Annotated in this window: 49 protein-coding genes (2 of these 49 cut by a window edge); 16 read left to right on the plus strand and 33 right to left on the minus strand. The window is 71.0% G+C overall.

Translation table 11 applies throughout. The annotated features are described in order from the left end of the window. The 7 genes from GTY56_RS00495 to GTY56_RS00525 all read right to left on the minus strand — a co-directional run. Window positions 1–473, minus strand: the 5' portion of a protein-coding gene (locus tag GTY56_RS00495; RefSeq protein WP_161361366.1) for a S1 family serine peptidase. Its footprint begins 376 nt before the window's first position; the window shows 473 of its 849 coding nt (coding positions 1–473); it begins with the start codon at window positions 471–473; the stop codon falls past the left edge of the window. A gap of 138 nt (window positions 474–611) precedes the next feature. Continuing rightward, window positions 612–2153 (minus strand): RNA polymerase sigma factor, encoded by a 1542-nt coding sequence (locus GTY56_RS00500; protein ID WP_161361368.1) that lies wholly within the window; start codon window positions 2151–2153, stop codon window positions 612–614. Between the two features lie 426 nt (window positions 2154–2579). Next, entirely contained in the window at window positions 2580–3467 is an 888-nt protein-coding gene (locus GTY56_RS00505) for an FCD domain-containing protein (RefSeq protein ID WP_161361370.1), read from the minus strand. 161 nt (window positions 3468–3628) lie between these two features. Next, window positions 3629–5788 (minus strand): ATP-binding cassette domain-containing protein, encoded by a 2160-nt coding sequence (locus tag GTY56_RS00510; RefSeq protein WP_161361372.1) that lies wholly within the window; start codon window positions 5786–5788, stop codon window positions 3629–3631. 131 nt (window positions 5789–5919) lie between these two features. Further along, window positions 5920–6678, minus strand: coding sequence for an NUDIX hydrolase (locus GTY56_RS00515; RefSeq protein ID WP_107459931.1), 759 nt, complete (start codon window positions 6676–6678; stop codon window positions 5920–5922). A 130-nt stretch (window positions 6679–6808) separates the two neighbouring features. Continuing rightward, window positions 6809–8728 carry a glycogen debranching N-terminal domain-containing protein gene (locus GTY56_RS00520; protein ID WP_161361374.1) on the minus strand — a complete coding sequence of 640 codons (1920 nt, stop codon included), beginning with the start codon at window positions 8726–8728 and terminating at the stop codon, window positions 6809–6811. A 623-nt stretch (window positions 8729–9351) separates the two neighbouring features. Beyond that, entirely contained in the window at window positions 9352–11034 is a 1683-nt protein-coding gene (locus tag GTY56_RS00525) for a DUF4192 domain-containing protein (protein ID WP_161361376.1), read from the minus strand. 141 nt (window positions 11035–11175) lie between these two features. Between GTY56_RS00525 and GTY56_RS00530 the strand changes: the two genes are divergently transcribed. Both GTY56_RS00530 and GTY56_RS00535 read left to right on the plus strand, forming a co-directional pair. Further along, window positions 11176–13341, plus strand: coding sequence for a RecQ family ATP-dependent DNA helicase (locus GTY56_RS00530; RefSeq protein WP_161361379.1), 2166 nt, complete (start codon window positions 11176–11178; stop codon window positions 13339–13341). 312 nt (window positions 13342–13653) lie between these two features. Continuing rightward, window positions 13654–14265, plus strand: a complete 612-nt coding sequence (locus GTY56_RS00535; protein WP_161361381.1) for a hypothetical protein — start codon at window positions 13654–13656, stop codon at window positions 14263–14265. Between the two features lie 295 nt (window positions 14266–14560). Here GTY56_RS00535 and GTY56_RS00540 read toward each other — a convergent pair whose 3' ends face one another. From GTY56_RS00540 to GTY56_RS00565, 6 genes are all read right to left on the minus strand, one after another. After that, entirely contained in the window at window positions 14561–15190 is a 630-nt protein-coding gene (locus GTY56_RS00540) for a hypothetical protein (RefSeq protein ID WP_161361383.1), read from the minus strand. Window positions 15191–15258: 68 nt separating this feature from the next. Further along, a complete protein-coding gene (gene rnhB, locus GTY56_RS00545; RefSeq protein WP_062929510.1) occupies window positions 15259–15960 on the minus strand; it encodes a ribonuclease HII in 702 nt (233 codons plus the stop codon). A gap of 170 nt (window positions 15961–16130) precedes the next feature. Beyond that, complete coding sequence (locus GTY56_RS00550) at window positions 16131–16331, minus strand: TetR family transcriptional regulator C-terminal domain-containing protein (protein WP_161361385.1); 201 nt, start codon at window positions 16329–16331, stop codon at window positions 16131–16133. A 243-nt stretch (window positions 16332–16574) separates the two neighbouring features. Then, window positions 16575–17480 (minus strand): ADP-ribosylglycohydrolase family protein, encoded by a 906-nt coding sequence (locus GTY56_RS00555; protein WP_161361387.1) that lies wholly within the window; start codon window positions 17478–17480, stop codon window positions 16575–16577. A 12-nt stretch (window positions 17481–17492) separates the two neighbouring features. Continuing rightward, entirely contained in the window at window positions 17493–18152 is a 660-nt protein-coding gene (locus GTY56_RS00560) for a histidine phosphatase family protein (RefSeq protein ID WP_161361389.1), read from the minus strand. A gap of 207 nt (window positions 18153–18359) precedes the next feature. Continuing rightward, a complete protein-coding gene (locus GTY56_RS00565; protein ID WP_033308315.1) occupies window positions 18360–18965 on the minus strand; it encodes a YdbC family protein in 606 nt (201 codons plus the stop codon). 155 nt (window positions 18966–19120) lie between these two features. Between GTY56_RS00565 and GTY56_RS00570 the strand changes: the two genes are divergently transcribed. Continuing rightward, on the plus strand, window positions 19121–19654 hold the full coding sequence (locus tag GTY56_RS00570; protein ID WP_161361391.1) for a TerD family protein: 534 nt from the start codon (window positions 19121–19123) through the stop codon (window positions 19652–19654). Window positions 19655–19738: 84 nt separating this feature from the next. On the opposite strand, the gene GTY56_RS00575 is transcribed toward GTY56_RS00570, so the two are convergent. Together GTY56_RS00575 and nrdR are read right to left on the minus strand one after the other, a co-directional pair. Next, window positions 19739–22630: a vitamin B12-dependent ribonucleotide reductase gene (locus GTY56_RS00575; protein ID WP_161361393.1), complete on the minus strand. Its 2892-nt coding sequence runs from the start codon at window positions 22628–22630 to the stop codon at window positions 19739–19741. Between the two features lie 161 nt (window positions 22631–22791). Further along, a complete protein-coding gene (nrdR, locus tag GTY56_RS00580) occupies window positions 22792–23352 on the minus strand; it encodes a transcriptional regulator NrdR (RefSeq protein WP_161361395.1) in 561 nt (186 codons plus the stop codon). Between the two features lie 621 nt (window positions 23353–23973). Here nrdR and lexA point away from each other — a divergent pair. Beyond that, window positions 23974–24753: a transcriptional repressor LexA gene (gene lexA, locus GTY56_RS00585; RefSeq protein WP_031108030.1), complete on the plus strand. Its 780-nt coding sequence runs from the start codon at window positions 23974–23976 to the stop codon at window positions 24751–24753. A 167-nt stretch (window positions 24754–24920) separates the two neighbouring features. Here the strand turns inward: lexA and GTY56_RS00590 are convergent, their stop codons facing one another. The 4 genes from GTY56_RS00590 to GTY56_RS00605 form a co-directional block, all read right to left on the minus strand. Continuing rightward, on the minus strand, window positions 24921–26897 hold the full coding sequence (locus GTY56_RS00590) for an ATP-dependent DNA helicase (protein ID WP_161361397.1): 1977 nt from the start codon (window positions 26895–26897) through the stop codon (window positions 24921–24923). A gap of 279 nt (window positions 26898–27176) precedes the next feature. Further along, window positions 27177–27821 carry a GNAT family N-acetyltransferase gene (locus tag GTY56_RS00595; RefSeq protein ID WP_202509560.1) on the minus strand — a complete coding sequence of 215 codons (645 nt, stop codon included), beginning with the start codon at window positions 27819–27821 and terminating at the stop codon, window positions 27177–27179. 85 nt (window positions 27822–27906) lie between these two features. After that, window positions 27907–29814 carry an IucA/IucC family protein gene (locus tag GTY56_RS00600; RefSeq protein WP_237524333.1) on the minus strand — a complete coding sequence of 636 codons (1908 nt, stop codon included), beginning with the start codon at window positions 29812–29814 and terminating at the stop codon, window positions 27907–27909. Between the two features lie 415 nt (window positions 29815–30229). Continuing rightward, a complete protein-coding gene (locus GTY56_RS00605; protein ID WP_346345390.1) occupies window positions 30230–31699 on the minus strand; it encodes an aminotransferase class III-fold pyridoxal phosphate-dependent enzyme in 1470 nt (489 codons plus the stop codon). Window positions 31700–32043: 344 nt separating this feature from the next. Here GTY56_RS00605 and GTY56_RS00610 point away from each other — a divergent pair, with 344 nt between their 5' ends. Beyond that, window positions 32044–33267 carry a trypsin-like serine peptidase gene (locus tag GTY56_RS00610; protein ID WP_161361402.1) on the plus strand — a complete coding sequence of 408 codons (1224 nt, stop codon included), beginning with the start codon at window positions 32044–32046 and terminating at the stop codon, window positions 33265–33267. Here GTY56_RS00610 and GTY56_RS00615 read toward each other — a convergent pair. Continuing rightward, entirely contained in the window at window positions 33242–33496 is a 255-nt protein-coding gene (locus tag GTY56_RS00615) for a hypothetical protein (RefSeq protein ID WP_161361404.1), read from the minus strand. The two genes, GTY56_RS00610 and GTY56_RS00615, sit on opposite strands and share 26 nt — an antisense overlap. 6 nt (window positions 33497–33502) lie before the next feature. On the opposite strand from GTY56_RS00615, the gene GTY56_RS00620 reads away from it, so the two are divergent. Then, the gene (locus tag GTY56_RS00620; protein WP_161361406.1) at window positions 33503–34711 is read left to right on the plus strand and encodes a trypsin-like serine peptidase; all 1209 of its coding nucleotides are present in this window, start codon (window positions 33503–33505) and stop codon (window positions 34709–34711) included. 87 nt (window positions 34712–34798) lie between these two features. Here the strand turns inward: GTY56_RS00620 and hflX are convergent, their stop codons facing one another. The 6 genes from hflX to miaA form a co-directional block, all read right to left on the minus strand. Then, on the minus strand, window positions 34799–36292 hold the full coding sequence (gene hflX / locus GTY56_RS00625; protein ID WP_161361407.1) for a GTPase HflX: 1494 nt from the start codon (window positions 36290–36292) through the stop codon (window positions 34799–34801). 126 nt (window positions 36293–36418) lie between these two features. Beyond that, the gene (locus tag GTY56_RS00630) at window positions 36419–38050 is read right to left on the minus strand and encodes a M1 family metallopeptidase (RefSeq protein ID WP_161361409.1); all 1632 of its coding nucleotides are present in this window, start codon (window positions 38048–38050) and stop codon (window positions 36419–36421) included. Window positions 38051–38153: 103 nt separating this feature from the next. Then, a complete protein-coding gene (locus GTY56_RS00635) occupies window positions 38154–40331 on the minus strand; it encodes a RelA/SpoT family protein (RefSeq protein ID WP_161361411.1) in 2178 nt (725 codons plus the stop codon). A gap of 297 nt (window positions 40332–40628) precedes the next feature. Next, the gene (gene dapF, locus GTY56_RS00640; RefSeq protein WP_161361414.1) at window positions 40629–41501 is read right to left on the minus strand and encodes a diaminopimelate epimerase; all 873 of its coding nucleotides are present in this window, start codon (window positions 41499–41501) and stop codon (window positions 40629–40631) included. A 28-nt stretch (window positions 41502–41529) separates the two neighbouring features. Next, complete coding sequence (locus tag GTY56_RS00645) at window positions 41530–42042, minus strand: hypothetical protein (protein ID WP_161361475.1); 513 nt, start codon at window positions 42040–42042, stop codon at window positions 41530–41532. 108 nt (window positions 42043–42150) lie between these two features. Continuing rightward, window positions 42151–43089 (minus strand): tRNA (adenosine(37)-N6)-dimethylallyltransferase MiaA, encoded by a 939-nt coding sequence (gene miaA / locus GTY56_RS00650; RefSeq protein WP_161361415.1) that lies wholly within the window; start codon window positions 43087–43089, stop codon window positions 42151–42153. Window positions 43090–43271: 182 nt separating this feature from the next. On the opposite strand from miaA, the gene GTY56_RS00655 reads away from it, so the two are divergent. Together GTY56_RS00655 and GTY56_RS00660 are read left to right on the plus strand one after the other, a co-directional pair. Continuing rightward, complete coding sequence (locus GTY56_RS00655; RefSeq protein WP_161361417.1) at window positions 43272–43541, plus strand: hypothetical protein; 270 nt, start codon at window positions 43272–43274, stop codon at window positions 43539–43541. A 26-nt stretch (window positions 43542–43567) separates the two neighbouring features. Next, on the plus strand, window positions 43568–43915 hold the full coding sequence (locus GTY56_RS00660) for an antitoxin (protein WP_161361419.1): 348 nt from the start codon (window positions 43568–43570) through the stop codon (window positions 43913–43915). 121 nt (window positions 43916–44036) lie between these two features. Here GTY56_RS00660 and GTY56_RS00665 read toward each other — a convergent pair whose 3' ends face one another. From GTY56_RS00665 to GTY56_RS00680, 4 genes are all read right to left on the minus strand, one after another. Next, window positions 44037–44750: a class III extradiol dioxygenase subunit B-like domain-containing protein gene (locus GTY56_RS00665; protein WP_161361421.1), complete on the minus strand. Its 714-nt coding sequence runs from the start codon at window positions 44748–44750 to the stop codon at window positions 44037–44039. Window positions 44751–44807: 57 nt separating this feature from the next. Continuing rightward, window positions 44808–46322: a tRNA (N6-isopentenyl adenosine(37)-C2)-methylthiotransferase MiaB gene (miaB, locus tag GTY56_RS00670; RefSeq protein ID WP_161361423.1), complete on the minus strand. Its 1515-nt coding sequence runs from the start codon at window positions 46320–46322 to the stop codon at window positions 44808–44810. 64 nt (window positions 46323–46386) lie between these two features. Further along, complete coding sequence (locus tag GTY56_RS00675) at window positions 46387–47040, minus strand: response regulator (protein WP_107459905.1); 654 nt, start codon at window positions 47038–47040, stop codon at window positions 46387–46389. Then, on the minus strand, window positions 47040–48005 hold the full coding sequence (locus tag GTY56_RS00680) for a sensor histidine kinase (RefSeq protein WP_346345391.1): 966 nt from the start codon (window positions 48003–48005) through the stop codon (window positions 47040–47042). Before GTY56_RS00680 ends, GTY56_RS00675 begins: the two co-directional genes overlap by 1 nt. 206 nt (window positions 48006–48211) lie before the next feature. On the opposite strand from GTY56_RS00680, the gene GTY56_RS00685 reads away from it, so the two are divergent. Further along, window positions 48212–48697 carry a cation:proton antiporter regulatory subunit gene (locus GTY56_RS00685; protein WP_161361427.1) on the plus strand — a complete coding sequence of 162 codons (486 nt, stop codon included), beginning with the start codon at window positions 48212–48214 and terminating at the stop codon, window positions 48695–48697. A 4-nt stretch (window positions 48698–48701) separates the two neighbouring features. After that, a complete protein-coding gene (locus GTY56_RS00690) occupies window positions 48702–49919 on the plus strand; it encodes a cation:proton antiporter (protein WP_161361429.1) in 1218 nt (405 codons plus the stop codon). Between the two features lie 37 nt (window positions 49920–49956). On the opposite strand, the gene GTY56_RS00695 is transcribed toward GTY56_RS00690, so the two are convergent. Continuing rightward, on the minus strand, window positions 49957–50364 hold the full coding sequence (locus GTY56_RS00695; RefSeq protein WP_161361431.1) for a pyrophosphohydrolase domain-containing protein: 408 nt from the start codon (window positions 50362–50364) through the stop codon (window positions 49957–49959). 96 nt (window positions 50365–50460) lie between these two features. On the opposite strand from GTY56_RS00695, the gene GTY56_RS00700 reads away from it, so the two are divergent. Then, window positions 50461–51462 (plus strand): TAXI family TRAP transporter solute-binding subunit, encoded by a 1002-nt coding sequence (locus GTY56_RS00700; RefSeq protein ID WP_161361433.1) that lies wholly within the window; start codon window positions 50461–50463, stop codon window positions 51460–51462. Window positions 51463–51540: 78 nt separating this feature from the next. Here the strand turns inward: GTY56_RS00700 and GTY56_RS00705 are convergent, their stop codons facing one another. After that, window positions 51541–52947, minus strand: coding sequence for an ATP-binding protein (locus GTY56_RS00705; protein WP_161361435.1), 1407 nt, complete (start codon window positions 52945–52947; stop codon window positions 51541–51543). Window positions 52948–52956: 9 nt separating this feature from the next. Next, complete coding sequence (locus GTY56_RS00710) at window positions 52957–53643, minus strand: response regulator transcription factor (protein WP_161361437.1); 687 nt, start codon at window positions 53641–53643, stop codon at window positions 52957–52959. A gap of 291 nt (window positions 53644–53934) precedes the next feature. On the opposite strand from GTY56_RS00710, the gene GTY56_RS00715 reads away from it, so the two are divergent. From GTY56_RS00715 to GTY56_RS00735, 5 genes are all read left to right on the plus strand, one after another. Next, on the plus strand, window positions 53935–54711 hold the full coding sequence (locus GTY56_RS00715; protein WP_161361439.1) for an amino acid ABC transporter ATP-binding protein: 777 nt from the start codon (window positions 53935–53937) through the stop codon (window positions 54709–54711). A gap of 81 nt (window positions 54712–54792) precedes the next feature. Continuing rightward, window positions 54793–55629, plus strand: coding sequence for a glutamate ABC transporter substrate-binding protein (locus GTY56_RS00720; RefSeq protein ID WP_033308288.1), 837 nt, complete (start codon window positions 54793–54795; stop codon window positions 55627–55629). An 84-nt stretch (window positions 55630–55713) separates the two neighbouring features. Next, a complete protein-coding gene (locus GTY56_RS00725; protein ID WP_161361440.1) occupies window positions 55714–56379 on the plus strand; it encodes an amino acid ABC transporter permease in 666 nt (221 codons plus the stop codon). Further along, window positions 56376–57269, plus strand: a complete 894-nt coding sequence (locus GTY56_RS00730; protein WP_161361442.1) for an amino acid ABC transporter permease — start codon at window positions 56376–56378, stop codon at window positions 57267–57269. The genes GTY56_RS00725 and GTY56_RS00730 overlap by 4 nt, the downstream gene beginning before the upstream one ends. 176 nt (window positions 57270–57445) lie before the next feature. Next, window positions 57446–57671: the 5' end (the start) of an FAD-dependent monooxygenase gene (locus tag GTY56_RS00735; RefSeq protein ID WP_161361444.1), read on the plus strand. Its footprint extends 1382 nt past the window's final position; the window shows 226 of its 1608 coding nt (coding positions 1–226); the start codon lies at window positions 57446–57448; its stop codon lies beyond the right edge, outside the window.

Raw genomic sequence — 57671 nt, forward strand, 5'->3', positions numbered from 1 at the left:
TCGGCCGCCATGCTGATGACCGACTCGCCCTGGAGCGGTTCGGCCAGAGTGAGCACGGCGAAGTCCCCGGCGTTGGTGAAACCGTCATAGGCCGGGTTCACCCATGTACGGCTCACGGCGATCTCCTGGCCCTCACGGCCCGAGAGCAGGTCTGTGCGCCCGGCTATGACCTTGAGGTCCCGTACGCCCTCGGGAGGCCCGCCCAGGACGTCCTCGTCCAGACAGTGGGCCGCGGTGAGCACGGTGGTGCGGCCGACCGCCGCACCCCCGCAGAACTGCCCCGCGCGCGTACCCCCGAACCGGTCACGACTGGACAGGGCCACCGTCCACGGACTCTGGGAGGCCTCGACGGGAAAGCCCCCTATGACCACGCTGTCGGCGGCCACAGGGGCGCTGAAGCCCATGGACAGCGCGGGCACCGCGGCCGCCAGGGCCAGCGGCAGGACCAGAGCTCGAGCCAGTCGACGACGCATACACATTCCTCACTCCATGGTGTCGATGGGACACCCAGAGTGATCCAGCCCGCGGGACACCGCACCCCCGGCGAAGCGGCACGACGAAGGCCCGGCCCCCCTCGGGGGAACCGGGCCTTCCGTGTCCTACGGCCTCGCTCAGTCGAGGTAGTCGCGCAGCACCTGCGAACGGGACGGGTGGCGCAGCTTCGACATGGTCTTGGACTCGATCTGACGGATCCGCTCACGCGTGACGCCGTAGACCTTGCCGATCTCGTCGAGGGTCTTCGGCTGACCGTCGGTGAGGCCGAAGCGCATCGAGACGACGCCCGCCTCACGCTCGGACAGGGTGTCCAGGACGGAGTGCAGCTGCTCCTGGAGGAGCGTGAAGCTGACCGCGTCGGCCGGGACGACCGCCTCGGAGTCCTCGATGAGGTCACCGAACTCGCTGTCGCCGTCCTCGCCGAGCGGGGTGTGCAGCGAGATGGGCTCACGGCCGTACTTCTGGACCTCGATGACCTTCTCGGGGGTCATGTCGAGCTCCTTGGCCAGCTCCTCCGGGGTGGGCTCGCGGCCCAGGTCCTGGAGCATCTGGCGCTGCACACGCGCGAGCTTGTTGATGACCTCGACCATGTGCACCGGGATACGGATGGTGCGGGCCTGGTCGGCCATGGCGCGGGTGATCGCCTGACGGATCCACCAGGTGGCGTACGTGGAGAACTTGTAGCCCTTGGTGTAGTCGAACTTCTCGACCGCGCGGATCAGACCGAGGTTGCCCTCCTGGATGAGGTCCAGGAAGAGCATGCCGCGGCCGGTGTAGCGCTTGGCCAGGGAGACCACCAGACGGAGGTTGGCCTCCAGGAGGTGGTTCTTGGCGCGGCGGCCGTCCTCGGCGATGATCTCCAGCTCGCGCTTGAGCTTCGGGGCCAGCTTGTCCGCGTTCGCCAGCTTGTCCTCGGCGAACAGCCCGGCCTCGATGCGCTTGGCGAGCTCGACCTCCTGCTCGGCGTTGAGCAGGGGGACCTTGCCGATCTGCTTGAGGTAGTCCTTGACCGGGTCGGCGGTGGCACCGGCGGCCGCCACCTGCTGGGCGGGCGCGTCGTCCTCGTCCTCGTCGGAGAGCACGAAGCCCGCGTTCTCGGTGGTGCCCTCGGGCTCCTCACCGGCCTTGCCGGGCGCTGCCTCCTCGAGCACCTCCTCCTCGAGGATCTCGGCGTCGTCCTTCTTGGCGCTGGTCTTCTTGGCCGCCGTCTTCTTGGCGACGGTCTTCTTCGCGGCCGCCTTCTTGGCGGTCGTCTTCTTGGCAGCCGCCTTCTTGGCGGGCGCCTCCTCCTCGACGGCGGGCTCGGCGGCGGGCGCCGCCGGCGTGGCGGTGGCGGTGGCCTTCCGGGTGGTCACCGCCTTGGCCGCGACCGTCTTGGTGGCGGTGCGCTTGGCGGGACTCTTCGCTGCGACGCTCTTTCGGGTGCGCTTGGGCTCTGCGGCACTGACCATCAGCGTCACACCCTCTTCCTCGAGGATCTGGTTGAGGCTGCGCAGTACGTTCTTCCACTGAGTGGCCGGAATCTGGTCAGCTTCGAAGGCCCGACGCACGTCATCGCCGGCGATCTGCCCCTCAGCCTTTCCCCGCTCAATGAGCGCCATGACAGAGACGGACTCGGCGATCTCCGGCGGGAGCGTACGGGATGTGCTGGCCGACACGAACAACCTCTCGGAACGTTGGAAAACGGCTTCCGGCCCCGTCCACAGTGGACAGGAGCCGACCGCCGGCTTGGGGATGGGCCGACGGCGCGGGCGGGGGCCGGGAAGATGCACAGCGCCGTGAACGGCGTCCGTATTCCCTCCGCGGCTGTCACCTCTTAGGTCATCGCGTTCTTCCCGCGAGCGTTACGCCCAATCCGCGTGGCCCGAGTCACACCCCGTAAGCGAACGAAAACGGTCAGATGCTGACAGAAGGGGTCACATGCGGTACCGACTCGGCCGCCCCGCCACGCCTCGCCCCCTTCGCGCCGTCGGACCCCGCAGGATCACTGGGATCCCACGAGGTCCGACGGGAGGCGGATCACCGATCAGGCACTGCCACAGGAGGGGGGTGGCACACCCGGCCGCGCCGCCCGCGGAACTCGGTCAGTGCTCGCGCGGGGCGGGCACGACCCGTTCCACCTCGGGATGGACCGTGAGGAGCTGGCGCATGGCCGCCTCGGCCGCCGCGCCGTCGCCGGTGGCGAGGGCGTCGCAGATACGGCCGTGGTGTGCCAGGGACGCCTCGTTCGGCCGGTCACAGCCCGTGACCGGCCCGCCCGAGACCTGAAGGGCCGCGGACACGATCCCGGAGAGGTGCTCCAGCATGCGGTTGCCCGCGACCTGGATGAGGAGCGAGTGGAACTCCGAGTCGGCGCGGGAGAAGGTGAGCGCATCACCCTGGGCCATCGCATGCCCCATGATCTCGACCATGTCCGCAAGGCGCTGCTGGACGTCCTCGCGCCCGTGACCGGCCGCGAGGCGGGCGGCGAGCGGCTCGATCGTCCACCGCAGCTCGCTCAGCTCACGGCGCTGGTCGTCGCGCTGGGGCCCGAAGGCCCGCCACTCGATGATGTCCGGGTCGAGGAGGTTCCAGTCGCTGACGGGGCGCACGCGCGTGCCGACGTTCGGGCGGGCGCTCACCAGGCCCTTGGCCTCCAGGACGCGGAGCGACTCACGGACGACGGTGCGGGAGACCTCGAAGCGCTGGCCGATCTCCTCGGGTACCAGCGGGCGGTCGGCACCCAGGTCGCCGGAGACGATCATCTGACCGAGTTGCTGAACGAGTTGGCCGTGCAGCCCGCGTCCGCGGCTGCCCGCGGCGCGTCGGCCCACCCGGCCCAGCTCGGGGTCCCCGCCGTCCCAGGCAGGGACCCCGACGCGGTCGACGGCGGGCGCCTCGGCGTACGGGTAGCGGTCGAGTTCGCCCGGGCTCGCGAGGCCGGAGTCAGCGGAGCGGGCGGCGGTCATCATGGTGTGCGCAAGGGTACTCACGCATCCTTTGTCGGCCTCGTCTCCAACTCCCTTGAGGTCTTTGGTGAAAAGCACACGAAAGGGTGATCGCTCACCCCGTCGCAATTGACGCCTTATCGGAAAGAAATGGGCGTTCTGCGGGGAGTTGTGGGCATGGCCGGACCAAGGGTTACGGACAGTCGTCACCGGAAGCGGCTGCGCAGTCCGGTCAGCAGATACGCGCAGAGCAGCGCTGTCAGCGACAACGTCAGTGCCCCGCCCACGGGTTGGGAGATCACCTTGAGGGCGGCTTCCAGATAGCGCTCTCCCCCGAAGGGCCATCGCGGCAGGAGAGCCTCCCGCAGCCGCATGGGCAGTCCGGCCGCGGTTCGCACGGACGGTCCGTTCACGAGCTGGTGCACGACAGGTACGACGAGGAGGGGGACGGCCGCGACGGCGGCGAGTCCGGCAGTGGTGGACCGGAAGACTCCGGCGGCGAGCACACCGGCCCAGGCGCAGCCGACCACGAGCCCGATCCAACTTGCACTCATGGGGAACCAGTCGGCGGGAACCCGGGCGAGCTCCCGTCCGTAGACGAGATAGAGCACTTCGGCGTCGCAGCCGACGGTCAGCACGGCCAGCACCAGCGCAGTGACCGAGGAGACGAGCAGTTTGGCGGCCAGCAGCCCCAGCCGGCGTGGCACGGTGCCGCGGTCCGCCGCCAGGGCGGGGTGGCGGAACTCATCACCGAAGGACAGCGCTCCCAGCAGTCCCGCGCCGAGCGCCGCGGGCGGCAGGGGCAGCTCCCGCGGCCATGCGGCCAGCAGCCGCGGCTGAGGCGTGTGGCCGATGCGTGCGAGCACGACGGCGGTCACCGCGGACACGGCGAGCACGACCGCCCCCGTCAGGAACCCTGTACCGATCCCGACGGCACGGCGGATCTCGTAGCGCAGGGGACGCAGGGGGCTCGGGGCAGTGCGGACGGAGATGGGCGGCGGCAGAGGGGGCAGCGCGTCGAGCGTGCGGGCGGGGCGGCTGCCGGCAGGGAGCAGTGTTCGGGGCGCGAAGGACGCGGTCTTCGCCAGGGGTCCGTCGCTGGACTTCGTGGTCGAGTGTGCCCCCAGGAGTTCCGGTGGCTCGGAGGCAGGGTGCGGGTGCACGGGGGAGGGCGACGGCTCGTCCGCGCCCGGTTTGGGCGTGACCGTGCCGGATCGCGACTCTCGGGCGCCTTGCTCTGATGCGCCGTGCTCAGGTGCGCCTTGTCCTGTCGCGCCCTGCCCTGGTGCGTCTGACAACGGTCCCTGCCCAAGCGGGGACCGCGATCCGGTTGTGGAAGTCGTGGGATCGGTCACGAACGGTCTCGACGGGTCGAGAGACGACGCTGCTTCCGAGGGCAGCGGCGCACAGTCCGCCCGGTGCGTTCCGGTGACGTGCCCCGCGGCAAGGACCCGGTCACGCGGCCCACTGGTCCGAGCAGAGCCTGCGCCGGGCCCCATGTCGCCTACCTCATCGGCGAGTTGATGAACCACGATGCCGTGACGGAAGGCGATCTCGCCGACGTCCGCACACGTACCGCCGTACACCGAGAGACGGTTGCCGCCCTCTCGGACGACCTCGACCGAACGCTGCGAGGTGCGGGCCTGCTTGGCCAGAAGAGCTGCCAGACGGGCTGCATGAGGGCTGCGTACGGCGACCCGGGGACGGAGGCGGGTGCGCGAGAACTCCGCGACGCCCTGGTCCGCTACGAGCCTGCCCTGTTCGAGGGTGACGACGTGATCGGCGGTGCGCGCGGCCTCCTTGGGGTCGGCCGTGGTGAAGAGCACCGTGCCGCCCTGGGCGGCGTGGGCGCGCAGCATGTCGTGCAGCCAGGTGCTCTCGCGAGTGGACAGTCCACCGGCCGGATCGTCGAGGACGAGGGTGTGCGGGTCGGCGAGGAGGACGCAGGCCAGACCCAGGCGGCGGTCCATGCCGCGGGAGAGGGTGCCGAGGCGTTCGTCGCGCAAGCTCACGAGCCCGACCGCCTCAAGGACTTCATCGGCACGCCGGACCGGGACCCCGGCGGCAGCGCACAACATGCGCAGATGACCGCGGACCGTGCGGGCGGGGTGCCCCGGCACGTCCCCCAGCAGCACGCCTACCTCGCGCGAGGGATGGGCGATGCGGCGCAGGGGGCGGCCCCGGAAGTGGGTGATGCCACGACCTGGTTGCAGTTCGAGCATGAGTCGGAGAACCGTCGTCTTGCCGGCGCCCGGCGCCCCGAGCAGCGCGGTGGTGTGGCCCGCGCGCGCCTCGAAGGAGACGTCGTCGGCTGCGGGCGGAAGCTCCTTGCGGGGGTTGCTGGTCAGTCCGAAGGCCTGGATCACCCGTAGCAAGATAGCGCGCTATGTCCGGTTTTCCGGGCATAGCGAGCCTGCCTCGGATGTGGCCCTCATCGTGACCGGGCTGCGGGCGGGTCGAGTTCCGGGACCGGCGCCGCACGCGCCCGGCCCGCCGCTCACACCTCGGGGCGCAGCATCGGGGGGTTGAGCAGCGTCGCGCCGCCGGCACGGAACAGCTGGGCCGGGCGTCCGCCCTGGCGGGTGGTCGTCCCACCGGTGGGAACGAGGAATCCAGGGGTACCCGTGACCTTGCGGTGGAAATTGCGCGGGTCGAGCGCCACGCCCCACACCGCCTCGTAGACACGGCGCAGTTCCCCGACGGTGAATTCGGGCGGGCAGAAGGCGGTGGCCAGCGACGAGTATTCGATCTTGGAGCGGGCTCGCTCCACTCCGTCCGCGAGGATCTGCGCATGGTCGAAGGCGAGGGGTGCGACCGGCTCGGTGTCACGCCCGTAGCCGCCCTGCTGCAACAGTTCCTCGACCGGGGCCCACCGCGCGTTGCTGGCGTCCCCGCCCGCTCTAGGCGCGGGCAGGTCTGGGGCGAGAGCCAGGTGCGCGACACTGACGACCCGCATTCTGGGGTCCCGCTTGGGATCTCCGTAGGTGGCGAGCTGCTCCAGATGTGCGCCGTTGTCCTGCGCCGGGACGGACGGGTCGTGGACACCCAGCCCGGTCTCCTCGGCCAGCTCACGCTCCGCCGCCTGTGCCAGGTCCTCGTCGGCCCGTACGAAACCGCCGGGCAGCGCCCAACGCCCCTGGAACGGCGGTTCGCCCCTGCGTACCGCCAGCGCGCACAGGGCATGGCGGCGCACGGTCAGCACGACCAGGTCCACAGTGACGGCGAAGGGAGGAAACGCTGACGGGTCGTAGGGCATGCGGCGATCATAGTCGTCTGCCTGACGATAAACACTCCCTTCGCCAGTCCCGTCGCTTACTGATCCACTTCGGTCCGGCAGGGACCGCACCGCCTGCCCTCCGGTCCTGGAAATGGCGCGTCGTCGCACGTCACACCCCCAGTTGCAGCTCGTCGGCCGCCTCCTCGACCATGGCGAGTCCCAGTCGGCTGACCCGTACGGAGAACGGGGCGCCCGCCACGCGCAGTCCCGTGAGGCCGATCTCCCCGAGGGGAGCACTGCGCACGGGACGCAGGGTGACCGTCCCGGCCGGGGCGTCGGGGCGGATGCCGACGAGGGTGGTCAGCAGCAGGACTCCGGCAGCCGCCGCTGTGGCTGCCGGGCGGCAGGCTGCCGGGTGCGGGAGCGGAGCACCGCCTTCCGTGCGCTGCTCCCCCGCGTACATCTCGGGCAGCCGGTAGGAGAACGCCTCCGCAGCCATGAGTACGCCGCGCAGGAGTGAGCTCGCTTCCTTCTCGTAGCCGGCGGCTGCCAGTCCCGCTACGGCGAGTGCCGTCTCCTGGATCCGTACGGCTCCCGCGCGGTGGCCGAACGGATTGAATCCCGGTTCCTTCGCGCCCAGTCCGCGCAAGCCCCACCCCGAGTCCATGAGCGGGCTGCCGAGCAGCCGGGCGAGGTGCTCCGTCCGGACCTTGTCGAGCAGACCTGGTGCCGGCTCGCCCCCGCCCAGCAGCCCCGTGTCGAGGAGGTGCACAGCAGCCGCGCCCAGGTGGGGCACCGGGCTGCCGTCCGGTCTGCGGGCTGCCGCGGGTCGGCCGCCCCCGCGATCCTCGACCCAGAAGTCTTCTCGGAACGCGGTCCGCAGAGTCTGTGCCCACTGCCGGAGCGCCGCTCCCCCTTCCCGGCCGCAGGCGTCGAGGAGGTCCGCGCCGAGCAGCGCGGCACGGTGGGCGTGGGCCTGTGTCTCGCAGCGGACAGAGCCGCGCTCGTTCACATCGCGCAGGTAGGGGCCGTCACTCACGGTGGTCCGCAGCCAGGACAGGCAGCGCTCGGCGGCGGGCAGCAGCTCTTCCGTCTCCTGGTCGGGCAGGCCCCAGCGGCGGGCCTCGGCGAGCAGGGCGGGGAACAGCAGGGTGGCCTCCGTTCCGGTGCACTGCGGCGGAAGGTGTGGTCCGGCGTCCCGTCGGGGGCCTGGGATCATTCCGGACTGTGCTCCGGGGCCGGGGAGTTGGGTCCGGGCGAGGATCCTCAGCGTGCCTGCGGCGAGGCCGGTGCCGAGCGGCAGTGCCATCCGGGCGGCGACGAGCGCGTCGGCGGGGGCCAGACCGCAGCGCCAGGGCGCCCCGGCTGCGAGGTGGGTGTCGGCGGGATTCGCCGAGTCACGCAGGAGGAGGGCTTGGAGGTCCTCGATGCTCGTCCGCAGCAGGGCGGGGACTCTCAGGTCGTCGCCCTCCGCGTACGCGGCGGCCAGCGGGCTGGTCGCCACTCGTCCCACGGCTCGGAGGGGTCCTGCGCCGTCCGGCCGCACCCGCAGTTCGACGGTTCTGCTGCCTCCAGGTGGGAGGTCGAGCTCCCACCGCAGCAGCCCGGTCGAGGCGAGGGCGTCCGCGGGAGGCGGTTCGGCCGTGACGGACGCGTTGCCGGTGGCGCAGGACCAGCGCAGGCCGGAGCCGTGGACACTGGCGGGGAGCTCGGGCCCTGGGCTCCCGGAGGCGATCGCCCCGAGATCGGAGAGGTCCGTGCCCAGGACGATCTCGACCGGCAGCCGCAGGGTGCGGGAAGCCGCACTGTGCAGGGTGATCCGCTCCGTGCCGTCCGCGAAACGGTTGCGTTCCACGATCACGTCCGGGTCCGGGCCCGCCTGGGGTGACGTGCGGAGAGTCCCCACGAATCTGGCGCGGTCGGCCGAGGCCATCCGGGCCTGCACCGCGAGGGGTTCTCGCCCGGCGACGCGGATCTCGCACCGGGAGAGCACGCGCCGGCCGGCCCGGTAGAACCCCTCCAGTCCGCGGCCGGTCAGCTGCCCCGCCTCGGTCGAGATCGCGAGGCCGGGAAGGGCGACACAGATCATCGTGGTGTGTGCGGGGGGCAGGTCGGCGGACCAGCGCAGTCCGGGGATCGTGGCTCCCCCGGGCGGGGAAGCAGACGAGCGCTCCCCGGACGAGGGACTTCGTCCTTGGGTGAAGGGCGGCGTGAGTGAGCCATGTCCTGTCCCCCCACCAGGGCGCCGGTACTGACCCGCCCCGCGGCGCGACGGTCGGCTCGGGCCGGGCGGCGTGGGCGGGTGCGCTTCGGGTCCGGTGGGCGCAGAAAGGTGTGACGTGCCGCCGGGGAAGCGCGGACCGTATCCGTCCAGACGTGCCGCCGGCCGTGGAGGGACGACCTGGTCCCCCGCCCCCCGTGCCCCGGTCCCCGGTGGGCCGAGACTCGATCCGACAGGTGGTGGCTGGCCGTCCTGGGGGCGGCGGTCGTCGGCGGCGGAGGGCGGAGTCGGCTGGTGCATGGGGTGGCTTCCTCTGCGCTCGGTGCGCCTCGATCGGGTTCGGCGCCGGTGCCGGAGGGATCCGACGGGGCAGGGGCGGTGCGGCGACATGGCCCGTCCGGCCGTTCCGCCACTCAGGTGAACGGCGGGACCGTCCTCCGGGTCACGCCTTGGACCCCGCCCCGAGAACCTCGAAGGCGCCCGGCGAGGGCTCACTCCCCGCCGTCCTTGCCGTGGCCGGGCTGGGGGCCTTCCTGGCCCGTGTCCCGGACGGGCAGGGCTGCCTTCCTGGGCGTATGTGCACGCGTGTTCCCTGCCCGCACGCCTCCCGCTCGCACGGTCCTCGCCCTGCTCGCACGACCGGGGCGAGGACCGGTTCCGCTGGTCGTCCCAGCAGGGTGTGTGGTGCCGGCGGATGGACGCCGCCGGGGAGCCCGGACTCCCATGTCACGGTCGTCCGCGCCGGTGCGGTCCGAGGCTGAGCCGGTGGCAGCGGCGGGGAGAGAGCGGCGGCGACGGCCTGACGGCATCGCTGCCGGCGACGGCTTGTCGTGTGGCTCGGCTTCGCGCACCACGGTCGTCGCGCGTTCGTCGGACTCGTCACCGTCCGCGCGTGTTGCCAGCAGATCGGCCACCGCGGATCCACGGCCTTTCCGCTCCGCTCGCAGGCAGTTGCGGATGGACTCCGGGTCGAGACCTTCGTTGCAGGCCTGGTGCAGAAGTCGGGCGAAGAGGTAGTCGGGATCGGCGCCCAGGGCCATGGCGAGGGCTTCGCGGGCCTCCAGCTCGTCGCCCGTGGACCAGGCGACCCAGCCGACGAGGGTGAGCGGCGCGGCGGCATGCTCTCCGTAGGGCCCGACGCAGCGCCGAGCCAGGGTCCGCCAGAGGCGAAGGGCGTGTCCGGCTTCGTCGCCCTCCATCCACTCGGCCGCGCGGTCACGGGTCGCTCGGTCCTGGAGACCGAGGATCAGCCGGGCGGCCTCGTCGGTCCCGAGCAGTTCGTCGTCGCGGAGATCCGCCAGGAGCGTGCCGGTCACGGGCGACGCCTGGGCGAAGCGGTCCAGGATCCTGGCGGCCAGTTCCAGCGTCTCGTCGGCCACGGCGGCACGGCCCGCGTCGTCGAGGATCTTCGGCACCAGCGCCATGCTGGCGGTGTCCAGGGCGGCCTCCTGTTCCAGGGCCGCGGCGCTTTCCCACGGCAGCAGCCGGGCCCGGAGCTCCCGCAGTGTGCCGCGGACCTGGATGCCGGCGTAGGTGGCCGCCGCGGCCAGCACGGAGGTGCCGGGCAGGCCCATGGCGGCTCCCTCGGGGGAGCAGCACGTCGCGTTGTCACAGCAGTACGACCAGTACCGGCCTTCCGAGATGCACAGCGCCTCGACCACCACCACGTCGAGGGAACCGCACTCGACGCGCAGCCTCTGGGCCAGTGGCCTCAGCCGCTCCATGACCTGGCGGCCGGTCTGGCCCTGCTCCGGTTCCTGACACAGGAAGGCGACCATCGACTCGGGCCGTGCACCTCGGCGCTCGCTGCCCGTCACCAGGCCGTGGGACAGTTGCCGGGCCGCGGACGGCCAGTCGTCAGCGTTCGCGGGGATACCGAGACGGGCCCGGCCTCCGAACCGCCCGCGTCCGTCGCTGTCGTGCAGAGCGACCAGGACGATGCTGTCCTCGGGGCGGTATCCGAGCAGGTACGGCAGAGCGTCGGCAAGTTCGGCCGGAGTGCGCAGGGTGACCTGGTGCTCGCCGCCGTGACTGTCGTACACGCGGTTGGAGGCGTGCAGCCGGGACACGTCGCTCGCCTTCTCCTGTTCACCGTTCTTCGGCCCGCTCTGCGCTTCGGGCCCGGTGATGTCGCCGTTCTCGGGGGATCCGGTCGTTTCGCTGTGGTTCGTCATGCGAAGACGATCTCGCGGAACGCAAAGATCCGCTTGACCCTGTGGATAAGTTCGATCAGGGACACGTCAGCCCAGGCCGGCGCGTCCACAGCTCTCGGTGCGCCGCCCCGGATGTCAGTGCAGTCCTGTTGTATGGAACGCATGGAGCACACGAGCAACGCGGAACTCCGGGCGGCGGCCGACACGGTCCTGGCCCGTCTCGTCGGGGACGTCTCGGGAGAGGCCCGGCTGCGCGAGGACCAGTGGCGGGCGATCGAGGCGCTGGTCGCCGACCGACGCCGTGCCCTGGTCGTCCAGCGCACGGGCTGGGGCAAGTCCGCGGTCTACTTCGTGGCGACCTCGCTCCTGCGGGCCCGGGGCAGTGGCCCGACCGTGATCGTGTCCCCGCTGCTCGCCCTCATGCGGAACCAGGTCGAGGCGGCGGCTCGGGCCGGCATCCACGCCCGGACGATCAACTCCTCCAACACAGAGGAGTGGGAAGCCGTTCAGGACGAGATCGCAGCGGGCGAGGTGGACGTCCTGCTGGTGAGTCCCGAGCGGCTCAACAACCCGGACTTCCGGGACCAGGTCCTCCCCCGGCTCGCGGCAGCCACCGGGCTCCTGGTGGTGGACGAGGCGCACTGCATCTCCGACTGGGGTCACGACTTCCGGCCGGACTACCGCCGGCTGCGCACCATGCTCGCCGATCTCCCACCCGGTGTTCCGGTGCTCGCGACCACCGCCACGGCCAACGCGCGCGTGACGGCCGACGTCGCGGAACAACTCGGCACCGGCGGCAGCTCGGACGCCCTCGTGCTCCGGGGCCCGCTGGACCGGGACAGCCTGAGTCTGAGTGTCCTGCGGCTGCCGGATGCCGCGCACCGTATGGCCTGGCTGGCCGAGCACCTCGACGAACTGCCGGGGTCCGGAATCATCTACACGCTCACCGTGGCCGCCGCCGAAGAGGTCACCGCCTTCCTGCGACAACGGGGGCACACGGTCGCGTCGTACACGGGCAAGACGGAGAACGCCGACCGTCAGCAGGCCGAGGAGGATCTGCTCGGCAACAAGGTGAAGGCGCTGGTCGCCACGTCAGCGCTCGGCATGGGCTTCGACAAGCCCGACCTGGGCTTCGTGGTGCACCTGGGTTCGCCCTCCTCCCCCATCGCCTACTACCAGCAGGTGGGCCGCGCGGGACGAGGTGTGAAGCATGCCGAGGTGCTCCTGCTCCCGGGCAAGGAGGACGAGGCGATCTGGAAGTACTTCGCGTCGCTCGCCTTCCCCTCGGAGGACCTGGTGCGCCGCACGCTCGACATCCTCGCGCAAGCGGAGAAGCCCCTGTCCCTGCCCGCCCTGGAACCCCTGGTGGAGCTGCGCCGCTCCCGCCTGGAGACCATGCTCAAGGTCCTTGACGTGGACGGGGCGGTCAAACGCGTCAAGGGCGGCTGGATCGCGACCGGGCAGCCGTGGACGTATGACGCCGAGCGGTACGCGTGGGTGGCACGTCAGCGCGACGCCGAGCAGCAGGCCATGCGCGCGTACGCGTCGACGGCCGACTGCCGTATGGAGTTCCTGCAGCGCCAGTTGGACGACGAGGCCGCCAGACCGTGCGGTCGCTGCGACAACTGCGCCGGTCCGCGCTTCACCGCCGACATGTCCGAGGAGGCGCTCGGCGCCGCGCGTCTCGACCTCGGCCGGGCAGGTGTCGAAGTGGAACCCCGACGCATGTGGCCCACCGGGCTGCCGGCGATCGGAGTGGACCTCAAGGGCCGCATCCCTGCCGGCGAACAGGCCGCGTCGGGACGCGCGCTGGGACGGCTGTCGGACATCGGGTGGGGGAACCGGCTGCGGCCGATGCTCGCGCCCCAGGCTCCCGACGGGCCCGTGCCCGACGACGTGGCGAAGGCCGTGGTGGACGTACTGGCCGACTGGGCCCGGGGCCCCGGCGGCTGGGCCCCGGGTGCACCGGAGGCCGGGCCTCGCCCCGCTGGTGTCGTCACCATCGCCTCACGCACGCGACCGCAGCTGATCGGCTCCCTCGGGGCGCGCATCACCGAGATCGGGCGGCTGCCGCTGCTGGGCACCGTCGAGTACACCGGCGACGCGCACTCCGGCTCCCGGAGCAACAGCGCCCAGCGGCTGAAGGCGCTGGACGGGGCCCTGGCCGTGCCGCCCGCCCTCGCCGCCGCCGTCGCCGAGGCCCAGGGCCCGGTCCTCCTCGTGGACGACTACACGGACACCGGCTGGACCCTCGCGGTCGCGGCGCGCATGCTCCGACGCTCCGGCGCGCAGGGGGTGTTGCCGCTGGTGCTGGCGGTGCAGAGCTGACGGCGGCCCCGGGCCGGGGCGGCTGCCCCGGCGCACACCTCTGGACGCCGCACACCCACATGACGTACGAACGTGTCGTGCTCGAACGCCCCATGGGTGGTCCGTCGACACATACGGTGGGGATATTAGCCGCGCATCATCTGATAACGGTCGGCTGCCTCAATTGCTCGTTGCCGCATTCAAGTTCGACAGGAAGAATTGAGGTCTGCTCCCGCACGGCTCGCCGGCCGCTCCGGTAGGGCTTCGCTGCGGTGCGCGCTCCCAGGAATCCGACCCCGCCCGCAGTGTGGGCGCGTAGCCGAAGGGAGGACCGTGACCTTCGGATTCGCTCCGGCCTCGGAAGCGGCGTCGACGTCCGCCGCTTCCGCCAACCGCTTGCTCGAACCCGCGGAATGGGCCGCCGCCGGGATCCCACTCCTGCGCAACCCTCGTGAGATCGTCAGCGGACTGCACGCCCGTCACCACCCGCAGCCGGCAACCGCTGTCGTCGCCGTGCTCGACCCGGACGAGCGGCTGCGTGCGAGCGCCTCGTTCGTGCGCCGTCCGGCCCCGGCCGACGGCTGGATGTTCCGCAACGCGCTCCTCGCGCAGTTGCGCCGGGTCATTCCGCACGACTTGCGCCGCCGCACGCCGGTGCGCACCGCGGTGCTGCTCTACTGCCGTGAGGGCGACGCTCGTTGGACGGAGGAGGACGGCGCGTGGATGTGGGGGCTGCGCGACGCGTGCACCCTGCACGGGTTGCGCTGCGGGGCGTACATCACGCTGACCCGTGACGGCTGGCAGGTCCTGGGCGAGGGCCGCGGCGGACGCCGCCCCCACTCGGCTTCGGCACCGGAGCCGTTCGCCACGTCGGAGGCACCGCCACCCATACCGCGCACCGGCGGCGCCTCCGAGGTACTGCGCCGCGCAGCCGCGGCACGCTGAGCCCCGGGCGGACCGTTCCGCACCGACCAGGGCTGTCGCGCCGGCCGGCCGGCGCCCCCTCGCACGGCACAAGACGACGGCTGGGCAGGCAGCCCGAACCAGCACCCGAACCCTGCCCTGGCCGAACCGCCCGCAGGGCTGTCTGCCGCAACAACGGAAGCGCTCCCCCGACCGCCCGGCCTCACGTGAGCACGGTCCAGCAGCCTTCGGGCAGGGTGAACCGCCCGCCGTGCGGCGCCGCCACAGCAGCGCCTGACGTCACCCTCAGCGCCCTACCGGGCGCTGCGGCATCGGCTCAAACGCCCGCGCCCAGCACCGAGTTGATCCGCTGCGGGTCGCCGCAGACGATCAGCAGGGCGCCGGCCCGGGAGTGGGCCGCGGACAGGGCACGCGCGGCTGCGTCCTCCGGACCGCCGTTGACGGCGACCACGACCACCGGACGCGAGGCGGCACGGGCCGCGATGGTGACGTCCGTGTAGAAGACGTCGTCACCGGCGTCGTGCTGGGCCCAGTAGGAGGTTTCACCGAAGGACAGCTCGTGGGCGGCCCACGGGTGCTGCTCCCCGGTCGTGATCACCAGCACGTCGCCGGGGGCACGACCGGAGTCCAGCAGCAGGTCCACGGCTTCCTCGGCGGCGTCGAGCGCCCCTTCCACGGAAGCCGGGATCAGCTGGATCTGCGGGGTGACCGGAGCGGCGGCACCGGCGGCGGGACCCGACGGAGCGGGCTTGGCGGCCACGTCGCGCGGCGTGCGTTGCATCGGCGGCGCCGGCCTGAGCGGGCCGGGACGACCGGGACGCGACGGAGCCGCGGGACGGGGGCCGGGTACGGGACGGGGGGTCGGCGCGGTGCGGCCGCTGGCCGGCGTGGCGCGGGGACCCTGGGCACTCTCGTGAATCTGAGGCTCCTCGGGAATGAGAGGCATGAGTTGATATTTATCAAACGTTGGTACGGCCCGCGTCGGCGGGTGGCGCATGCGTGCGGACGAAACCGTCAGAAATCGAAGCCGAGCTGACCCTCGATCTCCGGAACACTTCCGTCCGCCCAGTTGCGGACCTTCTTGAGGTGCCGCCACTGGGGCAGCGCATCAAGATACGCCCACGACAACCGGTGGTAGGGGGTGGGGCCCCGCTCCGCCAGTGCGGCCTTGTGCACGGGTGATGGATACCCGGCGTTGTCCGCAAAACCGAAGTCTGCATGGTCGATACCCAGTTCGGCCATCATTTTGTCGCGCTGGACCTTGGCGATCACCGAGGCAGCCGCGACCGCCACGCAGGACTGGTCGCCCTTGATCACCGTACGGACCCGCCAGGGCGCACCGAGGTAGTCGTGCTTGCCGTCGAGGATGACCGCGTCGGGACGGACCGGCAGTGCATCCAGAGCACGTCCCGCCGCGAGCCGCAGCGCGGCCGTCATCCCCAGGGCGTCTATCTCCTCCGGGGAGGCATGCCCCAGCGCATACGACGTCACCCAGGTCCGCAGTTCCTCGGCGAGGACGGTACGCCGCTTGATGGTGAGCAGCTTCGAGTCCGTGAGCCCCTCGGGGGGACGGCGCAGTCCGGTGATCGCCGCGCAGACGGTGACGGGACCGGCCCACGCGCCGCGCCCCACCTCGTCGACACCTGCAACGATCTTCGCTCCGGTCGTGGCTCGAAGGGAGCGCTCGACGGTGTGAGTAGGCGGTTCGTACGGCATGGCGCCCCTAGATTACGCCGCCCGGAACCACCCGCGACACCCCGGTCCGCCGCGCCCCGCGAACAACCCGGTCAGACATCGGCCGACCGGAGCGTCGGGCGCCGTCCGGCCGCCGTGCAAGGCTCCTGGGCCACAGCCTCAGGAACTGTCCGACCGCGGCGGCTGATCCATCAAGGGTGGACCCCTTCCTCGACTTCCCCATGCCGCCATTCACAGCCGCACACCTTCGAGCGGTACACCACCAGCCCCGGCATGACGTCTGAAACGTAGCCGTTCACAGCCTCGGGGCGCACTTCGTCGCGCTCGATCCCCCACTCGACGACCTCCCTCAACATCAACACGGCCGACTCCACGACGCCCTCGAAGATCACGTCGTGGAAGCGTTCGGCCTGCGCCGATCCTCCTGCCGAAGACCTGCGTGTCGCACTCGTGAATCACCGAGCGAAGCACGGAACGGCGAGCAGACCCTCGTGACCACCCGTCACCCCCTTCACACTCCCGACCCGTACACGCCCCGGCGGCTCCCACAGCGGGTATCAGGACAACGGGCGAATGGTCACGGAGAGTTCCCGACACGCACGGAGAGTTTCCGGAAGGGTGGAGAGCCCTGCTCGTCAGACCGAAGTGGGCACCCAGTCCGGAAGCGGCTCCGTCCGATCCACCCACTCGGCAGGCGGTGTCCCCGCCTTTCCCGCGGCGATCACGCCGCCGACGATGGCGCACGTGGTGTCGACATCCCCGCCCACCTGCGCGGTCGTCCAGAACGCCTGCTCGTAGTCGCCGAGACTTCTCGCGGCCGACCAGAGGGCGAAGGGCACCGTGTCATGGGCGGTCGTACGCCGCCCGCAGCCCAGGACGGCCGCGACCGTGCCCGGGTCGCCGTAGTCGAGCATGTCCCGGGCCCGGCGAAGCCCCGCGCCCACGGCGCTCTTGGGCACCAGGCCGATGACACCGTCGAGGAGGGCTTCGGCGCTGGGTGGCCCGTCCGGAGCGGCGGCGAACGCGGCGGCTGCGGCGACGGCCATGGCCCCGACGACGCCCTCGCGGTGCTGGTGGGTGGTGTAGGCGGAGATCTCCGCCTGGTGGGTCGCCTGCTCCGGATCGTCGGCGTACCAGGCGCCCAGCGGGGCGATCCGCATCGCCGCGCCGTTGCCCCAGGAGCCCTGCCCCTTGAAGAGCGCCGCGGCGAGCTCCCGCCAGTCGCCGCCCTCCCGGACGAGGCGCAGCAGGCGGTTGACCGCGGGGCCGTAGCCCCGGTCGAAGTCGTGGTGCTCGGCGAAGGAGCGGGCCAGGGCGTCCTGCTCGATGCGGTGGTGGGCGGCCAGGACGGCGACGACAGAGCCGGCCATCTCCGTGTCGTCCGTCCACTGCCAGGGCCCGGACGGCACCTCGCGGCGCCTGAGCAGCGGGTAGTTCACCGGCACGAAGTACTGGGAGCCGAGGGCATCCCCGACGGACAGTCCGCGCAGGCAGGCCAGGGCGCGGTCCAGACGCACATCGGGGGAGGAATCAGCGGTCATCGCCCTGCCACTCTATCCGGTGATCCCGTAGGGCTCGGGATCTCGCCAACGATCGAACGGCCGGTCGAGGGTGTACTTGCCGTCGTCCCCCAGAACGAGCATCCGCACCTCGCCGTTCCCGGGGTTCGACAGCGACTCGAACTCCGACACCGTCCAGTGGAACCACCGCATGCAGAAGAGCCGCATGGCCAGGCCGTGGGTGACGATGAGGACGTTCGGCGGGTGGTCGGGGTCCTCGAAGCTGCGGAACAGGCTCTCCAGGAAGCCGCCGACCCGGTCGTAGACGTCGGCGCCGGACTCGCCCTGGGCGAAGCGGTAGAAGAAGTGGCCGTACGCGTCCCGATAGGCCTTCTGGAGGCGGACCTCGTCCCGGTCCTGCCAGTTGCCCCAGTCCTGCTCGCGCAGCCGGGGTTCCTCGCGCACCCGTATGCGTCCGGGGTCGAGGTGGAACGCGCGCAGGGTCTCGTGCGTACGACGGTACGGGGAGACGTACACGCTGACGTACTCGTCGCCGAAGAGGTCGCGCAGCTGCTCGCCCGTTGCCTCCGCCTGCCGCCGGCCGCGCTCCGTCAGCGCCAGGGCGTGGTCGGGCTCACGCTCGTAGACGGAGTCATCGACATTGCCCGTCGACTCGCCGTGCCGGACAAGGACGATGCGCCGTGGTCGTGCCATGCCAAGACCCTAGATCGGGTGAGGGTCGGCGGAGGACTCCTGCCGCACCCATACGGCGTAGGTCACACGATTCCTGCACCACAGGTCACACTGATCGCACACCTGCTCGAATCGGAACAGTCCCGCCCGAGCCCTACGGCGTCACACAGCGTCGCACCCCCTCCGAGCACCTGCCCGCAGCATCCGGGGCACCCGGCTCGTGCGGGCTCAGACCGTCCAGCTCGACTCCATGTCCACGACGTCCCCGGTGAGCGCCGCAACGTCCGCCTCCGTCTGGGCCCTCAGGGCGAGCCGCTCCACGCGCTCGGTGCGGTACTTGCCGTGCTCGGCGGCGGAGCGCCACATGGACAGCACCAGGAACTCGTTCCCCGGCGCCTCACCGAACAGCCCGCGCACCATCCCGGGCGAGCCGGCCATCGCAGGGTTCCAGACCTTCTCCTGCATCAGCACGAAGTGTTCGGCCCGCTCCTCGTGGATGCGGCAGAGCGCCACCCGGAGCAGGTCGGCGTCGGTGAAGCGCGGTTCGAAACCGGTCTTCACGTCGAAGCGATAGTCGAAAAGCCTCACCTGGGCGTCCTTGAACGTCCCCGCCTGGGCCGACGCGAGCCGGTCGTGCGACCGTGCCATGAAGGAGTCGTAGAAGGCGCGGCTCTCCCAGAACGCGAAGATGTGCGCCACGTCCTGCCGTCCCCGGCTCCAGCCACCCCCCTGCCCGCGAAATCCCGGCTCCCCCAGAAGCCCCGCCCACTTCCGCTGCCCCCGCTCGAAACCGCGGCGGTCCACCACGGTGCAGCGAATCCACTTGACCAGCACCGCGCCATGGTAAGGCCACGGCGCGTGGCGTCGGTCACTCTCGGGTGGACCACTCCCCCACGCACGCACCCGCGCGCGTGGCAGGATGGACAAACGGTCATGAGGGCCCGGCAGTTGGGTCCGGCGGACGGGTCGTTACGGGGAAGGGGACTCTGGTGGACGGGCTCAACAAGGGGCTTCGCAAGGTCGAGATCGCGGTGCGGTGGGATCCCAGTCCGGCGGGGCAGCCGTCCACCGACCTGGACCTGGTCGCGGCGCCCTACCTGGCGGACGCTCCGCACGGTGACCCCGCATACGTGGTGCACTTCGACAGCCGTTCGCCCGACGGCACGATCACCCTCAACCGGGACAGCAAGGACGGCCAGGGCTTCGGCTACGACGAAGTCATGACGCTGGAACTCGACCGGCTCGACGTCCGCTACGCGCGCGTGGTGGTGGGTGTCGTCATCCAGCAGCGCCCGGCGCAGCGCACCTTCGTCAGCGTCAGCAACCCCGGTCTGCGTATCCGCGAGGGGTACACCGTCCTCACGGAGGACGACTTCGGGGGTGTCCTCGGGGCGACGGCGGCGACGGTCGCGGAGTTCACCCGGGAGGGCTCCGGGCCGTGGGAGTTCCGGTCCGGCCTGCGTGGTTTCGAGGGCGATCCCGTGGACTTCACCACCACGATGGGCGCTGCACAGCGTCCCTGAGCCCGTCACCGACGAGGCAAGGCGAACGAGAGGGGCACCGCCCGCAGGCGGTGCCCCTGTCGTCATCGGCTCAGCTGCTCGGCGTCAGCTGCAGCCGCTGGTAGAGCCGCAGCCCTCGCAGATGTAGCAGGAACCGGCGCGCTGCATCTTCGTGCCGCAGGAGAAGCACAGCGGGGCGTCGGCCTGGATGCCCAGCTGCATCTCCACCAGTTCGGCACTGGTGTGGGCCTGCTGCGGGGCGGGCTTGGCCGCCTCTTCGGCCTTCGGAGCGGTGACGGCCTTCAGCTCCTGGGCGCGCGGCGCCGACTGGGCCAGACCCTCGACGTCGACCTCGTCCTCGGACGGCTCGTACGAACCGGTCTCCAGGTGACGCTGACGCTCCTCGGCGGAGTGGATGCCGAGCGCGGAGCGCGTCTCGAAGGGCAGGAAGTCCAGCGCCAGGCGGCGGAAGATGTAGTCGACGATCGACTGCGCCATCCGCACGTCCGGGTCGTCCGTCATACCGGCCGGCTCGAAGCGCATGTTGGTGAACTTCGAGACGTACGTCTCCAGCGGCACGCCGTACTGGAGGCCGACGGAGACCGCGATGGAGAAGGCGTCCATCATGCCCGCGAGGGTCGAGCCCTGCTTGGACATCTTGAGGAAGACCTCACCGAGACCGTCGTCCGGGTAGGAGTTGGCCGTCATGTAGCCCTCGGCGCCGCCGACGGTGAAGGACGTGGTGATGCCGGGACGTCCCTTCGGCAGGCGCTTGCGGACCGGGCGGTACTCGACGACCTTCTCGACCGCGGTACGGATCGTGTCCTCGGCCTTCTCGGTGATCTCCGCCTTCTCCTTCTCCTTGGTCTTGGCGGAGAGGGGCTGGCCGACCTTGCAGTTGTCGCGGTAGATCGCGAGGGCCTTGACACCGAGCTTCCAGGCCTCGAAGTAGATCTCCTCGACCTCTTCGACGGTCGCCGACTCCGGCATGTTGACCGTCTTGGAGATGGCGCCGGAGATCCACGGCTGGATGGCGGCCATCATGCGGACGTGGCCCATCGGGGAGATGGCCCGCTCGCCCATGGCGCAGTCGAACACCTCGTAGTGCTCGGGCTTGAGACCGGGGGCGTCGATCACGTTGCCGTTCTCGGCGATGTGGGCGACGATCGCCTCGATCTGCTCTTCCAGGTAGCCCAGACGGCGCAGGGCCTGCGGCACGGTGCCGTTGACGATCTGCATCGAGCCGCCGCCGACCAGCTTCTTGAACTTGACCAGCGCGAGGTCGGGCTCGACACCGGTGGTGTCGCAGGACATCGCCAGGCCGATGGTGCCGGTGGGGGCGAGCACGGACGCCTGCGAGTTACGGAAACCGTTCTTCTCGCCGATGCGCAGCACGTCTCCCCAGGCCTCGCTGGCGGCGGCCCACACCGGGGTGTCCAGGTCGTCCATGCGGACGGCCTTGTCGTTGGCGTCCGAGTGCTGCTTCATGACGCGCTTGTGGGCGTCGGCGTTGCGGGCGTAGCCCTCGTACGGGCCGACGACCGAGGCGAGTTCGGCGGAGCGCCGGTACGCCGTGCCCGTCATCAGGGAGGTGATGGCGCCGGCGAGGGCGCGGCCACCGTCGGAGTCGTACGCGTGGCCGGTGGCCATGAGCAGGGCGCCGAGGTTGGCGTAGCCGATGCCGAGCTGGCGGAACGCGCGCGTGTTCTCGCCGATCTTCTGCGTCGGGAAGTCCGCGAAGCAGATCGAGATGTCCATCGCGGTGATGACCAGCTCGACGACCTTCTGGAAGCGGTCGGCCTCGAAGGACTGGTTGCCCTTGCCGTCGTCCTTCAGGAACTTCATCAGGTTCAGCGAGGCCAGGTTGCAGGACGTGTTGTCCAGGTGCATGTACTCGCTGCACGGGTTCGACGCGGTGATCCGGCCGGACTCGGGGCAGGTGTGCCAGTTGTTGATGACGCCGTCGTACTGGATGCCGGGGTCGGCGCAGGCCCAGGCGGCCTCGGCGATCCGGCGGAAGAGCGCCTTGGCGTCGACCTCCTCGATCACCTCGCCCGTCATCCGCCCGCGCAGGCCGAACTTGCCGCCCTGCTCGACGGCCTGCATGAACTCGTCGTTCACCCGGACCGAGTTGTTGGCGTTCTGGTACTGGACGGACGTGATGTCGTCGCCGCCCAGGTCCATGTCGTAGCCGGCGTCACGCAGGACGCGGATCTTTTCCTCTTCCTTGACCTTGGTCTCGATGAAGTCCTCGATGTCCGGGTGGTCCACGTCGAGGACGACCATCTTGGCGGCGCGGCGGGTGGCGCCACCGGACTTGATCGTTCCTGCGGAGGCGTCGGCGCCGCGCATGAAGGAGACCGGGCCGGAGGCGTTGCCGCCGGAGGACAGCAGCTCCTTGGAGGAGCGGATCCGGGAGAGGTTCAGGCCGGCGCCGGAGCCGCCCTTGAAGATCATGCCCTCTTCCTTGTACCAGTCGAGGATCGACTCCATGGAGTCGTCGACGGACAGGATGAAGCAGGCGGAGACCTGCTGGGGCTGCGGCGTGCCCACGTTGAACCACACGGGGCTGTTGAAGCTGAAGATCTGGTGCAGCAGGGCGTAGGCCAGCTCGTGCTCGAAGATCTCGGCGTCGGCGGGCGAGGCGAAGTACTTGTGGTCCTCACCGGCCTTCCGGTACGTCTTCACGATGCGGTCGATCAGCTGCTTGAGGCCGGTCTCGCGCTGCGGGGTGCCCACGGCACCGCGGAAGTACTTGCTGGTGACGATGTTGACCGCGTTCACCGACCAGAAGTCGGGGAACTCGACGCCGCGCTGCTCGAAGTTGACCGAGCCGTCGCGCCAGTTGGTCATGACGACGTCACGACGCTCCCAGGCCACCTCGTCGTAGGGGTGGACCCCGGGGGTGGTGTGGATGCGCTCGACACGCAGACCCTTGCTCGCCTTGGGGCTCTTGGCGCGGGAACTCCGTGCCGGACCGCTCGCCGTCTCTGTCATGCCGCCTCCCTGTACGGGCGAAAACGCCCTGAAGTGCCCCGTTGTTCCCGTGGCACGGTGTTCTGTCTGGTGTTGCGGGCACCCACTCACGTCGCCCGCAACAGGTCTTCTCGCCGCCGTCCGGCCGGGCCCGGAGCCGCCTTCCGGGTCCGGCCCGCCGGTCAGTCGGCGGCGCCGGCGGGCTGGGGGACCTGTTCCGCCCCTCCGGACCCGCGGTCGTCTTCCTGGCTCCCCGCGGCCGTGTCCTCGCGGTCCCCGTCGTCCGCGCCGGGGGGTCCGGTCTGCGCCCTGAGCTCCTCGATGGCCGCTTCGAAGTCGTCCAGCGAGTCGAAGGCCCGGTAGACGGAGGCGAAGCGCAGGTATGCCACGAGATCGAGCTCCTGCAACGGGCCCAGTATGGCCAGCCCCACGTCGTGGGTGGTCAGCTCGGCGCTTCCGGTCGCCCGCACCGCCTCCTCGACCCGCTGGCCGAGCTGGGCCAGCGCGTCCTCGGTGACGGGCCGCCCCTGGCACGCTTTGCGCACACCATTGATGATCTTCGTACGGCTGAAGGGCTCGGTGACTCCGGACCGCTTCACCACCATGAGCGAGCACGTCTCCACGGTCGTGAAACGACGGGAGCAGTCAGGGCACTGGCGGCGCCTGCGGATCGACGTGCCGTCGTCGGTCGTACGGCTGTCGACGACACGGCTGTCGGGGTGCCTGCAGAAGGGGCAGTGCATGGATTCCCAACCCTCCTCACAGCAGACTCAATAGCCTCGCCGGGCCTCCTGCGCCCCACGAAGCAGCCCCAAGCATAGGCGATGACCATGGGCCTCAAGACCCGGGGGACCACAACTTCTGGGCTGCTGTTGCAATCCAACCACTAGATGTGGGGATTGACTCATACATCCAGGCCGTTGCCGCGTGTCGCGCGCGTAGGCGCAGGTGACGTGCGACGGGTCGAGCCGCACCTGCCCCGCTCACCTCCGGAGGCGCCGCCGCCGGCGACCCGTCCGGGACACGGCCGCATCCGTTCCGGCACAGCCGTATCGCTGCGGCGCATGCGGAGATACCGTGGGCGCCGCGAGGAGGGGGCGTGGGACTCCCGCACAGATGCGGGCCGATCCCAGGGCAGGGGACTGCCGGATGGCAGACTGGGGCACCAGTCCGCGAGGCGATCATCCCGGCGGTGAAGGGTACAGCAATGGGCCCTTTTGCCCGCCAGGTGGCACGGCCGCCAATACACCCGGACACATGATCGCGTCCGGTGATTCGCGATTTTTCACTCGAACGTGTGTTTGGCGCAACCTTTCGAAAGCAACTACCGTTGTGCAGCAGGGAGACCATCGAGAGGGGCCGACGTGACCACCACCGCAGACAGTGCCGCCATCGCTGCCCAGGACCGCTCCCAGGGCCGACTGGAGCCGGTGCATGCGATGAACGAAGCCACGAACCCTGAGGGGCACAAGCGCTCCCTGCCGGGCCGACCTCCGGGCATCCGGGCGGACAGCTCCGGACTCACCGATCGCCAGCGCCGCGTGATCGAGGTCATCAGGGACTCCGTGCAGCGACGGGGCTACCCGCCATCGATGCGGGAGATCGGTCAGGCCGTGGGCCTCTCCAGCACCTCCTCCGTCGCACACCAGCTGATGGCCCTGGAGCGCAAGGGCTTCCTGCGCCGCGACCCGCACCGCCCCCGCGCGTACGAGGTGCGGGGCTCCGACCAGGCCGCCTCGGTGCAGCCCACGGACACGGCGGGCAAGCCGGCCGCGTCATACGTGCCGCTGGTCGGCCGGATCGCCGCCGGTGGCCCGATCCTCGCCGAGGAATCCGTCGAGGACGTCTTCCCTCTCCCCCGCCAGCTGGTCGGTGACGGTGAGCTGTTCGTCCTGAAGGTCGTGGGTGACTCGATGATCGAGGCCGCGATCTGCGACGGCGACTGGGTCACGGTGCGCCGTCAGCCGGTCGCCGAGAACGGCGACATCGTGGCCGCGATGCTCGACGGCGAAGCCACCGTCAAGCGCTTCAAGCGCGAGGACGGCCATGTCTGGCTCCTGCCGCACAATGCTGCCTACGAGCCGATCCCGGGCGACGACGCGACCATCCTCGGCAAGGTGGTGGCCGTGCTGCGGCGCGTCTGACACAGCGCACCGCGTCGGGCGGGCCGATCCGGCCCGCCCCCTGACCGGGCCCCGGGACCCCTGCGCCGGTTCCGGGGCCCTGCGCTGTCCGGGGCCGGCTGGTCGGGCCTCGGTGAACTCCGCAGGCGCGTGAGCTGTGGGGGTGAGCCGAGGCTGACCCCCACAGCTCACGCGCCTTCCGTCTGCCGGGCAGCCGCATCGATCGCGGCCAGCGACTTCCGGACCTGGTTACGGTCCGTCGTGAACCAGAAGTCGGGCAGTGACGCCTTCAGGTAACCCCCGTACCGGGCAGTCGCCAGACGCTGGTCGAGGACGGCGACCACCCCGCGGTCCCCCGAGGCCCGTACGAGACGGCCGGCTCCCTGGGCCATGAGGAGTGCCGCATGGGTGGCGGCGACCGCCATGAAGCCGTTGCCGCCCGCCTCCTCGACGGCCTTCTGGCGGGCGCTCATCAGGGGATCGTCAGGGCGCGGGAACGGAATCTTGTCCATGACGACCAACTGGCAGCTGGGCCCCGGGACATCCACGCCCTGCCAGAGCGACAGCGTGCCGAAGAGGCAGGTCTTCGGGTCGGCCGCGAAGTTCTTGATCAGCTCGCCGAGTGTCTCTTCGCCCTGTAGGAGGATCGGAAACTCGGGGATTCGGGAGCGCAGCTCCTCGGCGGCCAGCTGGGCGCCCCGCATCGAGGAGAACAAGCCGAGGGTGCGGCCGCCGGCCGCCTGGATCAGCTCCGTGAGCTCGTCGAGCATGTCAGCACGATCGCCGTCGCGCGCGGGGCGCGCCAGGTGCTTGGCGACGTACAGAATGCCCTGCTTGCGGTAGTCGAAGGGGGAGCCGACGTCGATGCCCTTCCACGGCGGGACGTCGTCGCCCTCGGTGCCCTCGGGGGCGAGGCCCAGAGAGGCGCCGACGCCGTTGAAGTCGCCGCCCAGCTTCAGCGTCGCCGACGTCAGGACCACGGAGCGGTCCGCGAAGAGCTTTTCCCGCAGCAGTCCGGAGACGGACATGGGGGCGACACGCAGGGATGCGCCGAAACGGTCGTGACGCTCGTACCAGACCACGTCCCACTCGGAGCCGTTCGTGATGCGCTCCGCCACGTCGTGCACGTTCTCCACAGAGGCGAGGGCCTGCTTGCGGACGGCATCCTCGTCCTGGACGGACTTGTCGCGGGTCGCGCCGATCCCGGAGATGACCGTGCGGCACGCGTCGCGCAGCGCCATGAGCGCATACCCGAGGTCCTCGGGAATTTCCTCCAGACGGCCCGGCAGCGCCAGCTCCATCAGCCGTTCGAAACCCTCGGCGGCGGTCTGGAGCTGGTCGGCTGCCTTCTCGTTGACCAGTTTCGCGGCACGGCGCACGGCGCGGTTGACCTGGCCGGGGGTGAGCTCGCCGGTGGCGACTCCGGTGACCCGGGAGACCAGTTCGTGCGCCTCGTCGACGATCAGCACCTCGTGCTGCGGAAGGACGGGGGCGCCTTCGATGGCGTCGATCGCGAGCAGCGCGTGGTTGGTGACGACGACCTCGGCGAGCTTGGCCCGCTCGCGGGCCATCTCGGCGAAGCACTCGGCGCCGTACGCGCACTTCGAGGCACCCAGGCACTCCCGCGACGACACCGACACCTGCGCCCAGGCCCGGTCCGAGATGCCGGGCGTGAGGTCGTCACGGTCGCCGGTCTCGGTCTCGTCGGCCCAGTCGCGCACCCGCAGCAGGTCCTGGCCGAGCTTGCTGGTGGGCGCGGCGGCCTCGAACTGGTCGAAGAGGCCCTCCTCCTCGTCCTGCGGGACCCCTTCGTGCAGCCGGTGCAGGCAGAGGTAGTTCGACCGGCCCTTGAGCATCGCGAATTCCGGACGGCGGCGCAGCAGGGGGTGCAGCGACTCGACCGTTCTCGGCAGGTCGCGCTCCACCAGCTGGCGCTGAAGGGCCAGGGTGGCGGTCGCGACGACCACCCGCTCCCCGTGCGCCAGCGCGGGCACGAGGTACCCGAGCGACTTGCCGGTACCGGTTCCGGCCTGGACCAGCAGGTGAGAGCCGTCGTCGATCGCTTCCTCGACGGCTTCGGCCATGGCCACCTGACCGGGGCGCTCCGTGCCGCCGACGGCAGTGACGGCAGCATGCAGGAGTTCGGGGAGTGAGGGCTTCGTCATAGCGCGACCACCCTACGACCCTGCACTGACAAACGGGTGATCAAGGCGGGGACAGGGGCGCGGGCGGGGGCGCGGGCGGGGGCACGGACGGCGGCGGACGGGGGCGCGGGCGGGGGACGGGATCAAGACCGTGGCCTCCTCGGGCGGCGGTGGGCGGGCGGCCGGTCGGCCGGCTGCGTGGGCGAGGTCGCGACGAAGCGCCTCGAAAGATTCCCGCGGCAGACGGGAACTGTGCCGACGCGGACCGCGTTCGATGAGTGATGGTGCGGTGACACAGCGCTACAGAAGAAGCCGGAGGGACCGGTCTCGGACCATGAGGGCGGCCCGCTTGGCGGGCAGGTCGACCTCGGCGGAGAACCGGAAGCCGGCGGTCAGGAAAGCGGCGATGGAGGGGGTGTTGCGAATGTCGGGCTCTGCGATGACGCGTGCGCAGGAGGGCCGCTGCGCGAGAACGAGATCGGCCACGACCCGCAGCAGCAGACCGCCGAGACCACGTCCCCGGTCCGCGACCGCACCGATCAGAAGGTGGATGCCCGTGTCATGAGGCCTGACCGGGTAATGGCCGGCCAGCGGGTCGAGATCGGCCCGGTAGATCTCCCAGTAGCTCATCGGTGTTCCGTTCAGCAGACCGACGCACGGCACGCTGCGCCCGTCGCCGGCGAGCTGGGTAAGCAAGTGGTCCTCGGCCACGTCCTGCGGTCCGGACAGCTCCCAGAACACCGCGGTCGCGGGGTCGTTCATCCAACGGCTGATGAGCGGAAGGTCGCGTTCGAGGAGCGCGGGGACGAGGTGGAACACGCCTGCGTGCGTGTCGGCCGGACCCCATTCGGCGACGCGGTCGAGGAGATCGTCGAGTGCGTCGTCATGCCCGCCCGTTCGGGGCGGAGGCTCGCCGGCCGCGTCGATCGGGTCGGAGGAAAGCATTGAACGCTCCTCTCGAAAGGGGGTGGGCATGTCCTCAGGGATGAGATGAAGGAGGTTCGGCCGTGGTCGGCGGCGATCAGGGTGGTCAGGAATGCAGGGGGTTGGCGATGGACACGTAGACGGACTGGCCGTCGACCGGGCCCACCAGTTCGTCGAGGCCGTGCAGCCGGGTCAGAAGGTTGGCTTTGCAGCGCAGGGCGGGTGAGTCGAGCAGCCGGGCGGGCAGCGAGCTGCGCAGCCGGGTAGGACCGGAGGCCGCGGTTGCGAGGAAGCGGCGGAAGGCGGCGAGCAGCAGCCGCTCGTCGGCCAGCCCTTGGGAGCCGAACGCGCCGATGAGGCCGAACACGTTGTTGACCACCAGGTAGTACACGAGTCGCTCGTCGGTGACCTCGTCGTCTACGAATGTGTCGCTCCGCTCTCCGATCCCGGGCAACCGGGTGCCGAGCTCCCCGCGCCGGGACTCGCGGAAGTAGTAGCCCTGGTTGTCGCGGTAGCGGCCTCCCCTGGGCCATCCGTCCGCGTCCAGCACGAGCAGGATGTTCTGCTGGTGTGCCTCCAGGGCGACACCGGCCTCGCCGTCCAGCCAGAGGACGGGGCGCACCACATGGCCGAGGTAGCGCAGGAACCACTCGGCGGCGACGGCTCCGGGGGGCCGGCCGGTGCGCCGGGCAAGACGCGTGACGAGTTCGGCGAGTCGGGACCGCAGGGCTGCATCGCACTTGGCCGGGTCGTGCTGGGCCCGGTCGTGCTGGGCCGGGTGCCCTGGCGCGTCGTCCCGCGCGGCTGGCGAGGACGGGCGCGGTGAGACGAGGCCGGCGACACAGGAGACATCGTCCGAGGGGCTGAATGGGTTGTGGCGGATCACCACGTCCAGTCCGGGCACCGGGGCCCCCTCGGGTGTGCCGACGGCGAGCCAGGCGGGGTCCCGAACGATGTCGAAGTCCAGGTGCGCGGCCCGCCACTGCTGTGCGAGGCCGCTGCGGAGCAGGCGGTGGACCTCGACGCCGCGATGAAGTTCCTTGCGGAGGTTCTCACGACGGGAGTTGGTGATGCGCAGGCCCAGCGAGAGCTTGAGCATCGCGGGGGCATGGGAGCGGTAGACGGTCCGTACGGAGGAGGTGGGATGCCAGTGAGGGCCGCCGGCACCGAGGTCACGGAGCAGTCCGGCGTCGAGCAGGGCAGCGGCCTCCGGCCGGTGACGGATCTCGTGCGCCTGCCAGGGGTGCAGGGGCAGCAGGGCGTACCCGTCCGGCAACGCCGGTGCGGGACCGGCGAGTCGGGCGGTGAGGCGGGGGGCGGCGACAGGGCGGCCGCGTTCGGTCCAGGAGGAGTCGGTGGCGAGGACGGAGGGGGCGACAGCCATCCAGTGCAGAGGGAAGGAGCCGCGCGCCTCGGGTGAGTACAGGAGGGCTTGCGCCTCGCTGAGACCCTCGCGACCCTTCGGGGTCGGGTGCAGGGGATGTCCGAGGAGGAGTGCCTGCTCCGCTGTCAGGAACCGGTCGGGGCCGTCGGCCGGTCGTTCCCGGCGGGCGGTGACGAAGCGGGCGACGCGTCGGAGGGAGTCGGCAACGCCCGCCACGAGGTCGGTGCCGTCGCTGAGGCCACCGGTGATGGAGCTGGGGGCGGCCGTGGGGAAGGAGTCGGGTACGCGGTCGTCGCCCGAGCCGTTCGCGGACATCTCCCTGGTGAGCAGGGCGGCGAGCGTGAGGGCGTCGACCGGTGGGGCGCTGTCGGGAGTGCCTGCCAGACGAGGTCGGCCGAAGCGGTGCCAGCCCGTCGGGGACCAGTAGCGGACCGGGGCGGACAGAGCCGTGCCGCTGGCGGGAAGGGGGATGTGCAGGTGGCCGTCGGCCGGGGCGGACTGGTTCGTCTCGCGCGCCCAGCAGCGGAGCAGGTTCTCCACGGCGGCGGCTACGGCCACTGTGTGGGGGTCGGGATGCGTCAGGGGGTCGGGGCCATGGTCTTCGCCCAGCCCCTGGGCGGGTTTCGCCATCGGCCGCTGATGAGGGACCCGCGGGTTCGGCGACATCTCCGGCGGCCGGGCGTCGACGGACCCTTGGCCAGGCGTCGGGGTGTGGGAGTGGGAGTGGGGGGTGGCGTTCACGGCGGGTACCTCTTGGAGTGGTCCGGATCATGCTGGTGAGGGCTGTGGGCTGGGCGGCCTCACTCGGGTGTGGCTGCGCGGTGCTGGGGAAAGGCGCGCGGGCTGTGATCGGGTGGGCTGTTGGTCGTGCCGACTGAGGGCGTACGGGCTCATGGCGCGCCAGCGAGCGGCGGACAGACTGCCGGCAGGCCGACACAATGCGGGCAAGTGGACCGGGCAGGCGCACCTGGGCGGGCAGACGGCTGAAGGCAGACGCCTCACATTCGGGCACCGCGCGCTCCCTGCCGTAGGAGCTCACCGCGGCTCAGGGTGCGGCTGCCGGGCCACCCCCACGGCATCGAGCCGCTGTCCGGACCGCGTCGGCCAGGCGGTCCAGCACGGCGGCCGCTTGTTCATCGGTGAGGGTCAGGGGCGGCAGCAGTTGCACGACGCCGGCGTGACGGCCGCCGAGTCCGACAATGAGGCCGCGCCGCAGGCACTCCTGCTGGACCGCGGCGGCCAGTCCGGGGGCGGCGGGCCGGGGGTGGCGCGCGCCGCCCGGCATCATCGACGCCGCCACACCGCCCTCCGCAGCTACGGGAGCGCCGGCTACGGGAGCGCCCGAAAATCCGGAGTCCCCCTCCTGCTCCGGGTCCACCAGCTCGACCCCGAGCATCAGTCCCCTCCCTCGCACATCCCCTACACAATCCAAGTCCGAGGCGAGGTCCCGCAATTGCCCCAGCATGCGCTCCCCCAGGGCCGCCGCACGCTCGGCGAGGGCGTTCTCGCGGACGTGGGCGAGGGTTGCCGTGCCGGCGGCCAAGGCGAGTTGGTTGCCGGGGAAGGCACCGACGGGAGCGCCGGCTTCCCCGATGTCGAGGTCGTCGCGGTAGACCACGACGGCCAGCGGGAGGCTGCCGCCGATGGCTTTGGAGAGCACCATCACGTCGGGGGTCACACCGCTGTGCTCCACCGCCCAGAAGGCGCCGGTCCGGCCCACGCCGGTGTGGATCTCGTCGACGATCAGCGGGATGGACCGGTCGGCGGTGAGCTGTCGCATGCGCCGCAGCCAGGTGTGCGGTGCGGGGATCACCCCGCCCTCGCTCTGGACGGGCTCGACGAGCATCCCGGCGGGCAGCGGCACCCCGGGTCCGCGGTCGTCGAGGAGGGACTCGGTCCAGCGGGCGGCGAGGTCGGCGCCGCGCTCACCCCCGACACCGAAGGGGCAGCGGTAGTCCTGAGGGTAGGGAAGGCGGTCGACCCGCAGGTCCGGGGTGTGCGCAGAAGTGCCGTCGAGGGCTCGGCACTCAGTTCCGCGGCCGGAACCGCTGAACGCGAGGAGGCCACTCCGACCGGTCGCCGCGCGGACCAGCGTGTAGGCGGTCTCGACGGCTTCGCTGCCGGCCGGTCCGCAGAAGCGCACGCGTGCCCGCTCGGCGAGGCCCGGGGGCAGGGTGCGGTACAGCTCGGTGAGGAACGCGTCCTTCGCGGGTGTCGCCAGATCGAGGGCGTTCAGGGGTGCGCCGGAGTCGAGGACCTTGCGGATGGCTTCCAGGACGACCGGGTGGTTGTGGCCGAGGGCGAGGCTGCCGACGCCGGAGAGGCAGTCGAGGTAGCGGCGACCGTCCGCACCCTCGATGGTCAGTCCCCGCGCCCGCACCGGAACGATCGGCAGGGCCCGGGCGTAGGTCCGGGCGGCCGGTTCGCGCGCGGCTTGGCGGCGCAGGATCGCCTCGTGCCCGTTGCGCGAGGCGAGGCCGCTCGCGTCAACGACTGCGCCGGGGAGGGGTTTCACCCGCTTACGCTCCACAGCGGCCTTCTCCGACGCACAACCCCCACGGGTGGATTCCGCCACGATTTCCCTGACCTCCCACTGGGCACGGGCACAGAGGACCGCGCACAGACAGCAGGCCCCCCACCGCTACCAACCGCGGATCACTCACCTGGTTACGGGTTGCCTCAAGATCCTTTCCGTAACGGAACTGTTGCGGACCCGTCGGATCGCCCCCACAGCCACCGCATAGTGTGTGGTGCCGTTCCCGGACACCGTGCGGTCCCCGAACCGCCCACGTGACAGCGGGAATCGGGGCCGAGGCACCGGTTGGTCCACGTTCGTTCCGTATCAGGGGGAGTCAGATCATGCGATCCACACGGCCGTCGTCCCATGCCAGCCGAGAGGGGAGGGCGGGCCGCAGGAATTCCCCCGTACTGGCCGCCGTGGCCCTCGCATCGGCGCTCGCGCTCACCGGCACCGCCTGCGAGTCGGGCGACGCCACGGCGGGCGGTGAGGCCTCCGCCTCGGCCACCGCTTCCGACGACGGCAAGCTCAGGATCCCGGACGACATCAGGGACCGGCTCCGCGAGCACGGGATCGACGTCGACAAGTGGAAGAACGGCGCCTGGAAGAACTGGGACCGGGACGACTGGCTTCGCGAGGCCAACGAGTACATCAACCCCATCATCGAGGGGCTCTGGAACCCGGACCGGATGCGGGAGGCCGAGGAGCCCGACCAGGGCGTCGACGAGAGCGACCTCTCCGGAGACCAGGGTGTGACCGACCCGACGCCCGAGCCGGTCGAGGCGCAGGCCGTGCCGCCGTCGTACCACGCCAACGCCCCGACGGCCGGGAAGGTGTTCTTCGACTCCCCCAAGGGCTCGGCAGTCTGCTCGGCGACCGTGGTGAAGGACCCGGCCCACCCCGGCAAGTCCAACCTGGTGTGGACGGCGGGTCACTGCGTGCACGCGGGCAAGAAGGGCGGCTGGTACCGCAACATCGCGTTCGTGCCGTCGTACAACGACGACGGCAGGCCGGTGGAGGAACTGGAGAACGTCACCCGTGAGGACGTCGCTCCCTACGGTGTCTGGTGGGGCGACTGGGCGCAGACCTCGGACCAGTGGATCGAGCAGGGCGGTTCGACGGGCGGCGACGGCGCACCGTACGACTTCGCGGTCATCCACGTGACACCGGAGAAGGGCAGCGGCGGCAAGTCGCTGGAGGAGATGGTCGGTTCGGCGCTGCCGGTCGACTTCAAGGCGCCCGCCGTGCCGCAGATGAAGAGCCTCACGGCGATCGGCTACCCGGCCGCGCCGCCCTACGACGGACAGAAGCTGTACAGGTGCGAGGACCGGCCCGGGCGGCTGTCGGTCACCGCGTCGGATCCGACGATGTACCGCATCGGCTGCACCATGACCGGCGGTTCGTCGGGCGGCGGCTGGGTCACGACCGGCTCGGACGGCAAGCCGGCGCTGGTGTCCAACACCTCGATCGGCCCGGTGACGTCGGGCTGGCTGGCCGGACCGCGCCTGGGCGGCGTGGCCAAGGGCGTGTACGACTCGGTCAGCAAGAAGTTCGCCGGCCGGTGACAGCCGGCTGAAGGGCGCCGTCGGTGGGGCGCCACACCCCGCGGAAACCTTCACCGCCCCACCCCGGTACGCCCTCAACTCCCCGGGCATAGTGGGGTGTCGCGCGGGAGCCGACGCGCACGTCCATGACATGCGCACGTAGCACCCGCCCCACCCCGCACACCGCCGGGCCCAGCACCAGCACCAGCACCAGCACCAGCACCACATACGTACGCACAACGGGGGTCATCGCACCATGCGTTCCACACGTACGCCCGCACCCAGGCGCGGGCGGCGCACCGTCCTCGCAGCCACCGGCCTCGTCGCCGCCCTGGCGCTCACCGCGACCGCCTGCGACGGTTCGGCGGACTCGGCGAGCGACAAGCCCGACGCCACCTCGTCGCAGGCCGCCGCGGACGGCAGCGGCGGCGGCAAGGTCACGATGCCGGCCGATCTCGCGGGCAAGCTCAAGGAGCACGGGATCGACGTCGACCGCTGGAAGGACGGCGGTTGGAAGGACTGGGACAAGGACAAGTGGCTCAGTGACGCCAAGGACTTCGTCAACCCGGTGATCGAGGGCCTGTGGAAGCCGGAGCGGATGCAGTCCGCCGAGGAGGCCGACAAGACGGTCACGACGAAGGACGCGTCGGCCGGCCAGGGTGTCAGCGACCCGGATCCGGCTCCTGTCCGGGCGCAGGCGGAGAAGACGCCGTACCACCGCAACGCGGCGCCGGTCGGCAAGGTCTTCTTCGACTCCCCCGACGGCCCGGCCGTCTGCTCCGGCACGGTCGTCAAGGACGTGAACCACCCGGGCAAATCCAATCTGGTGTGGACCGCGGGCCACTGCGTGCACGCCGGCGGCAACGGCGGCTGGTACCGCAACATCATGTTCGTCCCGGCCTACAACGACCTCGGCAAGTCCGAGGCGGAGATCAGCAACGCGAACCCCGCCGAGATCGCGCCCTACGGCAACTGGTGGGCGAACTGGGCCTCGACATCGAACCAGTGGATCCAGGGCGGTTCGGAGAGCGGCGGTGACGGAGCGGCGTACGACTACGCCGTGCTGCACGTGAAGCCGGAGCAGGGCGCCAAGTCCCTGGAGGAAACGGTCGGCGCCGCGCTGGACGTGGACTTCTCCGCCCCGTCCGCGGCCGAGGCCGCCAAGATGGGCGCCTGGGGCTACCCGGCCGCGCCGCCCTACAACGGCGAGAAGATGTTCAAGTGCATCGACATCCCCGGCCGGTTCTCGCTCAGCCCGTCCCTGCCGACGATGTACCGCATCGGCTGTGACATGACCGGCGGTTCGTCCGGCGGCGGCTGGTTCCGGGTCGTGAACGGCAAGTCGGTGCTGGTCTCCAACACCTCGATCGGCCCGGCCGACAACACCTGGCTGGCCGGTCCGCAGCTGGGCCGCGACGCCGAGGCGCTCTACCAGAACATGAGCAAGACGTACGGCGGTCAGTGACCCGAGCATGCCGAAGGCCCGCTCCCCGTCGACGGGGGGCGGGCCTTCGGGCGGTCGGCTCAGATCACGGCGCCGGCCAGGTCGTGCTCAGAGCGCCGGCGCGGGAACGTACGGCGTGAGTTCCGCCGCCAGTTCCTCGTGCACCCGCACCTTGAGCAGGGTGCCCTCCGGGGTGTGCTCCTCGGAGATCACCTCACCCTCGTCGTGGGCTCGGGCGACCAGCTTGCCGTGCGTGTACGGCACGAGCGCCTCGATCTCGACCGAGGGTCGCGGCAGCTCGTTGTCGATGAGCGCGAGCAGCTCGTCGATGCCCTGGCCGGTGCGGGCCGAGACGGCGATGGACCGCTTCTCGACGCGCAGCAGCCGCTGGAGCGTCAGCGGGTCGGCCGCGTCCGCCTTGTTGATCACGACGATCTCGGGCACGTCGGTGGCGCCGACGTCCCGGACCACCTCGCGTACGGCGGCCAGCTGCTCCTCCGGGAACGGGTGCGAGCCGTCCACCACGTGCAGGATCAGGTCGGATTCGCCGACCTCCTCCATCGTGGAGCGGAACGCCTCCACCAGGTGGTGGGGCAGATGGCGTACGAAACCGACCGTGTCGGCCAGCGTGTACAGCCGTCCGCTCGGGGTCTCGGCCCGGCGCACGGTCGGGTCGAGGGTCGCGAACAGGGCGTTCTCGACCAGCACGCCCGCGCCCGTGAGGCGGTTGAGCAGCGAGGACTTGCCGGCGTTGGTGTAGCCCGCGATGGCGACGGACGGCACCTTGTGGCGCTTGCGCTCCTGGCGCTTGATCTCGCGGCCGGTCTTCATCTCCGCGATCTCCCGGCGCATCTTCGCCATCTTCTCGCGGATCCGGCGCCGGTCCGTCTCGATCTTGGTCTCACCGGGACCACGGGTGGCGAGGCCGCCGCCCTTGCCGCCGCCCATCTGCCGGGACAGCGACTGACCCCAGCCGCGCAGTCGCGGCAGCATGTACTGCATCTGCGCGAGAGCGACCTGCGCCTTGCCCTCTCGGGACTTGGCGTGCTGGGCGAAGATGTCAAGGATCAGGGCCGTCCGGTCGATGACCTTGACCTTGACGACGTCCTCGAGGTGGATCAGCTGGCCCGGGCTGAGCTCACCGTCGCAGATGACGGTGTCCGCGCCCGTCTCGACGACGATGTCGCGCAGTTCCTCGGCCTTGCCGGAGCCGATGTACGTGGCCGCGTCGGGCTTGTCGCGGCGCTGGGTCACGCCGTCGAGCACCAGCGCGCCGGCCGTCTCCGCGAGGGCGGCGAGCTCCGCGAGGGAGTTCTCCGCGTCCTGCACGGTTCCCGAGGTCCAGACGCCGACGAGGACGACCCGCTCCAGACGGAGCTGGCGGTACTCGACCTCGGTGACGTCCTCGAGCTCGGTGGAGAGGCCCACCACTCGGCGCAGAGCCGCGCGGTCGGAGCGGTCGAACTGGTCGCCGTCCCGCTCTCCGTCGATCTCGTGGCTCCAGGCGACGTCCTCTTCCATCAGGGCATCGGCCCGAAGACCCTCGGGGTGGCTGTGCGCGAAGCGCTTGGAGTCCTGGGAAAAGGAAGAAGAGGAGGTCATTGGATCCTTACGTAGATGGGAAGCCGTTCACTTTCTGCAACGCGTGGGCGGTCCGGGAGATTCCCGGCACCCCGTACCGCGCCGATCTGAAGATGTTCGCACGGCACGGGGCGTCTCGTCACTGTGTTATCGGGCGGGCGTCCCCACCGCTCGGACCTGCTTCGCCGGAGCCTTCGGCTTCGCTGCCGGAGCCTGCGGGGTCGCTGCTGGGGCCTGCGGGGTCGCTGCCGGGACCTGCGGGGTCGCTGCCGGGTCCTGCGGGGTCGCTGCCGGGTCCTGCGGCTTCGCGGGCGTCTCCGGCTTCCAGTCCGGGTGCCCCGGCATCGGCGGGGTCTTCTCGCCGTACAGCCAGCCCTGGAAGAAGCCGTCGAGGTCACGCCCGGAGATCTCGGCGGCGAGCTCGACGAAGTCCTGGGTGGTGGCCGTGTCGTCCTGGTGGCGGACGACCCAGGCGCGTTCCAGGCGCTCGAAGGCCGGGCGGCCGATCTCCTGGCGCAGGGCGTACAGGACGAGCGCGGCGCCGTCGTAGACGTTGGGCCGGAAGATGCCGGTCTTGCGGGCGGGGTCCGGGGCCTTGGGGGCGGCGGGGGGCCCGCCGGCGGCGCGCCAGCGGTCGGAGGCGCCGTAGGCAGCCTTCATCCGGGCCCTCATCGGCTTGCCGGCCTGCTCCTCGGCGTACAGCGCCTCGTACCAGGTGGCGTGTCCCTCGTTGAGCCACAGATCGGACCAGGTGCGGGGGGTGACGCTGTTGCCGAACCACTGGTGGGCCACCTCGTGGACCATGATCGATTCGACGTACCAGGGAGGGTAGACCGGCTCGGTGAAGAGTTCCCGTTCGAAGAGCGAGAGCGTCTGGGTCTCCAGTTCGAAACCGGTGGAGGCGTCGGCCACGAGCAGGCCGTACGTCTCGAAGGGGTAGCGGCCGACCTTGCCCTCCATCCAGGCGATCTGGCCGGGGGTCTTCTGAAGCCAGGGTTCGAGTGCCTCGCGGTCGCGGGTCGGGACGACGTCCCGTACGGGCAGGCCGTGCGGGCCCGTACGGTGCAGCACCGTGGAGCGGCCGATGGACACCTGGGCCAGCTCGGTGGCCATGGGGTGCTGGGTGCGGTAGGTCCAGGTCGTCGACCCGCCGGACTTCTGCACTCCGGCTGCCAGGCCGCCCGCGACGGCCGTGTGGCCGTCGGGCGCGGTCACCCGGAAGGTGAACATCGCCTTGTCGGAAGGGTGGTCGTTGCAGGGGAACACCAGGTGCGCGGCGTCGGCCTGGTTGGCCATGGCGAGGCCGTCGGCCGTGCGCACCCAGCCGCCCTCGCGGCCCTCGGCGGGCACGGGATCACTGGTGTGCCGCACGGTGATCCGCATCCAGGTGCCGTCCGACACCGAGTCCTCGGGTGTGATCACCAGGTCCTCGCCGGCGGAGCGGAATTCCGCGGGGTCGCCGTCGACCTCGACGGACTCCACCTTGCCGTGGGCGAAGTCCAGGTTGACCCGGTCCAGGTCGGCGGTCGTCCAGGCGTCGATGGTCGTGACGGCTTGCAGCGGCTCGCTGTTGTTGCCCGGGTAGGTGAAGGCAAGGTCGTACGACGCCACGTCGTAGCCGGGGTTTCCGAGGTACGGGAAGAGGCGGTCGCCGACGCCGAGCGGGGCGACGGGGGCGCTCGCGGCGACGAGGCAGACGGAGACAGCCGAGGCGAGCAGGGCGGCTGCGGTCCGGCGACGGGTGGGGGTGGTGGCCTGGCTGTGGGGGGTCAGGAGCATGCCCCACGGCTATCAGCGAGCGGCCGGGCGGCGGGGACGGCGCGCTTTCGTCCCACCCGAACCGGGGACCGGGGCCTGAGCCGGGTGCCGCCCCGGCGGCGCGTCAGCCGCCCTGCGGCTGCGGCTGCGCCCGGCTGACGTCGTACACCCCGGCCACGTTGCGCATCGCCCGCATCAGGGCGGGCAGGTGGCCGGCGTCCGGGAGCTGCACGGTGTACGTGTGCCGCACCTGCTGCTGGGTCGGGGGTTCGACGGTCGCCGACACGATCTCGGCGCCCTCGGAGGCCATGGCCTCGGTGAGGTCGGCCAGCAGATGAGGGCGGACGAACGATTCGGCGACCAGCGTGACCCGGCATTCGGCGGCCTCTCCCCAGCGCACGCCGACCTCCCCGCGCCCCCCGTCCTTCATACGCGCCACCGCGGGACACTCCACGCGGTGCACGGTGACCGCTCCCCCGCGTACGGCGAAGCCGGTGATCTCGTCGGGCGGTACGGGCGTGCAGCAGCGGGCGAGCCGGACGGGCGCGCCGGGCAGGTCGGCGAGGACATGGCCGGCGCCGGTGCACCCGGCGGGCTGCTCCGGAGCCGTGTCCGGTTCGGGGGCGCCGACGGGCCGCGGAGCCGTCCGGTCCTCGGCGATCCGGTCCTCGCTCTGCTGCTGGGACTCCGCCTGAACCGGATGCGCGGTCAGCCACCGCTGGATGGCGATCCGGGCCGCGGGCGTGTGGGCGTGCTCCAGCCACTCGCGGGAGGGTTCCGACGCCGGGTCCTGGCCCATGAGGAGCTGGACGGTGTCGCCGTCCTTGAGGACGGTGCTCAGCGTCGCAAGACGGCCGTTCACCCGGGCCCCGATACAGGCGTGCGCGTCCTCGCCGTACTGCGCGTAGGCGGCGTCCACGCAGGTCGCGCCCTCGGGCAGGCCGAGTGTGCCGCCGTCGGGTCGGAATACGGTGATCTCGCGGTCCTGGGCGAGGTCCTCGCGCAGGGTGGACCAGAAGTGGTCCGGGTCGGGTGCCGCCTCCTGCCAGTCGAGGAGCCGGGAGAGCCAGCCCGGACGGGTGGGGTCGACACGCTCGCCGTCGGCCGGGTCGTCGGGGGCGGGCGCGTAGGGGTTGCCGAGGGCGACGACGCCGGCCTCGGCGACCTTGTGCATCTGGTGCGTGCGGATGAGGACCTCGACGACCTGGCCGTCCTCGCGCGCCACGGCCGTGTGCAGCGACTGGTACAGGTTGAACTTCGGTACGGCGATGAAGTCCTTGAACTCGGAGACCACCGGCTTCAGGCAGGTGTGCAGTTCGCCCAGGACGCCGTAGCAGTCGGCGTCCTCGTTCACCAGGACCAGGACGCGGCCGAAGTCGGAGCCGCGGAGCCGGCCGCGTTTGCGGGAGACGCGGTGCACCGAGACGAAGTGACGGGGCCGGATGAGGACTTCGGCGGTGATGTCCGCCTCGCGCAGCACACCGCGTACTTCGTCGGCGACCTCGGCGAGGGGATCGTCCGCGCGGGCGGCGTTGCGGACGATCAGCTCCCTGGTGTGCGCGTACTCCTCGGGATGCAGGATCGCGAAGACCAGGTCCTCCAGTTCGGTCTTGAGCGCCTGGACGCCGAGCCGCTCGGCGAGCGGGATGAGCACGTCACGTGTCACCTTGGCGATGCGTTCCTGCTTCTCGGGGCGCATGACGCCGAGGGTGCGCATGTTGTGCAGCCGGTCGGCGAGTTTGATCGACATGACGCGGACGTCGTTGCCGGTGGCGACGAGCATCTTGCGGAAGGTCTCGGGCTCGGCGGCGGCGCCGTAGTCGACCTTCTCCAGTTTGGTCACGCCGTCGACGAGGTAGCGGACCTCCTCGCCGAACTGGTCGCGTACCTGGTCGAGCGTCACGTCCGTGTCCTCGACGGTGTCGTGCAGCAGGGACGCGGTCAACGTCGTGGTCTCGGCGCCGAGTTCGGCCAGGATCAGGGTCACGGCGAGCGGGTGCGTGATGTAGGGCTCACCGCTCTTGCGCATCTGGCCGCGGTGCGAGGACTCGGCCAGGACGTAGGCGTGGCGCAGGGGTTCGAGGTCCGCGTCCGGGTGGTGGGCGCGGTGGGCCTCGACGACGTGACTGATGGCGTCGGGCAGCCGGCCACGGGCGGCGGGGCCGAGCAGGGCCGCGCGGCCGAGGCGGCGCAGGTCGATCCGGGGGCGGGCCTTTCTGCGGGGGGCTGTCGGCGTCACCGGTCCTGACACCGCGCCCGGCATCGGGCCTGGGGTCACGGAATTCGTGGCCTCCGCACTCATGGGCACCTCCGGCTGCGTCAACCGGCGGACGGGGTGCCCCAGAGCGGACACGGCTCAGGGAGCGGCTTCGGTCCCCCGTCCGGGCCGGTGCTTGATGCTACCGAGCCCACCACGCCCGACTGACCGCCTCTCGCCGAGCGTGAAACTGATCACCCATTCGAGGGATGAATGTGAGGTTTGTACCCCTGCCGGTCGCAACCTTGACCGTGCGATTTCCGCCAAGTGGCTGGTTGCCAACGGTGGTTTCGGGTCGGGTGGCCGAAGGGGCGCGGGTGATTCAGGACGACCGGTTCCGGCTCACGCGGACACGGCGGCTTCCAGCCAGTCGGCGTCGATCCCGCCCTCGGCCACGATCACGGCCGGGCCGGTCATCTCGATCTCGCCGTCGGGCCGCTCGGTGATCACCAGGGTGCCGCCGGGGACGTCCACGGTGTAGGTCACGGGGGTGCCGGTGGCCGTCGGGTCGGCGCCGTCGCGGCGGGCGGTGGCCACGGCGACCGCGCAGGCACCCGTGCCGCACGAGCGGGTCTCACCGGAGCCGCGCTCGTGCACGCGCAGGGCGACGTGTCCGGGGCCGCGGTCGACCACGAACTCGACGTTCACACCGTCCGGGTAGGCGGCGGCCGGGCTGAAGGGGGGCGGGGAGAGCAGGTCACCCGCGTGCGCCAGGTCGTCCACGAAGGCGACCGCGTGCGGGTTGCCCATGCTGACGTTGCGCGCGGGCCAGCTGCGCTCGCCCACGCTCACCGTGACATCACCGTCCGGGAGCACCGCCCGGCCCATGCCGACGGTCACGTCGCCGTTCTTGGCGAGGTGCACGGTCTTCACTCCCCCGCGCGTGGCGACCGCGAGGTCTCCCTCGGTCACGTGACCCGCGCGCTGGAGGTAGCGCGCGAACACCCGAACGCCGTTGCCGCACATCTCCGCGATGGAGCCGTCGCCGTTGCGGTAGTCCATGAACCACTCCGCCTCGGCCGCCATCCTTTCGGCCTCCGGGTGGGCGGCGGAGCGGACGACGTGCAGCAGACCGTCGCCCCCGATGCCCGCGCGCCGGTCGCACAGGGCGGCGACGGCGGCCGGGGGCAGGTCGATGGCGTTCTCGGGGTCCGGGACGATCACGAAGTCGTTCTCGGTACCGTGCCCCTTGAGGAAGGCGATCCGCGTGCTCATGCCTCGATCGTAACGGGGCACGCGCCCCCTACCGGAGTCGCGCCACCCGCCACACGGCCAGGACCACCACGAGGGCCACGACCAGGGCATACGCGAGGACGACCCGCCAGTCGGGCCTGCGGCCGGAGCCACGGGCCGGCAGGCCCGGCAGGGTGTAGCCGACGCGGCGGGCGGCCATCATGCCCCAGCCGGCCGCGCAGGAGCAGATGAGCAGGCCCAGCATGGCGATGACGGCCCCGCTGTCGCCGAAGTCGAAGGCGAGCGGGAAGGCGAACATCAGGGAGCCGAGTGCCGCGAGGCCCACGATGGGGGCCAGCTGCCAGATGCGGAGCCGGCGCTGCGGGCGCAGCTCGACCTCGACCTCGTCGGCGAACATCTCGCCGGGCTCGGGGCCGTCGTCCGTCACGCCCTGCGCCTCGTCGGGCCCGTCGGAGCTGAGGTGGTCCGCCTCCTGCTCGGGTGCGGCCCCGGGCCCCGGCTCATCCCGCTCGGCGGTGATGTGATCCGTGCTTCGTGCGGTGTCGCGAGGGCCGGCCTCCATCGCCACGCGCCCTCCCAACTAGGACTCAACTCGGTCGATCGAAGCTCGATGATGGCACGCCGCCGAAGGACCGGATGACGGCCTGGGCGTCCCGATGCCATGACGTGATCAGGCTGTAACCGGTCGTTCGACCAAGGACAGCGCGAGCTGCGGAAGTTCCGTGAGATCGGCTGCCGCCCCACTCAACCAGTGCACCCGCGGGTCGCGCCTGAACCACGAATCCTGGCGGCGCGCGAAGCGCTTGGTGGCACGGACGGTCTCGGTCCGCGCTTCCTCCAGCGTGCACTCCCCGGCGAGCGCCGCGAGCACCTGCTGGTAGCCGAGCGCGCGCGAGGCCGTACGCCCTTCACGCAAACCCTGCGCCTGGAGTGCGCTCACCTCGTCCACCAGGCCGGCGTCCCACATCCGGTCGACCCGGCGGGCGATGCGCTCGTCGAGCTCGGGGCGGGCCACGTCGACGCCGATCTGAAGGGTGTCGTACACGGAGTCGTGGCCGGGGAGGTTGGCCGTGAACGGCTTGCCGGTGATCTCGATCACCTCCAGGGCCCGGACGACCCGGCGGCCGTTGCTCGGCAGGATCGCGCGTGCGGCCTCGGGGTCGGCGGCGGCCAGACGGGCGTGCAGCGCGCCGGGACCGCGCAGCGTGAGTTCCTCCTCCAGGCGGGCGCGAACCTCGGGGTCGGTGCCGGGGAACTCCAGATGGTCGACGGCCCCGCGCACATAGAGTCCGGAGCCGCCGACCAGGATCGGCCAGCGGCCCTCGGCGAGCAGGGCGTCGATCCGTTCCCTGGCCAGGCGCTGGTACTCGGCGACGGAGGCCGTGACGGTCACGTCCCAGATGTCCAGCAGATGATGGGGGACGCCGGCCCGCTCCTCGGGCGTCAGCTTGGCGGTGCCGATGTCCATCCCTCGGTAGAGCTGCATGGAGTCGGCGTTGACGACCTCACCGCCGAGACGCTGGGCCAGGAAGACGCCCAGATCGGACTTTCCGGCCGCGGTAGGTCCGACGACGGCGATGACGCGGGGGGCGGGGTGTGCACTGCTCACCGCCCCAGTCTCGCAAACCTCGAACCCTGGTCTCGAACGAGTTACGTGACGCCACGGCCGCGGGGTCGTTGCCCGTTGCGAGGTTCCTGCCGCCGGATCACAGAGGCGGTGGCCCGGGCCGCGCAAACCGACGCACCGGGCAACGCGGGATTTCGCCCGCACGAGTAACGTATGGAGTGGATATGGGCGTTTTTGCACGACTTCTCCGGCGGTCGAAGGCCACGGCGGAGACGCCTGCAGCCGAGGCTCAGACCGACACGGCGAAGGCCGGGCCCGAGGAGGAGACGGCCGAGACCGCGGAGGCCAAGGGCACCGACGGAGCCGGGGAAGCGAAGGAGCCGGCCGGCGAGGCCGCCGCCGAGGTCACCGAGCCCGAGGGCGTCGACATCCCCAAGCAGCAGTCCACCGAGAAGGCTGCCGACAACGAGGCCGGTGAGGGCGCCCGTACCTGACCGCCCCGCGCGAGGGAAGGTGAGCCATGGGTCTCCTGCACAACGTGAAAGCCAAACTGGGCCCTGCCAAGGGCAAGGTCTCGGACCTCGCACAGCGGCACGAGGACAAGATCCACCACGGTCTCGACAAGGCCGCGCAGGCCGTCGACAAGAGGACCAAGGGCAAGTACAGCGACAGGATCCAGTCGGGCACGGGTCGGGCCAAGGGCGCCATGGGCCGCCTCGCGCACCAGGGTGAGAGTGGACCGGACGGGGGTGGCGCGACACCGCCGCCGGGCACCGGGACCACGCCGCCGGAAACGGGCCGCACGGCACCGCCGCGGGACCCGGGTGGCACCACGCCGCCGGACGACGCACCTCCGCCTGCTTCCTGACGCGGACGCCGGCACGCTGAAGGGCACATCGGCGGACGGCCGCGGAGCACCTGCTCCCGGCCGTCCCCGCCGCTTTCTCCCCTGCGTGTTGTCCGCTGCCTTCCTGGCGGCCACCCGCGCTCTACGACCAGCCGGCGACGATGTATCCCACGCCGTACGGAGCGTCCTCGTAGAGCAGCGATCCACCGAGGTCCGCGCCCTCGGCCGCGCCCGCCAGGACCTGCCAGGGGGCCCTGCCGGACGCCTTCAGCTCGTGGGCCAGTCCGGTGTCGAGCGCGGTGAGTGCGGCCACGTCCGCCGCGCCCAGCGCCCGCGCGACCTCCGCGTCGAACGGGGCCGCCCGTTCGTCCAGATAGCCCGGGGCCTTGAGCGTCCGGCACGCGCTCGCGTCTCCCATCACCAGCAGGGCCACCCGCTCGTCCCGCGCGGCGATGTCCCTCCCGGTGTCCGCGCACAGGCCGGGCGGGGACGACTCCCCCATCCCGAGTCCCTCGACCGGGGCGTCGGACCACCCGGTCCGCTCCAGCAGCCAGGCGGCCACCGCCAGGGCGTACGGCAGTCGGCGTCCCGGGTCCGCGCCCTCGGCCGCTCCCAGACGTACATCGAGGTCGACGCCGAAGCCCCGGAAGGAGCCGGCCGTTCCCTCCGGGTACGTCTCGGGCCCGGCACCGTCCACAGGGCCGACGACCACGAGGCGGCCGGGCCGGGCGGCGGCGAGCACGCCCAGCGCGTCCGTGCAGGCGTCCCGCACGGCGTCCAGTTCGGGGGCGGCGCCCGCGGCGACCTCAGGCACCAGCAGGGGCGGACAGGGGCAGACAGCGGCGGCGACAAGCATGATCGGCAGGGTAACCCTCACGAGCCGCCGCCACCGCACAGGGCGGCCGCGGTCCGGTCAGTCGCAGCCGCACCCGCTCGCCACGGCCGGCAGGGGCTCGGGGGCGCCGATCTTCGGCAGTCCCAGCATCACCCCGACCGGCTTGGCCTTCTCGGCCGCGTTCCGCTTCTCCCAGGCGTCGCCCGCGCGCGTACGGCGCACGCCCAGCACGGGCCCCTCGGCCAGGAGGTGGTGCGGGGCCGCGTAGGTGATCTCGACGGTGACCACGTCGCCGGGGCGGACCTCCTGGTCCGGCTTGGTGAAGTGGACCAGGCGGCTGTCCGGGGCGCGGCCGGACAGGCGGTGGGTGGTGTCGTCCTTGCGGCCCTCGCCCTCGGCGACCATCAGCTCCAGCGTGCGGCCGACCTGCTTCTTGTTCTCCTCCCAGGAGATCTCCTCCTGGAGGGCGACGAGCCGCTCGTAGCGCTCCTGGACGATCCTTTTGGGGATCTGGCCGTCCATCTCGGCGGCCGGGGTGCCGGGGCGCTTGGAGTACTGGAAGGTGAAGGCCTGGGCGAAGCGGGCCTCGCGGACCACGTGCAGCGTCTGCTCGAAGTCCTCCTCGGTCTCGCCGGGGAAGCCCACGATGATGTCCGTGCTGATCGCGGCGTGCGGGATGGCGGCGCGGACCTTCTCGATGATCCCGAGGAAGCGCTCCTGGCGGTAGGAACGGCGCATCGCCTTCAGGACCGGGTCGGAGCCGGACTGGAGCGGCATGTGCAGCTGCGGCATCACGTTCGGCGTCTCGGCCATGGCGGCGATGACGTCGTCGGTGAAGTCGCGCGGGTGCGGGGAGGTGAAGCGGACGCGCTCCAGGCCGTCGATCTTCCCGGAGGCGCGCAGCAGCTTGCTGAAGGCTTCGCGGTCGCCGATGTCCGAGCCGTACGCGTTGACGTTCTGACCGAGCAGCGTGATCTCGGAGACGCCCTCGGCGACCAGGGCCTCGATCTCGGCGAGGATGTCGCCGGGGCGGCGGTCCTTCTCCTTGCCGCGCAGGGCCGGGACGATGCAGAAGGTGCAGGTGTTGTTGCAGCCGACGGAGATCGAGACCCAGGCCGCGTAGGCGCTCTCGCGGCGGGTGGGCAGCGTCGAGGGGAACGCCTCCAGCGACTCGGCGATCTCGACCTGAGCCTCCTCCTGCACGCGGGCGCGCTCCAGCAGGACGGGCAGCTTGCCGATGTTGTGCGTGCCGAAGACGACGTCCACCCAGGGCGCCCGCTTCACGATGGTGTCGCGGTCCTTCTGCGCGAGGCAGCCGCCGACCGCGATCTGCATGCCGGGGCGGCTCGCCTTCTTCGGGGCGAGGTGGCCGAGGTTGCCGTACAGCTTGTTGTCGGCGTTCTCCCGCACGGCGCAGGTGTTGAAGACGACGACGTCCGCGCCGTCGGCACCCTCGGGGGCGCGGACGTAGCCAGCGTCCTCCAGCAGTCCGGACAACCGCTCGGAGTCGTGGACGTTCATCTGGCACCCGTAGGTGCGTACCTCGTATGTGCGCGTGCCGCCCACTGACTGGCTCCGGTCGATGCTGCTCATGGGGACAAGGGTAGGCGGTCGGCGAAAGTGGCTCGGCCGCCTGTGGACAACCGGCGCACCGGCCTCACGGCTCGATGAGTCCGGCCCTGATCGCGTAGCGGGTCAGCTCCAGGCGGTCGCGCATGCCGAGCTTCTGGAGGAGGTTGGCACGGTGACGCTCTACCGTCTTGGCGCTGATGAAGAGCAGTTCGCCGATCTCCTTCGAGGTGTGGCCCTCGGCGACCAGCTTGAGGATCTCCTCCTCGCGTTCGGTGATGGCCCTCTCCGGCAGGCCGTCGCCCCGGTGCAGCCGCTCCAGGTAGGAGCGGACGAGGGCGCGTTCGGCGCCCGGGTAGATGAACGGCTCGTCGCGCACGGCCGCCCGGCAGGCCTCGACCAGGTCGCGGTCCGCGACGGACTTGAGGACGTATCCGCTGGCCCCGGCCCTGAGCGCCTCGAAGAAGTACTCCTCGTTGTCGTACATCGTCAGGATCAGGATGTGCAGGCCGGGCAGCCGGCGGGAGAGTTCCCGGGCCGCCTGGAGGCCGGTCATCCGGGGCATGGCCACGTCCAGGACGGCCAGGTCGACGGCGGTCTCGCGGGCGCGTGCGACGGCCTCGGCCCCGTCACCGGCCTCGGCGACGACCGTCAGGTCCGGTTCCCCGTCCAGGATGAGGCGCACGCCCCGGCGTACGAGGGTGTGGTCGTCGGCGAGCAGGACGCGGATCGGTGGGGACATCAGCGGGACCCTTCCGTCGCCGGTGCGCCTGCTGTCACCGGTATGCGCAGCCGTACGTCGGTGCCCCTGCCAGGGGCCGGTTCCAGGCTCAGGGCGGCGCCGATCAGCAGGGCGCGCTCGCGCATGCCCGTGATACCGGCGCCCTCGGGGGCGTGGCCGATGCCCGTGCCGTTGTCGCGTACGAGGAGTTCGACGCCGTCGGGGAGCGGCTGGAGGCGGAGTTCGGCGCGGTCGGCGGCGGCGTGCCGGGCGGTGTTGGTCAGCCCCTCCTGGGCGACCCGGTAGACGACGAGTTCCGCTTCCGGGGTCAGGGCGGGCAGATCGCCGGTGACGTGGTGGCGCACGGTCAGCCCGTGGGTCGTGAACTCGCCGGCGAGCGAGCGCAGGGCGCTGGCCAGCCCGAGTTCCTCCAGGACGCCGGGGCGCAGCCGGCGGGCGATCCGGCGGATCTCGTCCAGGCCGGCCCGGGTCGCCTCCTGCGCCTGGCCGACCTCCTCGCGGAGGTCCTCGGGCGCCCGGTCGGCGACGCGCTTGAGCTGGAGGAGGACGGCGGTCAGGGTCTGCCCGACCTCGTCGTGGAGCTCCCGTGCGATCCGGTGCCGTTCGCTCTCCTGCGCGGACAGGGCCCGGGCTGCGCCGACGGCCCGTTCGGCCTCCAGCCGGTCGAGCATCGTGTTGTACGTCGTGATCAGCCCGGCCGTCTCCGCCGGACCCGCGACCACCGGCCGGGAACCCGGACGCAGCAGGTCCGCGGTGGCCATGGCCCGGTCCAGCCGTTCCAGGGGTACCAGGCCGAACCGCAGCACGAGGGCGTTGCCCGCGAGCAGCAGTACCAGGCCGCAGAGCAGGACGAGGGCCTCGCCGGCGAGAACGGGTGTGGACACGGTGACCGGGCCGAGCAGCAACGCCGTGGCCACGATCAGGCCGGCGGCGTTGAGCGAGAAGATCCGCCAGAACAACGACACGCTTCCCGATCCGCTCCTTCTCTCCTTCGCACGCTGCACGGCCCCCTCCGCCCTCTCCGGCGGCCGGCCGCTGCGTATATCCGTCACGACACCCATGTCGTCACCGTACGGCCGGATGGGAGCATGCGGACTTGACCCGTTGGGTGGTCGAGACCGTTCAACAGACCGACAAAGCACGACAAACAAGACGAACAAGGGGAAGCAACGTGTCAGCTCCGCGCCTGAGGGCGACGCCGCTGCCGGGTATCGGGGTCCAGTACGACCTGGAGACCCGGGAACACCGCCATCTGTCGGTGGTGGCGCATCGCGACGGCACCCGCACGGTGAACGTGTACCGGCCCGACGACCCCGACTCCTGCGCCCAGTCCCTGAAGCTGACCAGCGCGGAGGCGGGGTCGCTGATCGACGCGCTGAAGCCGTCCCACCACAGCCCGAGCCTGCTGTACACCACGGATCTGGGGCTGGTCGCCGAGCGGATCGAGGTGGCCGCGACCTCGCGCTGGAACGGGCGGGTGCTGGGCGACATGCGGATGCGGACGGAGACGGGCGCCTCGGTGGTGGCCGTGCTGCGCCGGGCCGAGGCGATCCCGTCGCCCGCGCCGGACTTCCGGCTGGCCGGCGGTGACACGCTGATCGTGGTCGGGACCCGTGAGGGCGTCGACGCGGCCGCGACCATACTCGAGCGGGAGTGAGCCGTTGCACTCCGCGGTTCTGCTCATCGAGTTCGGTTCCATCATTCTCGGCCTCGGCCTGCTGGGCCGGTTCGCCGGCCGCTTCCGGCTCTCGCCGATCCCCCTGTACCTGCTGGCCGGCCTGGCCTTCGGTGAGGGCGGTCTGCTGCCGCTGGGCGCGAGCGAGGAGTTCGTCGCGACCGGCGCGGAGATCGGCGTCATCCTGCTGCTGCTGATGCTGGGCCTGGAGTACACGGCGACCGACCTGGTCTCCAACCTCAAGACCCACTACCCCTCCGGTCTCGTCGACTGCGCCCTCAACGCGCTGCCCGGCGCCGCCGTGGCGCTGCTGCTCGGCTGGGGTCCGGTGGCCGCCGTCGTACTGGCCGGTGTCACCTGGATCTCGTCGTCCGGTGTGATCGCGAAGGTGCTGGGCGATCTGGGCCGGGTCGGCAACCGGGAGACGCCGGTGATCCTCAGCGTGCTGGTGCTGGAGGATCTGGCGATGGCGGTGTACCTGCCCATCGTCACGGCGCTGGTGGCGGGCGTCGGGCTGATGGCGGGGAGCGTGACCCTGGCGGTCGCGCTGGGCGCGGCCGGGCTCGTGCTGTTCCTGGCCCTGCGCTACGGCAGGCTCATCTCGCGGTTCGTCTCCAGCGACGACCCGGAGAAGCTGCTGCTGGTCGTGCTGGGTCTGACGATCCTGGTCGCGGGTATCGCGCAGCAACTCCAGGTCTCGGCGGCGGTGGGGGCCTTCCTGGTGGGCATCGCGCTGTCGGGGGAGGTCGCAGAGGGTGCGCACACCCTGCTGAGCCCCCTGCGTGACCTGTTCGCGGCGGTCTTCTTCGTCTTCTTCGGTCTGCACACCGACCCGTCGAGCATCCCGCCCGTCCTGCTGCCGGCCCTCGGACTGGCCGTCGTCACCGCGCTGACGAAGATCGCCACCGGGTACTGGGCGGCCCGGCGGGCCGGGATCTCCGTGAAGGGCCGCTGGCGGGCGGGCGGCGCGCTGGTGGCCCGCGGTGAGTTCTCCATCGTCATCGCCGGCCTTGCCGTCTCGGCCGGGATCGAACCGTCCCTCGGCCCGCTGGCCACGGCCTACGTGCTGATCCTGGTCGTTCTCGGCCCGCTCACCGCGCGCTACACGGAGCCGGTGGCGACCTGGTGGAGCCGGCGCCGCGAGCCCAGCCGCCCGGAGCCCGCGCCCCGGACGGCCGAGGCCGAGGCATCGGTCGCCGACTGAGGAGGGGGCCGGGCGGCCCGGGAACGCGACCCCCTGGTCAGGCGCCCCCGCCCGGCACCCACCCCTGTCTGCGCAGCACGCCCCGTACGTCCGGCGCCTCGTAGTGCTCGCCCTTGAGGACCTTGCCGTCCTCGCGGCGGGAGACCGAGCCGTCGGGGCCGATCTTCGTCATGTTGGAGCGGTGGATCTCGGCGAGCACCGCGTCCAGGTCGATGCCGTGCACGAGGGCGGTGCCGTACGCGACGTAGACCACGTCCGCCAGTTCTTGCGCGAGCCGGTCGAGCGGTCCCCGCACCGACACCTCGGCGACCTCCCGGGCCTCCTCGGCGAGAAGCTCACCCCGGTGGGCCGCCAGAGCCGGGGAGACCTCCGTGGGCGTGCTGCGGGCGTCCAGGCCGAAGGCCAGGTGGAACGCACGGACCAGGTCGGCGGGCGAAGAGCTCATGGGGCCGACTGTAGTGGCGCCCACTGACAGCCCCCGCCCTGCCCCTGTGACCCCTGCCCTGGTCAGCGGTGCACCCCGGCTGGCAGGATCGCCCGCATGCCCAGAACGCTCCCCCCGGTCGGCAGACGCCTGGCCCTGCAGGGCGGCACCGCCGCCCTCGTGGTCCTCGGCCTGCTCCTGTGGTGGCTGCGTCCCTGGGCCGCGGAGCCGCCGAGCGGGACGATCACGTTCAGCACGGGCACCCGTGCGGGGGTGTACCACGAGTACGGCGAACTCCTGCGCAACGAGATCGACAAGGACATGCCCGACCTGAAGGTGCGGCTGCTGACCAGCGCCGGCTCACAGGAGAACGTCGCCGACGTGGCGACCGGCAAGGCCGACTTCGCGATCGCCGCCGCCGACGCGGTCGCCACGTACAAGTTCGACAACAGCCCGGGGGCGGACCGGCTGCGCGGCGTCGCCCGCCTGTACGACGACTACGTCCAGCTCGTCGTACCGCCCGACTCGGACATCCGCTCCGTCGCCGACCTGCGGGGCAAGCGCGTGGCCATAGGGCTGCCCGACTCCGGCGTACGGCTGATAGCCAACGGTGTGCTCAAAGCGGCCGGCATCGACCCGGAGAAGGACATCAAGCCGTCCTCGGACGGCATCGACACCGGGCCCAAGCGCCTGGGGCGCGGCCTCGACGCCTTCTTCTGGTCGGGCGGGCTGCCCACGGACGGCCTCAGCCGCCTGGCCAACAAGTCGGCAACGGCCTTCCGGTTCGTGCCGATCGACGCCGCGCTCGTGGCCAAGCTGCACGACCAGGGCGGCGCCACGCGCTACTACCGCGCCACGAAGATGCCGGAATCGGCCTACCCCACCATCCAGCGCGGCAAGCCGGTCCCGACCCTCGCGGTGTCCAACCTGCTGGTCACCCGCAACGACATGGATCCCCGGCTCACCGAGTGGCTGACCCGTACGGTCCTGGACAGCCGGGACCTCATCGGGGCGACCGTCCACTCCGCCCAGCTGGTCGACGTCCGCACGGCGATCTACACCGATCCGCTGCCACTGCATGCCGGCGCCCAGCGCTACTACCAGTCGGTCAAGCCGTAAGGCCCGGCCACGCCCGCGCCTCGCCCTCTGTCAGGCCGGAGGACCGGAGGGCAGGCCACGCCCGCGCCTCGCCCTCTGTCAGACCGGAGGAGCCGACCGCGGCACCGCCACCGTCACCTTCAGCCCGTGCGGCTCGTGACGGTCGTACGCGATCGAGCCGCCGCCCGCCGCGAGCAGCGCCCGCGAGATGGACAGCCCGAGGCCCGAACCCTTGATGTTCTGATGCCGGCCGCTGCGCCAGAAGCGGTCGCCGACGCGGGCCAGTTCCTCGTCGGTGAGCCCGGGACCGTGGTCGGTGACGACGACCGTGGAGGTGTCGCCCCGGGAAGTGACGCTCACCTCGACGGTCTCACCCTCGGGCGTGAACTTCACCGCGTTGTCGATGACCGCGTCCAGCGCGCTGGACAGGGCGACCGGGTCGGCCCACGCGGTCGTCGGCGGGCAGTCCCCCACCAGGCGCACGCCCTTGGCCTCGGCGGTCGGGGCCCAGGCCGCGAGACGTTCGGCGGCGAGCTCGCCGATGTCGGTGACCTTCAGATCCGCCTCGGTGTGCTCGGCCAGCGCCAGGTCGAGCAGGTCGTCCAGGACCTGCGCGAGGCGCTTGCCCTCGGCCTGGACCGAGGCGATCTCCTTGTTGCCCTCGGGCAGCTCGAAGGAGAGCAGCTCGATGCGCAGCAGCAGCGCCGCGAGGGGGTTGCGCAGCTGGTGCGAGGCGTCGGCGACGAAGGCGCGCTGCTGTTCCAGCACGTCCTCCACGTTGTCGGCCATCTCGTTGAACGACCGGGCCAGGCGCTGGAGCTCCGGCGGCCCGCCTGCGGCAGCGACCCGGGACTTGAGCCGCCCGGTGGCGATGTCGTGCGTGGTGGCGTCAAGGACCCGGACGGGCTTGAGCACCCAGCCGGTGAGCCGCAGTGCGGCACCGACGGCCAGCAGCATCGCGGCGAACTCGCCCGCGCCGATGACCAGCCAGCCGTGCAGCGTGCGCGAGCGCATCTGCCCGGTGGGCGAGTCGGTGACGACGACCGCGACGACGTCCCCGTCCCGGATCACCGGCGAGGCCACCACGAGGTTGCGGCGCTGCCAGGGCCACACCTGCTTCGGATCGTGGCTGCGGCGGCTGAGCTTCGCCTCGGAGAAGGCGTCCCGGACCTCGCCCTCGATGGGCAGGGACCAGTCGGCCGGGGCGTGGGCCATGGCCACGCCGGTGCGGTAGAAGACACCGGAGCGGATGCCGTAGACCTCGTAGTAGCTGCGCAGCTCGCTGCTGAGGGTGGCCAGCCGCTCGTTCTCGAACGCGCCGGTGGTCCCGTCGGGCGAGTCGGTGACGAACTGCGCGAGGGCCGCGAAGCGTGCCGTGTCGTCGATCCGGTCGACGACGACCTTCTGCTGCTGGGCGCCGGCGAGGCTGACGGCGAGCGGGACGCCGAGGGCGAGCAGCACGGCCGCCATCAGGATGATGAGCAGCGGGAGCAGACGAGTGCGCACCCGGCCCCGCTAACCGGCAGGCGCGACGAGCCGGTAGCCGACTCCGCGTACGGTCTCGATGAGGGCCGGCATCCGCAGCTTGGCGCGCAGGGACGCGACATGCACCTCCAGGGTGCGCCCGGTCCCCTCCCAGCTGGTCCGCCACACCTCGCTGATGATCTGCTCCCGGCGGAAGACCACCCCGGGCCGCTGCGCCAGCAGGGCCAGCAGGTCGAACTCCTTGCGGGTCAGCTGGACCACCGACCCGTCCACGCTGACCCGGCGGGTGGGCAGCTCGATGTGCACCGGGCCGAGCCGCAGCTCGGTCTCGATGCCGCTGGAGGTGTCCTCGTGGGAGGTGCGCCGGCTGACCGCGTGGATGCGGGCGAGCAGCTCCCCGGTGTCGTAGGGCTTCACCACGTAGTCGTCGGCGCCCAGGTTGAGGCCGTGGATGCGGGAGCGCACGTCGGAGCGGGCGGTGACCATGATCACCGGGGTGCTGGTGCGCTTGCGGATCTTGCCGCAGACCTCGTAGCCGTCCTGGTCGGGCAGGCCGAGGTCGAGGAGGACGACGCCGAAGCAGTCGCCCTCGGGAACGAGTGCCTGGAGGGCCTCCTCACCGCTGCGCGCGTGCGTGACGTCGAACCCGTGCCGCGCCAGAACCGCCGACAGGGCGGCGGCGACGTGGTTGTCGTCCTCGACGAGCAGCAGTCTCATCCGGTCCCCCTTCGGTTCACTGGCCGTACGATCTAGATGTGTACAAAAAACGCGTGCACGCGCGCGCGTGCACCTTGTGCAGTCACGCTGATGGATGAGGACGGCGTCAAGAGGGTTCCGGTTGCGGGCCGCTTCCGTTACCCGGCTGGTATGAGCGCCGCTCCCAAGTGCTACGACACGTGTCCGATTGCTATCGGATCGTGATGCTCAGATTCCCCTCAGATGTAATGACGCAGGTCGTACGGGGTTACTACTGTCCTCCGAAACCGAGGAGGACGGAGCCTGAGAGCGATGACCGAAGTATCGGTGGCCAAGGAAGATGTGGCCGCGACCGGAGAACTGGTCGTCCTGAAGAGCGTCAACAAGCACTTCGGCGCGTTGCACGTACTCCAGGACATCGACCTGACGATCGCCCGCGGTGAAGTCGTCGTGGTCATCGGACCCTCCGGGTCCGGCAAGTCCACCCTGTGCCGCACCATCAACCGCCTGGAGACGACCGACTCCGGCTCGATCACGATCGACGGCAAGCCGCTGCCCGCCGAGGGCAAGGCACTGGCGAAGCTGCGCGCCGACGTCGGGATGGTCTTCCAGTCCTTCAACCTCTTCGCGCACAAGACCGTGCTCGAGAACGTGATGCTCGGCCAGATCAAGGTCCGCAAGAAGGACAAGAAGACGGCCGAGGAGCGGGCCCGGGCCCTGCTCGACCGGGTCGGCGTGGGCGCGCAGGCCGAGAAGTACCCGGCTCAGCTCTCCGGCGGCCAGCAGCAGCGCGTCGCCATCGCACGGGCGCTGGCCATGGAGCCGAAGGTGATGCTCTTCGACGAGCCGACCTCCGCGCTCGACCCCGAGATGATCAACGAGGTGCTGGAGGTCATGCAGCAGCTCGCCCGCGACGGCATGACCATGATCGTCGTCACCCATGAGATGGGTTTCGCACGATCGGCTGCAAACCGCGTGGTGTTCATGGCGGACGGCCGAATCGTCGAGGAGGCTGCGCCCGACCAGTTCTTCAGCAACCCGCGCAGCGATCGTGCCAAGGACTTCTTGTCGAAGATCCTGCATCACTGACGGCGCGGGTCGCGCCCGACGCGCCCCTGTCGCCCGCCCTTTGAGGGTTCGCATCTCTTCACCAGCCAAAGGATGTTCATCATGAAGCTCCGCAAGGTCACCGCCGCCTCGGCCACCGTCTTCGCTCTCGCCCTCACCGCCACCGCGTGCGGCGGCGACTCTGGCGACGACTCCGGTTCCGACGGCGGCGGCAAGACGATCACCGTCGGCATCAAGTTCGACCAGCCCGGCCTCGGCCAGAAGACGCCGCAGGGTTACGCCGGCTTCGACGTCGACGTCGCCACGTACGTCGCGAAGAAGCTCGGTTACAACGAGGACCAGATCGAGTGGAAGGAGGCGAAGAGCGCCGACCGCGAGACCATGCTGCAGCGCGGTGACGTCGACTTCATCGCCGCGACCTACTCGATCACCCCGGAGCGCCAGGAGAAGGTCGACTTCGCCGGGCCGTACCTGCTGGCGCACCAGGATGTTCTGGTTCGGGCGGACGACAACAAGATCAAGTCTCCGAAGGACCTGAACAACGCCAAGCTGTGCTCGGTCACCGGCTCCACCTCGGCGCAGAACGTCAAGGACAAGCTGGCTCCCAAGGCGCAGCTGCAGCCTTACCCGACGTACTCCGCCTGCCTGCCCGGTCTGCAGAACGGTGCCGTCGACGCGTTGACCACCGACGACTCGATCCTCGCCGGTTACGCGGCCCAGTCGCAGTTCAAGGGCAAGTTCAAGCTCGGCGGCTTCAAGCTGACCAACGAGAACTACGGCATCGGCGTCAAGAAGGGCAGCGACCTCAAGGACAAGATCAACAAGGCTCTTGAGGACATGGTCGCCGACAAGGCCTGGCAGGAGGCCGTGGACAAGAACCTCGGCCCGGCCAACTACAAGAACGAGCCGGCGCCGAAGATCGGCGAGATCAAGAGCTGAAGCAGCGCCTGACAGGGTGCGCCGCCCACCGGAAGGGGCGGCGCACCGGCGTGGGCATCCCTACACGCGGAAGCACGGGAGATCGTGTTCGACTTTCTTGAGGATTACGACCTGCTGGGAGCCTTCTGGACGACAGTGCAGCTCGCTGTGCTCTCCGCCGTCGGCTCCCTGATCTGGGGCACTCTGCTGGCCGCCATGCGCGTCGGCCCGGTGCCGCTGATGCGCGCCTTCGGGACCGCGTACGTGAACATCGTGCGGAACATCCCGCTGACCGTCATCATCCTGTTCACGTCGCTGGGCCTGAACCAGACGTTGGGAGTCTCCCTCGGCGCGAACGACGTCGAGACGATCAACTTCCGGCTCGCCGTCCTCGGCCTGATTCTCTACACCTCGTCCTTCGTGTGCGAGGCGCTGCGCTCCGGCATCAACACGGTGCCCGTCGGGCAGGCGGAGGCGGCCCGTGCGATCGGGCTCAGTTTCAACCAGGTGCTTGGCCTGGTCGTGTTGCCACAGGCGTTCCGTTCGTCCGTCGTACCGCTGGCAAATGTGCTGATCGCCCTCATCAAGAACACCACGGTGGCCGCCGCCATCGGTGTCGCCGAAGCGGCGGTACTGATGAAGGAGATGATCGAGAACGAGGCCCAGCTGCTGCTGATCTCGGCGATCATCGCGTTCGGTTTCGTGGTCCTGACGCTGCCGACCGGCCTGATCCTGGGCTGGGTGGGCAAGAAGGTGGCGGTGAAGCGATGAGCTCCGTTCTGTACGACGCCCAGGGGCCTCGCGCCAAGCGGCGCAACGTCGTCCTCACGGCGGTCTTCCTGGTCGCCGTGGCGGCCCTGCTGTGGTGGGTGTTCAAGGCCCTCAAGGACAAGGGCCAGCTGGAATGGGCCCTGTGGGAGCCGTTCGTCCACACCGAGGCCTGGTCCACGTACATCTGGCCGGGTCTGCAGAACACCTTGAAGGCCGCCGCCCTGGCGGTGATCATCGCGCTGCCGCTCGGCGCGGTTCTCGGTATCGCCCGTCTGTCGGACCACGCATGGGTCAGGGTCCCGGCCGCGGTCGTGGTGGAGTTCTTCCGCTCCATCCCCGTTCTGGTGCTGATGATCTTCGGCCTCGCTCTGTTCGCCGAGTACACCAACGTCTCCTCCGACGACCGTCCGCTGTACGCGGTCGTCACCGGCCTGGTCCTGTACAACGCTTCGGTTCTCGCCGAGATCGTCCGGGCGGGCATCCTTGCTCTGCCCAAGGGCCAGTCCGAGGCAGCGCACGCCATCGGCCTGCGCAAGGGGCAACTGATGCGCCTCATCCTGCTGCCGCAGGCGGTCACCGCGATGCTCCCGGCCATCGTGAGTCAGCTCGTCGTCATCGTGAAGGACACCGCCCTCGGCGGCGCGGTCCTGACCTACACAGAGTTGCTCTCCGCTGCCGGCACGATGAGCGGTTACTACGGTGGGAACATCATCGCCAGCCTCACCGTCGTGTCCGTGATTTTCATCGCCCTCAACTTCGCTCTCACCTCGTTCGCGAGCTGGCTGGAGCGCCGGCTGCGGCAGGCGAAGAAGTCGACCGGGGCCGTCGTCGGCGCGAACGACGCGGAGATCGCCGGCACGACGGGTACAGGTGCCGGAGGCACCGTCTGACACCCGGTCACCTCACGTGACACACTGAGGGGCAGTGGCATGATCGCCACTGCCCCTCGTCACTTGACGCAAGCACCGGCAATGGGTTGCATACGTTCTGTGATCGTGCACCCTGCTCCAACTTCCTGTTCACCTACGTCTCTCGAGACACCACCGCGGGCAGGGGGCGCCACGCCGTGGACCCGGTGATCATCGTCGGAGCGGGGCCCGTCGGGCTCACGCTCGCCCTTGCACTGGCACGTCAGGAAGTCCCCTGCGTCGTCCTCGACGAGGGCCCGGGCAAGGACGAACCCCGCGCGGCACGCACCGTCGTCCTGCGCGAGGACACCGCCGCCCTCGTGGAACGGCTGTCCGGTGTGCCTCTCGCCCGAGCCGGTGCGCGCTGGGCCGGATGGCGGTCGA

Origin of the sequence: Streptomyces sp. SID5643, assembly GCF_009872555.1 — a bacterium.
Classification (GTDB): domain Bacteria; phylum Actinomycetota; class Actinomycetes; order Streptomycetales; family Streptomycetaceae; genus Streptomyces; species Streptomyces iakyrus.

Coding starts and splice junctions, on each gene's coding strand:
- GTY56_RS00515 (WP_107459931.1), bottom strand. CDS start 6,678: ATGCCCTACGACCCGTCAGCGTTTCCTCCCTTCGCCGTCACTGTGGAC.
- GTY56_RS00520 (WP_161361374.1), bottom strand. CDS start 8,728: ATGATCTGTGTCGCCCTTCCCGGCCTCGCGATCTCGACCGAGGCGGGG.
- GTY56_RS00525 (WP_161361376.1), bottom strand. CDS start 11,034: ATGACGAACCACAGCGAAACGACCGGATCCCCCGAGAACGGCGACATC.
- GTY56_RS00530 (WP_161361379.1), top strand. CDS start 11,176: ATGGAGCACACGAGCAACGCGGAACTCCGGGCGGCGGCCGACACGGTC.
- GTY56_RS00540 (WP_161361383.1), bottom strand. CDS start 15,190: ATGCCTCTCATTCCCGAGGAGCCTCAGATTCACGAGAGTGCCCAGGGT.
- rnhB (WP_062929510.1), bottom strand. CDS start 15,960: ATGCCGTACGAACCGCCTACTCACACCGTCGAGCGCTCCCTTCGAGCC.
- GTY56_RS00555 (WP_161361387.1), bottom strand. CDS start 17,480: ATGACCGCTGATTCCTCCCCCGATGTGCGTCTGGACCGCGCCCTGGCC.
- GTY56_RS00560 (WP_161361389.1), bottom strand. CDS start 18,152: ATGGCACGACCACGGCGCATCGTCCTTGTCCGGCACGGCGAGTCGACG.
- GTY56_RS00575 (WP_161361393.1), bottom strand. CDS start 22,630: ATGACAGAGACGGCGAGCGGTCCGGCACGGAGTTCCCGCGCCAAGAGC.
- nrdR (WP_161361395.1), bottom strand. CDS start 23,352: ATGCACTGCCCCTTCTGCAGGCACCCCGACAGCCGTGTCGTCGACAGC.
- GTY56_RS00590 (WP_161361397.1), bottom strand. CDS start 26,897: ATGACGAAGCCCTCACTCCCCGAACTCCTGCATGCTGCCGTCACTGCC.
- GTY56_RS00595 (WP_202509560.1), bottom strand. CDS start 27,821: ATGCTTTCCTCCGACCCGATCGACGCGGCCGGCGAGCCTCCGCCCCGA.
- GTY56_RS00600 (WP_237524333.1), bottom strand. CDS start 29,814: ATGGCGAAACCCGCCCAGGGGCTGGGCGAAGACCATGGCCCCGACCCC.
- GTY56_RS00610 (WP_161361402.1), top strand. CDS start 32,044: ATGCGATCCACACGGCCGTCGTCCCATGCCAGCCGAGAGGGGAGGGCG.
- GTY56_RS00615 (WP_161361404.1), bottom strand. CDS start 33,496: ATGACCCCCGTTGTGCGTACGTATGTGGTGCTGGTGCTGGTGCTGGTG.
- GTY56_RS00620 (WP_161361406.1), top strand. CDS start 33,503: ATGCGTTCCACACGTACGCCCGCACCCAGGCGCGGGCGGCGCACCGTC.
- hflX (WP_161361407.1), bottom strand. CDS start 36,292: ATGACCTCCTCTTCTTCCTTTTCCCAGGACTCCAAGCGCTTCGCGCAC.
- GTY56_RS00630 (WP_161361409.1), bottom strand. CDS start 38,050: ATGCTCCTGACCCCCCACAGCCAGGCCACCACCCCCACCCGTCGCCGG.
- GTY56_RS00635 (WP_161361411.1), bottom strand. CDS start 40,331: ATGAGTGCGGAGGCCACGAATTCCGTGACCCCAGGCCCGATGCCGGGC.
- dapF (WP_161361414.1), bottom strand. CDS start 41,501: ATGAGCACGCGGATCGCCTTCCTCAAGGGGCACGGTACCGAGAACGAC.
- GTY56_RS00645 (WP_161361475.1), bottom strand. CDS start 42,042: ATGGAGGCCGGCCCTCGCGACACCGCACGAAGCACGGATCACATCACC.
- GTY56_RS00655 (WP_161361417.1), top strand. CDS start 43,272: ATGGGCGTTTTTGCACGACTTCTCCGGCGGTCGAAGGCCACGGCGGAG.
- GTY56_RS00660 (WP_161361419.1), top strand. CDS start 43,568: ATGGGTCTCCTGCACAACGTGAAAGCCAAACTGGGCCCTGCCAAGGGC.
- GTY56_RS00665 (WP_161361421.1), bottom strand. CDS start 44,750: ATGCTTGTCGCCGCCGCTGTCTGCCCCTGTCCGCCCCTGCTGGTGCCT.
- miaB (WP_161361423.1), bottom strand. CDS start 46,322: ATGAGCAGCATCGACCGGAGCCAGTCAGTGGGCGGCACGCGCACATAC.
- GTY56_RS00675 (WP_107459905.1), bottom strand. CDS start 47,040: ATGTCCCCACCGATCCGCGTCCTGCTCGCCGACGACCACACCCTCGTA.
- GTY56_RS00695 (WP_161361431.1), bottom strand. CDS start 50,364: ATGAGCTCTTCGCCCGCCGACCTGGTCCGTGCGTTCCACCTGGCCTTC.
- GTY56_RS00700 (WP_161361433.1), top strand. CDS start 50,461: ATGCCCAGAACGCTCCCCCCGGTCGGCAGACGCCTGGCCCTGCAGGGC.
- GTY56_RS00710 (WP_161361437.1), bottom strand. CDS start 53,643: ATGAGACTGCTGCTCGTCGAGGACGACAACCACGTCGCCGCCGCCCTG.
- GTY56_RS00715 (WP_161361439.1), top strand. CDS start 53,935: ATGACCGAAGTATCGGTGGCCAAGGAAGATGTGGCCGCGACCGGAGAA.
- GTY56_RS00720 (WP_033308288.1), top strand. CDS start 54,793: ATGAAGCTCCGCAAGGTCACCGCCGCCTCGGCCACCGTCTTCGCTCTC.
- GTY56_RS00730 (WP_161361442.1), top strand. CDS start 56,376: ATGAGCTCCGTTCTGTACGACGCCCAGGGGCCTCGCGCCAAGCGGCGC.